Origin of the sequence: Clostridium beijerinckii, assembly GCF_036699995.1 — a bacterium.
Taxonomy (GTDB): domain Bacteria; phylum Bacillota; class Clostridia; order Clostridiales; family Clostridiaceae; genus Clostridium; species Clostridium helianthi.
The window spans coordinates 2,242,672-2,300,342 of the sequence record NZ_CP144906.1 but is presented as its reverse complement, the minus strand read 5'-3'; the positions used below and the strand labels follow the sequence as shown (position 1 = coordinate 2,300,342).

55 protein-coding genes and 1 pseudogene (1 of these 56 running past the window's edge) are annotated in these 57,671 nt (G+C 29.8%); 9 read left to right on the top strand and 47 right to left on the bottom strand.

Going from position 1 to position 57,671, the window contains the following annotated elements:
- Positions 1–281, bottom strand: the 5' portion of a protein-coding gene (locus PZA12_RS10715; RefSeq protein ID WP_103698695.1) for an NUDIX hydrolase. It extends 613 nt beyond the left edge of the window; only the first 281 of its 894 coding nucleotides appear in the window; it begins with the start codon at positions 279–281; the stop codon falls past the left edge of the window.
- A gap of 732 nt (positions 282–1,013) precedes the next feature.
- Here PZA12_RS10715 and PZA12_RS10710 point away from each other — a divergent pair.
- On the top strand, positions 1,014–1,550 hold the full coding sequence (locus tag PZA12_RS10710; protein ID WP_103698694.1) for a GNAT family N-acetyltransferase: 537 nt from the start codon (positions 1,014–1,016) through the stop codon (positions 1,548–1,550).
- A gap of 679 nt (positions 1,551–2,229) precedes the next feature.
- Here PZA12_RS10710 and PZA12_RS10705 read toward each other — a convergent pair.
- Complete coding sequence (locus tag PZA12_RS10705; RefSeq protein ID WP_103698693.1) at positions 2,230–3,564, bottom strand: ATP-binding protein; 1,335 nt, start codon at positions 3,562–3,564, stop codon at positions 2,230–2,232.
- A 497-nt stretch (positions 3,565–4,061) separates the two neighbouring features.
- Between PZA12_RS10705 and PZA12_RS10700 the strand changes: the two genes are divergently transcribed.
- The 4 genes from PZA12_RS10700 (at position 4,062) to PZA12_RS10685 (ending at position 6,255) form a co-directional block, all read left to right on the top strand.
- Complete coding sequence (locus PZA12_RS10700) at positions 4,062–4,925, top strand: ABC transporter substrate-binding protein (RefSeq protein ID WP_103698692.1); 864 nt, start codon at positions 4,062–4,064, stop codon at positions 4,923–4,925.
- A 181-nt stretch (positions 4,926–5,106) separates the two neighbouring features.
- Positions 5,107–5,409 (top strand): spore coat associated protein CotJA, encoded by a 303-nt coding sequence (locus PZA12_RS24925; RefSeq protein WP_103698691.1) that lies wholly within the window; start codon positions 5,107–5,109, stop codon positions 5,407–5,409.
- A 9-nt stretch (positions 5,410–5,418) separates the two neighbouring features.
- On the top strand, positions 5,419–5,682 hold the full coding sequence (locus tag PZA12_RS10690) for a spore coat protein CotJB (protein WP_103698690.1): 264 nt from the start codon (positions 5,419–5,421) through the stop codon (positions 5,680–5,682).
- Between the two features lie 6 nt (positions 5,683–5,688).
- Entirely contained in the window at positions 5,689–6,255 is a 567-nt protein-coding gene (locus tag PZA12_RS10685; protein ID WP_077839760.1) for a manganese catalase family protein, read from the top strand.
- 256 nt (positions 6,256–6,511) lie between these two features.
- Here PZA12_RS10685 and PZA12_RS10680 read toward each other — a convergent pair whose 3' ends face one another.
- Positions 6,512–8,935: a flavocytochrome c gene (locus tag PZA12_RS10680; RefSeq protein ID WP_103698689.1), complete on the bottom strand. Its 2,424-nt coding sequence runs from the start codon at positions 8,933–8,935 to the stop codon at positions 6,512–6,514.
- Between the two features lie 14 nt (positions 8,936–8,949).
- On the bottom strand, positions 8,950–9,549 hold the full coding sequence (locus tag PZA12_RS10675; RefSeq protein WP_103698688.1) for an NADPH-dependent FMN reductase: 600 nt from the start codon (positions 9,547–9,549) through the stop codon (positions 8,950–8,952).
- 368 nt (positions 9,550–9,917) lie between these two features.
- On the opposite strand from PZA12_RS10675, the gene PZA12_RS10670 reads away from it, so the two are divergent.
- The gene (locus tag PZA12_RS10670; protein WP_103698687.1) at positions 9,918–10,850 is read left to right on the top strand and encodes a LysR family transcriptional regulator; all 933 of its coding nucleotides are present in this window, start codon (positions 9,918–9,920) and stop codon (positions 10,848–10,850) included.
- Positions 10,851–10,929: 79 nt separating this feature from the next.
- Positions 10,930–11,868, top strand: coding sequence for an FAD:protein FMN transferase (locus tag PZA12_RS10665; protein WP_103698686.1), 939 nt, complete (start codon positions 10,930–10,932; stop codon positions 11,866–11,868).
- A gap of 258 nt (positions 11,869–12,126) precedes the next feature.
- Here the strand turns inward: PZA12_RS10665 and PZA12_RS10660 are convergent, their stop codons facing one another.
- The 30 genes and pseudogenes from PZA12_RS10660 to PZA12_RS10515 all read right to left on the bottom strand — a co-directional run bounded on the left by PZA12_RS10660 (position 12,127) and on the right by PZA12_RS10515 (position 37,858).
- Positions 12,127–13,695, bottom strand: coding sequence for an AAA family ATPase (locus PZA12_RS10660; RefSeq protein ID WP_206490988.1), 1,569 nt, complete (start codon positions 13,693–13,695; stop codon positions 12,127–12,129).
- Between the two features lie 176 nt (positions 13,696–13,871).
- Positions 13,872–14,879, bottom strand: coding sequence for a DUF7309 domain-containing protein (locus PZA12_RS10655; protein WP_103699385.1), 1,008 nt, complete (start codon positions 14,877–14,879; stop codon positions 13,872–13,874).
- Between the two features lie 73 nt (positions 14,880–14,952).
- The gene (locus tag PZA12_RS10650) at positions 14,953–15,300 is read right to left on the bottom strand and encodes a calcium-binding protein (protein ID WP_103699386.1); all 348 of its coding nucleotides are present in this window, start codon (positions 15,298–15,300) and stop codon (positions 14,953–14,955) included.
- Between the two features lie 362 nt (positions 15,301–15,662).
- Entirely contained in the window at positions 15,663–16,472 is an 810-nt protein-coding gene (locus PZA12_RS10645; RefSeq protein ID WP_103699387.1) for an ImmA/IrrE family metallo-endopeptidase, read from the bottom strand.
- Positions 16,456–16,893: a helix-turn-helix domain-containing protein gene (locus PZA12_RS10640; protein ID WP_103699388.1), complete on the bottom strand. Its 438-nt coding sequence runs from the start codon at positions 16,891–16,893 to the stop codon at positions 16,456–16,458. The genes PZA12_RS10645 and PZA12_RS10640 overlap by 17 nt, the downstream gene beginning before the upstream one ends.
- Positions 16,890–17,249, bottom strand: a complete 360-nt coding sequence (locus PZA12_RS10635; RefSeq protein WP_206490982.1) for a DUF4258 domain-containing protein — start codon at positions 17,247–17,249, stop codon at positions 16,890–16,892. Before PZA12_RS10635 ends, PZA12_RS10640 begins: the two co-directional genes overlap by 4 nt.
- Before the next feature lie 290 nt (positions 17,250–17,539).
- On the bottom strand, positions 17,540–18,250 hold the full coding sequence (locus PZA12_RS10630) for a Fic family protein (RefSeq protein WP_206490976.1): 711 nt from the start codon (positions 18,248–18,250) through the stop codon (positions 17,540–17,542).
- A 742-nt stretch (positions 18,251–18,992) separates the two neighbouring features.
- Positions 18,993–19,127, bottom strand: coding sequence for a hypothetical protein (locus tag PZA12_RS10625; protein ID WP_278286309.1), 135 nt, complete (start codon positions 19,125–19,127; stop codon positions 18,993–18,995).
- Positions 19,124–19,948 (bottom strand): CPBP family intramembrane glutamic endopeptidase, encoded by an 825-nt coding sequence (locus PZA12_RS10620; RefSeq protein ID WP_181006050.1) that lies wholly within the window; start codon positions 19,946–19,948, stop codon positions 19,124–19,126. Before PZA12_RS10620 ends, PZA12_RS10625 begins: the two co-directional genes overlap by 4 nt.
- A 509-nt stretch (positions 19,949–20,457) precedes the next feature.
- On the bottom strand, positions 20,458–20,757 hold the full coding sequence (locus tag PZA12_RS10615; protein WP_103699311.1) for a DUF960 family protein: 300 nt from the start codon (positions 20,755–20,757) through the stop codon (positions 20,458–20,460).
- Between the two features lie 86 nt (positions 20,758–20,843).
- The gene (locus tag PZA12_RS10610; RefSeq protein WP_103699312.1) at positions 20,844–21,089 is read right to left on the bottom strand and encodes a hypothetical protein; all 246 of its coding nucleotides are present in this window, start codon (positions 21,087–21,089) and stop codon (positions 20,844–20,846) included.
- A gap of 223 nt (positions 21,090–21,312) precedes the next feature.
- Positions 21,313–22,587: a hypothetical protein gene (locus tag PZA12_RS10605; RefSeq protein WP_103699313.1), complete on the bottom strand. Its 1,275-nt coding sequence runs from the start codon at positions 22,585–22,587 to the stop codon at positions 21,313–21,315.
- A gap of 375 nt (positions 22,588–22,962) precedes the next feature.
- Positions 22,963–23,277, bottom strand: a complete 315-nt coding sequence (locus PZA12_RS10600) for a hypothetical protein (protein ID WP_103699314.1) — start codon at positions 23,275–23,277, stop codon at positions 22,963–22,965.
- A gap of 24 nt (positions 23,278–23,301) precedes the next feature.
- A complete protein-coding gene (locus PZA12_RS10595) occupies positions 23,302–23,487 on the bottom strand; it encodes a hypothetical protein (protein WP_278286310.1) in 186 nt (61 codons plus the stop codon).
- 376 nt (positions 23,488–23,863) lie between these two features.
- A complete protein-coding gene (locus tag PZA12_RS10590; protein ID WP_103699316.1) occupies positions 23,864–24,190 on the bottom strand; it encodes a hypothetical protein in 327 nt (108 codons plus the stop codon).
- 210 nt (positions 24,191–24,400) lie between these two features.
- On the bottom strand, positions 24,401–25,015 hold the full coding sequence (locus tag PZA12_RS10585; RefSeq protein WP_242984902.1) for a transposase: 615 nt from the start codon (positions 25,013–25,015) through the stop codon (positions 24,401–24,403).
- A gap of 32 nt (positions 25,016–25,047) precedes the next feature.
- Positions 25,048–25,677 (bottom strand): hypothetical protein, encoded by a 630-nt coding sequence (locus PZA12_RS10580; RefSeq protein WP_206490998.1) that lies wholly within the window; start codon positions 25,675–25,677, stop codon positions 25,048–25,050.
- A 235-nt stretch (positions 25,678–25,912) separates the two neighbouring features.
- A complete protein-coding gene (locus tag PZA12_RS10575; RefSeq protein WP_103699317.1) occupies positions 25,913–26,596 on the bottom strand; it encodes an MAE_28990/MAE_18760 family HEPN-like nuclease in 684 nt (227 codons plus the stop codon).
- Positions 26,597–26,599: 3 nt separating this feature from the next.
- On the bottom strand, positions 26,600–27,715 hold the full coding sequence (locus PZA12_RS10570; protein ID WP_206490974.1) for a DUF262 domain-containing protein: 1,116 nt from the start codon (positions 27,713–27,715) through the stop codon (positions 26,600–26,602).
- An 86-nt stretch (positions 27,716–27,801) separates the two neighbouring features.
- A complete protein-coding gene (locus tag PZA12_RS10565; protein ID WP_103699319.1) occupies positions 27,802–28,029 on the bottom strand; it encodes an HTH-like domain-containing protein in 228 nt (75 codons plus the stop codon).
- The gene (locus tag PZA12_RS10560) at positions 28,026–28,253 is read right to left on the bottom strand and encodes a YdbC family protein (RefSeq protein WP_103699320.1); all 228 of its coding nucleotides are present in this window, start codon (positions 28,251–28,253) and stop codon (positions 28,026–28,028) included. Before PZA12_RS10560 ends, PZA12_RS10565 begins: the two co-directional genes overlap by 4 nt.
- 398 nt (positions 28,254–28,651) lie before the next feature.
- Positions 28,652–29,133: pseudogene (locus tag PZA12_RS10555) on the bottom strand (cell filamentation protein Fic); the annotation flags it as partial.
- Between the two features lie 68 nt (positions 29,134–29,201).
- Entirely contained in the window at positions 29,202–29,336 is a 135-nt protein-coding gene (locus tag PZA12_RS10550) for a hypothetical protein (RefSeq protein ID WP_280634259.1), read from the bottom strand.
- A 96-nt stretch (positions 29,337–29,432) separates the two neighbouring features.
- Complete coding sequence (locus tag PZA12_RS10545) at positions 29,433–30,896, bottom strand: restriction endonuclease subunit S (RefSeq protein ID WP_103699344.1); 1,464 nt, start codon at positions 30,894–30,896, stop codon at positions 29,433–29,435.
- Between the two features lies 1 nt (position 30,897).
- A complete protein-coding gene (locus PZA12_RS10540) occupies positions 30,898–32,370 on the bottom strand; it encodes an HsdM family class I SAM-dependent methyltransferase (protein WP_103699345.1) in 1,473 nt (490 codons plus the stop codon).
- 36 nt (positions 32,371–32,406) lie between these two features.
- Positions 32,407–32,943 carry a Uma2 family endonuclease gene (locus PZA12_RS10535; RefSeq protein ID WP_181006053.1) on the bottom strand — a complete coding sequence of 179 codons (537 nt, stop codon included), beginning with the start codon at positions 32,941–32,943 and terminating at the stop codon, positions 32,407–32,409.
- 191 nt (positions 32,944–33,134) lie between these two features.
- Entirely contained in the window at positions 33,135–35,498 is a 2,364-nt protein-coding gene (gene hsdR, locus PZA12_RS10530; protein ID WP_103699347.1) for an EcoAI/FtnUII family type I restriction enzme subunit R, read from the bottom strand.
- 559 nt (positions 35,499–36,057) lie between these two features.
- Positions 36,058–36,249: a YwbE family protein gene (locus tag PZA12_RS10525; protein ID WP_103699348.1), complete on the bottom strand. Its 192-nt coding sequence runs from the start codon at positions 36,247–36,249 to the stop codon at positions 36,058–36,060.
- Positions 36,250–36,355: 106 nt separating this feature from the next.
- The gene (locus tag PZA12_RS10520; protein WP_103699349.1) at positions 36,356–37,135 is read right to left on the bottom strand and encodes a class I SAM-dependent methyltransferase; all 780 of its coding nucleotides are present in this window, start codon (positions 37,133–37,135) and stop codon (positions 36,356–36,358) included.
- A gap of 45 nt (positions 37,136–37,180) precedes the next feature.
- Positions 37,181–37,858: a GGDEF domain-containing protein gene (locus tag PZA12_RS10515; protein ID WP_103699350.1), complete on the bottom strand. Its 678-nt coding sequence runs from the start codon at positions 37,856–37,858 to the stop codon at positions 37,181–37,183.
- Positions 37,859–37,966: 108 nt separating this feature from the next.
- On the opposite strand from PZA12_RS10515, the gene PZA12_RS10510 reads away from it, so the two are divergent.
- Positions 37,967–39,652: an IS1634 family transposase gene (locus tag PZA12_RS10510; protein WP_181006061.1), complete on the top strand. Its 1,686-nt coding sequence runs from the start codon at positions 37,967–37,969 to the stop codon at positions 39,650–39,652.
- A 262-nt stretch (positions 39,653–39,914) separates the two neighbouring features.
- On the top strand, positions 39,915–40,265 hold the full coding sequence (locus PZA12_RS10505; RefSeq protein WP_103698582.1) for a thiol reductase thioredoxin: 351 nt from the start codon (positions 39,915–39,917) through the stop codon (positions 40,263–40,265).
- Between the two features lie 486 nt (positions 40,266–40,751).
- Here PZA12_RS10505 and PZA12_RS10500 read toward each other — a convergent pair whose 3' ends face one another.
- The 13 genes from PZA12_RS10500 to nifE form a co-directional block, all read right to left on the bottom strand.
- On the bottom strand, positions 40,752–40,916 hold the full coding sequence (locus tag PZA12_RS10500; protein WP_181006005.1) for a hypothetical protein: 165 nt from the start codon (positions 40,914–40,916) through the stop codon (positions 40,752–40,754).
- Positions 40,917–41,414: 498 nt separating this feature from the next.
- Positions 41,415–44,345: a helicase C-terminal domain-containing protein gene (locus tag PZA12_RS10495; protein WP_103698581.1), complete on the bottom strand. Its 2,931-nt coding sequence runs from the start codon at positions 44,343–44,345 to the stop codon at positions 41,415–41,417.
- A 12-nt stretch (positions 44,346–44,357) separates the two neighbouring features.
- The gene (locus tag PZA12_RS10490) at positions 44,358–44,786 is read right to left on the bottom strand and encodes a HepT-like ribonuclease domain-containing protein (RefSeq protein ID WP_077841059.1); all 429 of its coding nucleotides are present in this window, start codon (positions 44,784–44,786) and stop codon (positions 44,358–44,360) included.
- On the bottom strand, positions 44,783–45,202 hold the full coding sequence (locus PZA12_RS10485; protein ID WP_103698580.1) for a nucleotidyltransferase family protein: 420 nt from the start codon (positions 45,200–45,202) through the stop codon (positions 44,783–44,785). The genes PZA12_RS10490 and PZA12_RS10485 overlap by 4 nt, the downstream gene beginning before the upstream one ends.
- Before the next feature lie 1,159 nt (positions 45,203–46,361).
- Positions 46,362–47,144, bottom strand: coding sequence for a homocitrate synthase (locus PZA12_RS10480; RefSeq protein WP_181006004.1), 783 nt, complete (start codon positions 47,142–47,144; stop codon positions 46,362–46,364).
- A 21-nt stretch (positions 47,145–47,165) separates the two neighbouring features.
- A complete protein-coding gene (locus PZA12_RS10475) occupies positions 47,166–48,080 on the bottom strand; it encodes a homocitrate synthase/isopropylmalate synthase family protein (protein ID WP_103698579.1) in 915 nt (304 codons plus the stop codon).
- 230 nt (positions 48,081–48,310) lie between these two features.
- Positions 48,311–48,778 carry an Lrp/AsnC family transcriptional regulator gene (locus PZA12_RS10470; protein WP_103698578.1) on the bottom strand — a complete coding sequence of 156 codons (468 nt, stop codon included), beginning with the start codon at positions 48,776–48,778 and terminating at the stop codon, positions 48,311–48,313.
- Positions 48,771–49,238: an Lrp/AsnC family transcriptional regulator gene (locus tag PZA12_RS10465; protein ID WP_103698577.1), complete on the bottom strand. Its 468-nt coding sequence runs from the start codon at positions 49,236–49,238 to the stop codon at positions 48,771–48,773. The genes PZA12_RS10470 and PZA12_RS10465 overlap by 8 nt, the downstream gene beginning before the upstream one ends.
- A 51-nt stretch (positions 49,239–49,289) precedes the next feature.
- Positions 49,290–50,273, bottom strand: coding sequence for a putative heme d1 biosynthesis radical SAM protein NirJ2 (gene nirJ2 / locus PZA12_RS10460; protein WP_103698585.1), 984 nt, complete (start codon positions 50,271–50,273; stop codon positions 49,290–49,292).
- A gap of 49 nt (positions 50,274–50,322) precedes the next feature.
- Positions 50,323–51,492, bottom strand: a complete 1,170-nt coding sequence (nirJ1, locus tag PZA12_RS10455; protein WP_103698576.1) for a putative heme d1 biosynthesis radical SAM protein NirJ1 — start codon at positions 51,490–51,492, stop codon at positions 50,323–50,325.
- A gap of 403 nt (positions 51,493–51,895) precedes the next feature.
- The gene (locus PZA12_RS10450) at positions 51,896–52,204 is read right to left on the bottom strand and encodes a 2Fe-2S ferredoxin (RefSeq protein ID WP_012058237.1); all 309 of its coding nucleotides are present in this window, start codon (positions 52,202–52,204) and stop codon (positions 51,896–51,898) included.
- Positions 52,205–52,530: 326 nt separating this feature from the next.
- A complete protein-coding gene (gene nifB, locus PZA12_RS10445) occupies positions 52,531–55,242 on the bottom strand; it encodes a nitrogenase cofactor biosynthesis protein NifB (protein WP_103698575.1) in 2,712 nt (903 codons plus the stop codon).
- Entirely contained in the window at positions 55,229–56,593 is a 1,365-nt protein-coding gene (gene nifE / locus PZA12_RS10440) for a nitrogenase iron-molybdenum cofactor biosynthesis protein NifE (RefSeq protein ID WP_077844806.1), read from the bottom strand. The genes nifB and nifE overlap by 14 nt, the downstream gene beginning before the upstream one ends.
- Between the last annotated feature and the right edge of the window lie 1,078 nt (positions 56,594–57,671).

The window sequence follows — 57,671 nt, the reverse complement described above, 5'->3', positions numbered from 1 at the left end:
CCTGTTTCTTCTTTTAGTTTTCTTAGTGCTCCATCTTCTAGACTTTCATCATTTTTAACAAAGCCTCCTGGAATTGCCCATTTTCCTTTATAAGGATAATCATCTCTTTTAATTAAAAGAATTTGCATTCCCTTCTTTGGTACTTTTCTTGAATTCTCTTCTATCCTATCACCAGTTGTAAATATAATAATGTCATTTGTAACACTTGGTCTATCATAAATATTTACATCATATTCACTTAAAAATTCTCTTTCATTTTTATCTAATAGTTCTTGATTCAACTTACCCACCTCTATATATTTGAAAACTTTTTACTATTTATCATTTAGATAATATCAATTTGATTCTATGTATTAATATTAACTCTATTAACTTTATTTGTAAATACCTTTTTTAAAATTAATTATAGATATCCAAATTTGAAATTATATTTATGTGTATCAAAACCGAAATTAGATACAAATTTGTTCCAGCGGACTAATGAAATTTTCGCTGGATAGTTCTAAGTGGAAGGTTGAACCCATTTCTGCATGCTCCAAAAGCAAGTTTAGGACAAGCAGAAAATGGAACAACCTTCAACTAAGAACTATAACAACTCAATTTCAAATGCCGCTTTCACAAACATGTATCTAATTTCTAGTATAATTCACAAAGAATAAAGTATATCTTTTGGTTTCGATATCTATATAGGCTCCCCATTAAAAATTTAAAATATCTCAAGCAGAGAAATTTTCATATTCATATGGAACAAATATATGTTCAATTTGGGCTGATATCAATATAATTTCCATTCACGTTCGTTCGCTGAGATAAAGAAATAATAAAGGCTAAAAACTTTATAGTTCAAAACAATGTAGCACATTCGTATATCAAAATAAAAGACTAAAAAAATAGAGAGCCAATGTATGTATGACATGTGTGATATTTTGTAAATTATGTTATAATAATTGTTATTAAAAACTATAGTTTAATAAGCAATAGTAGATTATTGTGAAGTTATAGGAGCGTATAGAATGAAAGAATTCTTTTTAAAATCACTAAGAATTGGATTTTCAATATGGAGTGAAAATGATATATGTGATGCTTTAGAATTATGGAAAAATCCAGAAGTAACAAAATTTATCACAGCAGAAGGCACGATGTCAAAAGAACAAGTACAACAAAGGCTAAGAAATGAAATAGAAAATTATAATAATTACAATATTCAATATTGGCCAATTTATTTAATAGAAACTAATGAAAATTTGGGATGCTGCGGTTTACGGCCATATGATCATGAGAACAATATATTAGAAATGGGAATTCATTTAAAAGAGAAGTATTGGGGAAAAGGGATTGCTAAAGAAGCATGTTTTGCAGTAATGGAATATGCTTTTAAAAATCTTAATGTTAATGCACTTTTTACTGGACATAATCCTAAAAATTCAGCATCTGCTCAATTGCTAAAAAAACTTGGATTTGTTTACACCCATGATGAATATTATCCACCAACAAAATTATACCATCCTTCATACTTGATGAAGAAACAAAACTATATGAATTTTCGCTAAAAATGAATATTCATAAATCATGAATCAAAAATTAAATAATAAATTGTAAAATCGTATTATTCAAGAAAATGAATTTGCGATTTTTTTGTGTGCAATTTTTATACATTTAGTATTATAGGTGGACAATCCCATCTATAATTTTTAAGGCTATATTTAAACATTATATTAAACATAGCCTTATATTATTTAAGAAATGAAAATGAAAAAAACTTTTTTACAAGTTTTATTATACTTACACTACCTTAACATTAGCTTAATGAAATTCAAAAAATATTATTATATATATGTTGCAAAAATAATTCTTAATCATAATTCTAAAAATCTTGCAATAATTTTAACCATAATTGTGCATTGTGAATTTAAATATATACGTTCTAATTATGTAGTTAATTTACTTATCACAGAATAATAAATAAATGTATAAATCAAACCCGTAAGTGCAATAAATCCTAAAAAGTACTTTATTAATTTTAATACTTTTGACATAAATCTAATCCTTTCACTTTCTTTTTATTTTAGTGATACATGAAAATATGGTTTTATTATTATTTTCATGATACATCAAAATACCGTTAGTTTCAAAAAATGTTAAACTTTATTTGTAAGTTTATTCAAATATCTTCTACAAAATTATAATTTTACATAATCCAATATAGCTACATATGAAAACTTAATTTAATTAAATCAACTCGAACTGCCTAACTGAGACATTTTCAACATTTCTTGTTATTGGCAGCTTCATAAAAAATGTTGTTCCCTTACCCAGCTCTGTATCAAACCATATTTTTCCCTTATGAATATTTGTAATTGTATGATAGACCATAAACAAGCCAAGCCCCGTTCCTCCACTTCTTCTAAAAGAAAACGGTTCAAATAAAGTTTCATTGAGCTCCTCTGGAATGCCCCCAGCTGTATCTTTAATTATAATGAGTATGGAATTTTTATATTTTTCAGTTGTAACTTCAATTGACCCACCAATATCCATTGCTTGAATTGCATTGTTTATAAGATTCTCTATTGCCCTCTTTAAAAGCTTTTTTGATATGTTCGCATATTCATCTACATTGTCTACCAATGATAACTTTATATTTTTATGATTGCAAATAGGCTGAAAAGAGTTTAAAACATCTTTTATTAGAGGAGTTACCTTCTGTGGTGTAAGCTCTTCTGGTTTAAATATACTCAAGAGTTCCATTACCATATCATTCATTTCGTCAACTTGATTAATTATTCTATTAAAATAATTATCCATCCTAGCTTTATCTGAAGTTGCTATGCCAAGCTGACCTAATCCTCTAACTACAGATAGTGGATTTTTAAGATCGTGAACAGCTGTTGCAATTAATTCACTTGTTGCAGTTAAATTAATTCCAGTTGAGGTATTACTAAATTTATCATTAATATATTTCATAGCTGTCTCAATTGAATTTATACAAGCTATAAAAGAGTGTAATTTCACCGGATTCATATGTTCAACTGGAACACTTATTCCAATTGCCCCTATGATATTTTCATTATTTATAATTGGCACCCCTATACACCCACACTTACAATCAGGCATACCATAGTGTTCTGCCCCATAAACCAAAATTGGCTGCCCCAGTGCCAATGCAGTTCCTATCCCATTATTCCCAACATTTTCTTCTGACCAATTTACCCCAAGAGAAAAACCTTCTATTATTCCACCCAGTTCTTCAGTCTTTTCTCTAAACTCAATGATCCATCCATCATTATCTGATAACGCAATTGTATGTGGAATATTTGCTAAACTCATAGATAGTGAATCCATATATAAATTTGATATTTCTGTCAATTTATAATTTTCCTTCTTCTTTTTTTCAACATCCCTACTTGATAAAAACTCAAATTTAACTTTGTTAGGATTCATTCCTAACTTCTCACATCTTTTCCATGACTCTAATGTAATTTGTCTAGCTGTTGGATTTTCATTTATAGCTGATATAAAATCATCCCAAGATGAGAAATTATTGCTTATTTCTAATAGACACCTCATTCGTGACTTTCACCCCATACATTTATTGTTTGACTATAAGCCAAATCTATTATTGTTTATTATTCGCTAATCAGCTTCAAATTCCTCTTTTTCAACAAAATAATACATTATAAGATAAATAATCGGTTACTTAACTCTCTAATTATGGCTTTGCTATTAATATTATTGTTTAACAGCTATATTTTCTTTTAACTTGTCACGCTGAAAGTTGAAGCATGCTAAAGTGAATACAACCTGCTACTTAGAACCTTCATCTATATTTTCATAGCTTTTTGGACTCAAAATAGTTATGATTTCGGTAAATTATCACATAAGTCCAGTTTTAAAGTTAGATATCTATATCATAAATTTTTATTTAAATCTTTGCCAACCTTTATTATACATTCCTTTTCTTAATATTACCTTAATTATAGGAATTTTTTGATTTAATATTGAGTTTCTTTAATGAATAAATTTATATTAAGTTAAGATAATAATAAAAAGGAGAAATTTAGCATATGAAAATTCATAAAAAACTGCTTATTTTTATTATGTTATCAATGAATATTATTCAATTAATATTTTGTGGCGCTAATATACCTAATAATAAAGTATCAAAAGATAGATTAGAAATAGTAAAAGAAAAAGGGATACTGGTTGTTGCATCTTCAAATGATATTCCCTTTGCTTACATAGATCCGAAAACTAAAGAATTCACCGGAATTGATGCAGAAATTATAAGAGAAGCTGCCAAAAGGCTTGGGATAAACAAGGTAGAAATGAAGCAAATTCCATTTGATGATTTATTAAAACAATTAAATAATGATGATAGCATAGATATAGTAGCCAGTGGAATGTATGTTACAGATGAACGAAAAAAAGAAGCATTGTTTACAAACATATTCTATAAAGAATCAGAAGCAATAATCACTCCCAGGGTATCAAAAATTGTCTTTAAGGAAGATTTTAAAAATGCTGTAATAGGTGCACAAATAGGAACAGCCTTTTTAGAATTAGCCAAGAAATGGAAAGCAGAAGGTATTGTCAAAGATGTAGTTTCATTTAAGAGTCAAAATGATCTATTATCAGCAGTAAGCACTAAAAAAATAGATGCTGCAATGACCGACTCTATTTTTGCTTCATATATGATCTCTCAAAATAATTTATATTTGAAAGTATTACCTCCAACAGATTATACACCTGAATCTCCTGGTAAAATAGCTGCTGCTGTTAGGAAAAATGATATTACTTTAGCAAAAGCAATAAATGAAAAAATAGATGAAATGAAATATGATAAAACAATTCCTGAAATACTCGAAAAATACGGTTTAAATAGCAATTACTTTGTTTCAGTTACTGATGGTCATATTTATCAAAATTAAAGTGAAGGTAGTAATTAGTTTTTCTAAATACTGCCTTTATTTTAATTTATCACTTCTTTATAACATTTTAAGACAATAAGTATTAGAAATTTAAAATATATTTTATAAAGTATCACATTATTTCATAAAGCGCATAAGATACTTATATAAATAAACAACAAATGAAGGAGTGTTAACCCTTATGTACAGACGCGACGATGATGACTGTATGTGTAAATCTAAAGAGTATTCAAAAGAGTACTCGAAAAAATATGAATATGCACGCGCATATATATTGCCTCAAAAATATGAAAATTTGTATTCTTGCAAAGAAGGTTTTGTAAAAGGAACAATATTTAAAGACCTTTACAGACCATATAAAAAACATCATGATCATAAAAGCTATGATTATGACCATGATCATCATGAACATGAATACGATCATGAAAATGAATATGATCATGAATATGAATTTGAATACAAGAAAATCAAATACGAGAGGTGATATGATATTATGAACCAACGAGACATGCTAAATAGTATAAGAGTTTATCAGTTTTGTGCTGTAGAACTGAACCTATTCCTCGACAATTTTCCTGAAGATAAAAACGCTAAAGACGATTACAACAAGGTATCTTGTAAATTAACTGAACTAATTAGCGCATATGAAAAAAACTTTGGCCCATTAACAAACTTTGGATCTGCATATGTAGAAAATCCAAAAGCTTGGGTAAATACACCATGGCCTTGGGAAAATTGTAGCAGGGAGGAGGAATAAGAGTTTATGTGGTATTATGTAAAAACATTGGAATATCCAGTAAATCTTAAATGTAAAGATCTTAACATGGCTAAGTATTTAATGTCTCAATATGGTGGGCCTGATGGCGAACTAAGTGCTGCCTTGAGATATTTAGATCAACGTTATACTATGCCAACTGGAAAATCAAAAGGATTATTAACAGATATAGGAACTGAAGAAATGGCTCACGTAGAAATAATAGCCACTATGATATACCAATTAATGGAAAACGCAACTGTAGAAGAAATTAAGAAAGCAGGACTTGGTGGGCATTATACTGATCATGATAAAGCATTATACTATAACGACGCTCAAGGAAATCCATGGACTGCAACTTATATACAAGCCAAGGGCGATGTAATTGCAGATTTACATGAAGACTTAGCTGCTGAGCAAAAAGCAAGGGCAACTTATGAATGGTTAATAAACTTAACTGATGAACCACAAATTAAAGAAATACTATCATTTTTAAGAGAAAGAGAAGTTGTTCACTATCAAAGATTTGGTGAATGCTTAATGCACGTTCAAGATGCAATGTGTATTAAAAAATAAAGTATCATAATTTATATATATAGTCTTATATATATAAATAAAACTGCCTCAAAATAGAGTTTTGAGACAGTTTTATTATATGATAATATTTATCTAATAAAGGCACATATTTATAAAATGCTTAAAGTATCCTTTATACATAAATGCCTGCTTAGGTTCTATTGTATGTAAATAAAGTTTGTTTTCACAACTAGTACTATTTGTAATAGTCACTTTTTCATCTTCATCAATAGAAATTAACATTTTGGAAACATTACTATTTCATTTCATCAACTGCAGTTTTACCAGCAATTCTTCCGAAGGTAAATATATCAGTTAATGCATTACCGCCAAGACGGTTACCTGCATGGATACCTCCAGCAACTTCTCCAGCAGCATAAAGATTTTTAATTGGTTTATCATTTTCATCTAATACATGCGCTTTAGTGTCTATCTTAAGTCCACCCATTGTATGATGAACTGCTGGCTTTCTTGGAGTAGCATAAAACGGTGCTTTCTCTACTTTTAAGCTAAATGTATCCTTATGGAATTCAGGATCAAAACCTGCATCTACATATGAATTATATTTATTAATTGTGTCTACAAGAACTGCAGGATCCATTCCAACTTTTACTGCTAGTTCTTCTAGGGTATCTGCTCTAAATAAAGTACCAGCTTCTACCTGACGGTCTAACTTTTCTTGACTTGTATTAGCTGCAGTTTCCTTTATTTCATCATCAGCTATAAGATAGAATAAACCACCCTGTTCAATAGCAGCTTTTGTTAAAACATCTCTTCCAGAGAATTCATTGATAAATCTTTTTCCTTCTTTATTTACCATTACAAAGTTTTCAGGAGGTACTTGAACTCCACTGAATAATTCACCAGTTTCAGGATCAGCTACAGGCATCATTTGAGTAAAGCCCATTCCTGTAAGTGCTGCACCTACAGATTTACCAAGTAATATTCCATCACCAGTCATAGCATATGAATTGGTAGTTTTTACATCATCAGCTATTTCACTCCAGTAAGTGTTGTATTCTTTCAGCATCTTTGTGTTTGCACCAAAACCACCACTTGCAAGGACTACTGCTTTTGCATGAACAGTTATCTTTTGGCCATTGACACCAGTTGCTATAACTCCTTTTATTTCACCATCTTCTATGATAAATTCTTTTACAGGGCTATCAGTAATGATTTTTCCTGAGTTATCTTGTACATATTTTGTTAGTGCAAGTATAAATGATGAACCATGGCTTTTTGTAGGCTTATGACCACGACGCCAAAGTGCACCAACTGGAGCAAATACTATGCTCTTATCATACTCAACCCCTATATCTTCTAGCCATTTAACACTTTCTAAAGCTCTGTCTGTAAGTATCTTTACTAGGTCATATTGGCCGTATATTGTGTTACCATTAAGGTCAGTTCTTTTACCACCAAAATATGTTTGCATTCTGTGAAGTAATGGCGAATCAAATAGATGTCCCTTTTGTGTGCCAAACTTTTCCTTATAAGCAGAAAACTCTTCTCTAAGTGCACGGAAATCATCTATGTATTCTGGATGAATTAAGCTCTCATCTGTATCTAGTAGCTCTTCAATTGTATGTCTTTCTCCTTTATTTTCTTCAAACTGCATCTGCCACTCTGGATCTGCAGCATTGATAGGACCGCCTGAACGTATGGTGTTTCCACCTACTGCTGGATATTTCTCAAGAACAATAGCACTTTTGCCATTTTGTAGTGCTGTTGCAGCTGCACTTAATCCAGCGCCGCCTCCACCTACAACTACTACATCACAAGTATATTCTTCATCTTCTTTTATAAGACTGCTAGCAGGCTTTGGACGTCTCTTAAGTATGTCAGGGTTAACACCTGCAAGCTTAACTGCTTTTGCTACACCGTCTAGTACAGCATTACTAGTTTCTGACGCACCAGAAAGAGCATCAACATTTAATGTCTGTCCTTCAATTATTTTATCTGGTATTCTTACAAAAACTACATCTGCAAGTCCTTCTGTCTCACCCTCTGTATTTATATCTATACTTTCTATTCTTTTCTCACTAAAGGATACTTTCATTGGAAGACTTCCACTATGACCTATTGCATCTACCTCATATACTCCTGGGTTAAATGTAAACTCTTCTTCTTCATTAAGCTGATTTGAAATCTTTGCAAAACGCATAAAACGTAAGAAGCATATCTCTAGGAAGTCTATAGTTCTTTCATTGTTTAGATTACCTTCTTCATCAAATGCTTTGTGTGCGCTTCCAAGTAAAAACTCATATCCTGGCATTACATTTGCATCAACGCCTGGTGCATCTAGGATTTGACGAAGATGTAATTGTGCACGTGAAGAACCTTGGACATCAAGTGAAGCTCCAAGGATCATTACTGGTTTACCAGCAAGTGGATGAAGATCAAAGCTTAGCCATTCAATTAAGCTTTTAAGACTAGATGGTATTGAGTGATTATACTCAGGAGTAGCTATAATAACACCATCACTTTCAGTAATTTTATTATTAAACATCTGTATCACTTCACTTGAAGACTGATTATCAGATTGATTAAACATAGGAACATCTTTAATCTCAAGTATTTCTATTTCTGCCTTTGACTCAAAATATTTTTTCATAAACTGAAGGAGTTTACGATTATATGATCTTTTTGCACTAGTTCCAACAATTGCTGTAAATTTCATTGTTATTAATCCTCCTACTCTTCCCAAGTGAATTTTTTAACTTTTTTATGTAAAACTTTTTCTGCTAAAAGTTTTGATGTAATATCTGTAAATAGAAGAAACTCTCTGAAAATTTCATCAAGCTCTACTAGCTTATCTGCATAGATAAGATTTCCTGCGCTATCAAATGCACCTTGTGATTTTCCTAAAAGGAATTCACTGCTTGGCATTATTCTTGCCGCAAGCTCAGGTGAATCAAGTATTTGTCTAAGATGTGCCTGTGCACGAGAAGAACCAAGTGTACCAAGAGAAGCCCCAACTATTAAAACAGGCTTGTCTGTAAGTGCCTGACTAGTGTAACTAATCCATTCAAGAGCACTCTTTAAAACTGCAGGTATGGCATGATCATACTCTGGAGTTGCTATTATTACACCATTTGCTTTTAAAATTTTATCAGATAATTCTGCTACCTTTTCAGGAACATCAGAATCCTCTGGTTCATTAAAGGCAGGTAAATCCTTAATTTCATATAGTTCTATCTCTGCCTCACTCGAAAAATGCTTTTGCATAAATTGAAGCAGCATACGATTAGTTGACACATCTGAGTTAGTGCCTACAATTGCTAAATACTTCATAGTAATCCCCTTTCTGTACTTCAAAACTTCATAATTTTAGTAATTCTTTGATATAATTTTAACATGTTAAGTATATTATATCTAATAGTTATTTGTTGAAGTTTGATAACATATTTGTTATAATCGAACACAAGAATAAATGAGTAAGGCACTATCAAATCAAGTGAAACTTGATTCAGGTGGAGTTTGATCTCCATCTGAATCTTAGTTGAACTTATCTAGGGTCGTGCCGCTGTTATCTCCCACTTATAGAAGCGGGAGTGTTACAGCGGCTAGACATCAGATAAATAACAAGTCCATTTGCAATGCTATTTTGGACTCGTTATTTATTTTCATGTGCCTAATTATTTCGCAAAAGGGTGAATTAAATGTCAAAATACTATTCTCAGGATATTCTGTATTATATTGATGCCATTTTAAAATACAGTAATTATGGCAAGGCTGCCAAATCACTTTATATTTCTCAACCTCACTTGACACAGAGTATTAAAAGGATAGAAAATCAGTTAAATTGTGAGCTTATAAGTCGCAGCACGCTTCCATATCGATTAACCGAGCAAGGTAAGATATATTATCAGTATTTAACTTCAATAGAAAATAATTACGCAAGACTCATTAGGGAAATATCAGCTGTGTCAGATATAGATAACAAGGTCATAAAGATAGGAGTGCTTCCTAGCCTTGGAACCTACCTTTTACCTCTTTTTTTACCAAAGTTTTTGGATATGCATCCAAACTGTAGGATAGAGCTTTCAGAGACTTTACCAGAAAAAAATGAGAAACTCATTCAAAATGGTGAATTGGATTTTTGGATTGGACAAAATTCAAGAAATATTTCTCCAAACTTAAACTCTATTACTTGGGGCAGACACGGATACCGTGCTATTATTCCTCGAAGCTGTGATCTATATCAAAAAGATGTAGCCATTATTCCAGAAGGAACTATGGACATAACCAAGATATTGCGTCAAAATCTCATACTAACTTCCAAGGGTTCTGCTATAAGAAAGCAGATAGATCAATTATTAAGCATTTACAAGGTAGAACCAAAAATCATAATGGAAAGCACCGAAATCAACACTGTATGTAACCTTGCAGCGAGTAATTTAGGACTGACCTTTATACCAGAAAGCATATATGTAAAAGAGTGTCCATCTGAATACAACATATATCAAATTCCAATTGATGAATTGAATTTAGATTATTTTATGGCATATCACAGTGAAAAAAAACTAACTGATATTGATAAAGACCTTATAGATGCATTTCTAATTCATGGGCAAAATAATTTAGGAAACTGACAATTAATAACAAGTCCAAAATATAATGGCAAGAGGACTTGTTATTAATTTGATAGTGCCGCAAATATAGGAGGGCAAAATGAATGAGTATACGAAGATAATATATCTTATGGGAACGAAAATCTCTCTATATGTAAAGGGAGATGATGCTGAAAAGCTAGCAGAAAAGGCTGAGTCTATGCTTATTAATTATGAAGAAGTCTTTAGTGCTAACAGTGATAAATCACAGCTTGCAATGCTAAAAAAAACAGCTCCACTAGCTCCACAGGAAGTTGATGCAGAGCTGTATGAACTGATAAAAATAGGAAAAAAACATAGTCTATGTGAGAATACATATTTAAATATTGCAATAGGACCATTAATAAAGTTATGGAGAATAGGCTTTAAGGAGGCACATATACCAGAGAAAGAAGCTATAGCAAAGGTACTGGAACTTTTAAAGCCTGAAAATATACAACTAGATGATGAAAAAAAGACCGTGTATTTCTTGAAAAAAGGCATTGAAATAGACCTTGGAGCCATAGCTAAAGGATATTTTGCTGATAAAGTCATGGAATTCTTTAAGAAAAATGGCGCTGTTTCAGCTATGGTAGATATGGGCGGTAATGTTCTCGTTTTTGGAGACTCACCATCAAACGGTGGTGACTGGAATGTGGGAATACAAAATCCATTTCTACCAAGAGGAAATGCTGTGGCACTTGTAAAAATAAAAGATCAATCCGTTGTAACCTCAGGAATATATGAGAGAGTGTTTGAAAAGGATGGACGTAAATACCACCATATATTTGACAGCAAAACAGGCTATCCAATAGAAAGTAATATAGCTTCTTTAACTATTATTGCTGATAAATCAATAGACTGCGATATATATACTACAAAATTGTTTGGATTAGATGCTGCTTCAATTATTCATAGAGTTAATAGAATTAAAGGTATGGGTGCTGTTGTAATAACTGTGGATGGAAGACTAGCCTATACAGACAATCTTAAAGGAAAAATATCTCCATTAACAATGTAATATTCCAAAGAATAAGGTTGCATTCATTGTTGTAACCCAAAATCTCAAAAATTTTGTGCGAATTATAAATTATGTTTGTTTATATAAGGCACATTCAAATAAATAACAAGTCAATTTGCTTTCCAGTTAAATTTTTGTGGTTTTGATTGCAATGCTACCCCAATAAAAAAACATAACCGCTTGTAAGTAGCTAGTTAAGCTAGCTACAGGCGGTCTTTGATATTTATGGTGGAGGCGAAGGGTGACATTTTAAATCCACTACGCTTCACTAAAATACACACTTTCTATCTTACAAGTATGATTTTTCATTTTTGAATCATAACATATAGCTACTAGTAGTACATTTTCATGCTCTTTTATAAATTTTTGAAAATACTCTTTTTCCTTCATTTGATTAATTGCTGAATCTACAGTATCATCTTTCTTAAGTTCAAGAATAAATGGAGTATCAGCCTTTCTTCTTGAATGAAAAGTAAAATCAGCAAAACCTTTTCCTGTTTTCTCTTCTCTTTCAACCCTATATGTATCCCTTGCACTTAAATATGCTAAAGTTACTACACATGACAAGCTATTTTCGTCATTATATTGTAATATAGGTATTTCTGAATTGTGAATATCATGTAATATTTCTGCTACTTTTTCAGTATCTTGTGATACTGTTGCCTTTAACATGTTTCTAGAATTTTTAATAATTTCAGATACATAACCAAAAGATTCATCTTGAAGAGCTTTCTCAAATTCTCTCATTAATTCTTTATTAGGTATTTTCAAATATCCATCGTAATAAGATAAAAATCCTAGAATTATCATAGCTGAATATATTTCTGTTTTAGTTTTAGGTGCTTCTTGACCTGCCCTAAATTCTTCATTTATTATGATATCAACATCATAACCTGATACCATTTTTATTACATCTTCCCTTACATCCATAGTATTATACTTTAAATATTCCTTAACTTCATCCATAGCCCCTGTATTAGTCCAATAGCTTATACATTTCCCATTTTGAAGTGCTTTAACTACAGAACGTGGATTGTATATTCTATCTCCATCTTCATTTATATATCCATTATACCATTCACTTATTTCTTCAAAAGAAATCTTACTTTGCTTTTCACATAATTCCTTTACTTCTTCCTCTGTAAAACCAAAATATTTTCCATAAACCATATCATTTAACATTGTATATTCATCAAACATATTTAAAGCTGAAGTGCTTGAATGTTTCTTTATTGGAAGTACTCCAGTCATATAAGCAAGTGCAACATATGATCGATCCTTTAACAAATTTCTTAAAAACTCTAAGAAATCATTTTGATGCTCTTTAAATAAATTATTATTAAATATATAATCCCATTCATCAATAATAAATATGAATTTGTCATTTGTAGCCTCTAGCATATCACTTATTGTAAAATATTTTTCTGGTTCAATTTTGCCATATTGCTCTATTATATCATTTATAAGTGACGTTTTTATCATTTCCATATAATCACTATACGTATTTCCTCTATCTGATAACTTATTAAAAGATATGCTTATGACATTATATTTATTTAAATTCTGTAAATAGCTTTCACTATTACTTATTTCAAGTTTATCAAAAATTTCTTTACTATTAATTCCTTTTGTATAATAAGCTCCTAGCATGTTAATAACACTAGTTTTTCCAAATCTTCTTGGTCTTGTTATGCATATATATTTACTTTTACTAGATATTTTTTCATTTAATAATGATATTATCTCTGATTTGTCTACATAATATTTTTCCTTATATAATTCAATAAAATTTTCTAAAGAACTTTTCGTATTTAAATATATCGCCATAATACATCTCCTTTAGCAAAACCATTTATATGTTAATATTATATCCCATTTATAGGAACTATTAAACATAACATAATTTACTTTCCGCATCATCTTTTATATTTCTTTCTACTTCCCTCAAGGACATGGTTCTTTTCTTCCAATATTAATATTTTTATAATTACATTTTTTCTATTTTAAAATCTAAACTGATAAAAAGATTCAACAAATTCATCAATTGTATGTAAGTTCAATGATTCTATAACTTCTATGTCAGTTTGTTCACACAAGTCAATTAATATGCTTGCCATATAAGCATCTCTAACTACTATATTTTTAGGTCTTCCTATTCGAATAATATAATTTATTACTGTTTCAAATATTAGATCAACAACATTATCTCCAGGTGTTACCATGTTTTGTGATAATACCACTCCTTTTCTTGCATCTACTAACATACATAATCTATGTATAAATGGTTTATCATATTGCTTATCGTTTATTGCAGAATTTAAATATGCTATATCTAGTTCTAAAATAGAATTATCTTGTTTTTGCTTCTTTAAGCGATTTATTAATAATTCATCTTTCAAAATAGCAACAGGATAATCCATATCTGGAATAATCACTGCTTCTTCTGAATTTACCCATATATTGTTTTCCTCATCAAATTTACGCATTAATGTCTTACCATTTTTAAAATCAATCTCCATACCTTTATTTAGTGAATCAATAGCCATATATACATGTTTTAATATTTTTGTAAATTCTAATACTTCATCTCTATCAGGCATATACGGTACATAACCACTTTCAAAAGTTCTAAAATATATCCAATTATTTTTTCCTCTAAACTTCAAATCTAATTTCTTTATAATGTCACGTTCTTTTGTTGTCAATTCATCTCTATTACCATAATTACACATAACATTATTTTGATATCTTATTAACTGATGACTAGGCATCTCACTACTATAAGCCATTTTAAAAAAGCCCTTTATAGAATCTAATCCATAATAAGCAGCAATACCATAACATTCTCCACCTTTTCCCATAACACTGCATACACATGGCTCTTTTTTATTTGACTCAATTATAGTTATTAAATCCATATCCCATAGTCTCTCCCATGGCTTTAACTCCTTAAGCTTTATAGCAATATCATATAAAGCTCTCCATTCTTCCAACTTAGCTTCAGTTCTCATCTATTAAATTTCTCCTATCTATTTTTATTTACAATACACGTTTATTTAAATGCTCTTTATTATAATCAAATATTTATCTATTACAAAACCATACACTATAGTCATCAACTATTTCTTTTTCTTCCCCCTCAGCTTCTAATAAGCATAATTCTATACAATATTTTCTTCTTCCTTTCTTTACATCAACTATTATTCCATGCAAATCATCTATCATACCAATACCAAGAACTTTTAACCTATCACCAACTTTAATTATTGAATCATAATCACTTTCTACAACTTTTGCTTCAAAAGGAAATTTTAATTTAGCATTTAGGTATTTTTCCCACTCTTCCAGCACTTTTATCTCATCATCTTCTGGCATATCTTTTATTACATTATAAATTCGTTCATCTTGCTTACAATGTATTTCCCATTTCAATATTATCAAACTCCTCTACTATATGTTTTTGCCGCAACACTTAAAATAATATCATATTCAATAATATTTTAAGACATAATTTTGTAATTGATGCATCTTTTTTCACTCATACTTGCTTCCATTAGTATTTTTATTGAAAATTAACAAGTTCAGTCATTCTTCCCTCTGAAATACCCCAGGGGTGTTTTAGGAGAACGTAGTTATCCTCTTGCTACTGAAGTCCGAAGGGCTGAAATTGCTACTTAATTAACCTGTGTATATCCTAATTTTATCATACATTTTTTGGTATGTAATTAAAAAGCCATACTTTTTTTAGGAAGTATGACTTTTCTCTATTACACATATCTTAAATTATCCGTTTATTATATGTCCCATAATAAATCCAATATATCATCATCATCTGCTTTTCTTAATAATGTAAAAACTCTGCCTAAGTTATTTTGAAACATAGATTCTTCTATAATTTTATAAGTATCTCCATTTTCTTTAAACCAAATACTACTTTCCAATACATCCTTAATTTCAGCACTTGTATTATATGAGGTTAACAATTTATGTGCTGATGATTTAGTTATACATCCATCTTTTAGTTCTTCCTTAAATGTTTTCGACTTCATTTGAACATATTTTTTTCCATTTGGATAATAAATTAATACTACAGCCTCACTATCTGCATATTGTAAGACTCTTCTAGCCATTACTACTAGAGATACACCATACTGTTCAGCTAAATCTTTGATTAAAGTCAACGTAATTCTCTTACCTTTTATGTCCTCGAGTAAATTACTTTTTGGTACTAATAATTCTGATGCAAAATCATTTGCTTGATTCTCAACTTCATCATCTGAATCAAAATTTACTATCTTATCACACTGCTGCAAGTTTTCATGCCATGGCATTATATAATGTCCAATTTCATGAGCTATAGTAAAACGTTCTCTCTGAGGATATATTGCTCTAGAATTATCTATAATTATATTTTTCTTGCCTGCTGATACTATTAGCAATGCTTCAATTGAATATAATGGTTCATAATTGATTTTTAATTCTAATGTTTCACATATTTTTGTTAAGTCTATAGGTGGAGTTAAATCAAATGATGAAACAATATCCTGAGCGTACTGCTCAGGATAGTTATATATATAATTACTCATTTTATTTATATTTTTCAATAGTCTCTGCAACTCTTGAGTCTATTTTTCCTTTTTTATTTCTTGCTGCTATATCATATGAACCATTGATATAAGCATCTATATCTTTTCTATTAAATCTCCACTCTCTCCCAAACTTTACAGCCTTTATTCTACCATCTTTTATCATATTATATATAGTTTGATTACTTACCCTTAGAAGATCTGCAACCTCTGTTAGGTTTAAAACATCTGGTTTGTCTTCAGTTTTTATATCTTCTAAGCTCTTACTAAGCTTTTGAAGCATCATTGCATCTTCACTCTCTAATACCATTTCTCCACATTCTGGACATACATACGCACTTATACCATTTACAGTAACCTTATAATCACCCCACCCAGTGTTAATTGCAGTGATTTTCTTTTCCATTTCATGATTACAAATATAGCATTTCATACTCATTTTTTATGCATCTCCCTTCTTTTTAAAACATTTCCGATACATTCCCAAACCTCATCTTTTGTTCTACAAACTGTAACTATAACAGGAATATCTCTATCTGCCACTACCGTATAAACTTCAGGCTTATCTATATTACCTTCTTGAAATAACACTTTAAAATCATCTATTTCATTTCCGATTTGAACCTCAATATTTTCCCCTTCAGTTATGCAACTTATAACCTTCTCTAAAGAAATTTTACGCTCTCCCATTCTATCAAGTGCATGATTACTAACTCTATAATAACCATCATTAACCTTCTGACGTATATTATTTTCAGCCATTTCACATCGTAACTTTGCCAACTCATCTATCATAAATTTATTACCTCTTCTTATATATAATATACACATTTAATTAAAAAATTACAATAAATTATTATAAATTGTTATAAAATATTATAAATTAATATAAAAATTAAAGCCTTAACTTTTCTAAAGTTGTTAAGACTTTTAATATTATCCAATTCCTTAATTCATTAAATTTATTAATTAATTATCTGATTCACTTAACTCTATTTTCATTGAACTCAATAACAAGTTCAGTCATTCTTCCCTAGCAAATACCCCCGAGGGTGCTTCTGAAGTCCGAAGGGCTGAAGTTGCTGCTAAAACATGTTCTTATTTTCTAATATAAAATCTTTTTGATTTTCTATATATTGAGTTAATGGTTTTATATTATCTTTTAAAGAACCACCTAATGCCTTTTTATATTCATCTGCTGATTCACCATTCATATATTTTAGTGGTAATCTATTATCTAGTAACTGTTTTAAATATATAAATCGTCCTATTCTTCCATTGCCATCTTGAAATGGATGAATGACTTCAAACTCTAAATGAAATCTTGCTATATCCTCAATTGTTACTTTTTCTAGTGAGTTAAAATTATTTATTAAAATATTCAACTTATCTTCAACTTCCAAAGGACTTGCTGTTTCAAAATCAGCTCCAAGTATTTTATTTTGATATTTTTTAAATATTCCAGCAAGTCCCATGTCATACAAACTTGTTCTATACATTAAACTCCCATGCCATTCCTTTATCATGTCTAAAGTTAGCTTTTTATCTAAGGTATCAATTACCATATCAAATGTATAAAATGAATTTACTGTTTCTTGAACATCATCTAATTTATGAGTACCCTGAACTATATTTTTTTCAAATAAAAGCTGTAGTGCTTCTGGTGTAAAATTGCTTCCTTCTATTTTATTTGAATGATATATAAAATCATATTTTAATATTTCATTTAAAGAATTATGAAGACCTTTAGTTTCTTGTAATACTTGTAGAAATTTTTTATAATCTATGTTTTGCATTTTTACACCACCCTCTTTTTTAATTGAGAATTGAAAATTAAGAATTGATGCCCTGCAAGGGTATCCTGTGGAGAATTATTTCCTCTTTTCAAAATTATCTCCTATTCTCTATTCTACATTCCCCATAGCAAGTTCACTCATTCTTCCCTCACAAATACCCTCGAGGGGTGCTTCTGAAGTCCGAAGGGCTGAAGTTGCTAGACATTAAATGGTAGTCGAATTGATTTTTCATATATTTTTTACACTACCCTTTAAATAAACATTTCATTTAAGTTAAATATCATCTCAATAATAACTATGACTCTTTAATTTTTATCAGGCAGTCTTTTCTATAAAAAGCCATTCCATATAAGCAAAGTTTTATCAATAAAATAATGTCCTCTTGTTATTAACATTTCAAAATTATCTATGCCTATTGGTAGTGCTTTGGATTCCATTTAATCACTTCCATTTCTTTTTTGTCTTGCTAGCTTTATTATAACCTAAATTACATTAATCTAAAATAATCTTTTCCAATTATATAGTAGAACCACTGTCTCCACATGTCACGAAGTGGTTGAGGCGTTTTCTCTCCCCCTTTCCGCAACATAACTTACAAACGAGGTGAATTTTGTTGCATACTGTAAAAAAATTCTTCAAGAAATTTTTTATAGCACAAAAAAGCACATAATTAGATTGATTAATCTGTTTATGTGCTTTTCATTCAATTATTCCTTCAATATGTTGCAAAAAGCTATATTCCTTACAATTTTAACTTATTAGCAAGTTCAGTCATTCTTCCTTCACAAAGACCCTCGAGGGGTGATTCTAAAGTACGAAGGGCTGAAATTGCTATTCCCATATTGCTTCTCTGAATGACTTTCCACATAACTGTCAAAGAGCTTCTTCTCCTGTTTTATCAGTCTCTCTAGATATTTCAAACCGTTTGAAAATATACAATGATATAACTAACAAAACAACTCCAACTGCTAGCTTAATAGGACTGAAATCCACTTTATATAGTTCTGGAAAATATGATACTATATAACAGAATAAATTATTCAAACCATGTAATAAAATAGTTATAATAAGGTTTCTTGTTTTTAAATATACTAATCCCAAAATTATGCCTAGTAAAAAGGCATTAATCCCCTGGATCACATTTAAGTGCAAAATTGCAAATAATAATGCGGAGACAGTTATTGATATAATAGGCTTATACCTTCTTGATAATTGTTCCAATATTATTCCTCTCATAAATAACTCTTCAAAAATAGGAGCTATAAATACCATCGAGCAAAACGCTGCAAATGGAGTTTGTAACATTTCTGTAAAAACAGCATCAATCCAACTTTCAGAGACTAGATTTTGTACTATCAAACTAATTGTATTATCATATGTTAAAATATACCCAATTAAAATAAATAAACAATAAATGGTAATTTTTATATCAAACCTACATTTTAATTTTATGTCAAACTTATTTTTCTTTAATAAACTCTTATATATAATAATATACGCTATCATATTGCCAATAGCAGATGCATAAGTATTGTCTAAAATTTTAATTCCACTTGCAATATTAAGAATACCCATTAACATAGCTATAAAAATTCCACCTATTACTTGAAGCCCGATTATTAGAAGTAGTATCATAATACTCTCCCAAATACTGATACCACCCTTTATTTCATTATCATCTTTATGTACACACTCCATAAAAACCTCCATCTATATTTACATATTAATTGAAACAAACAACTACCAACTTCTACCATTATGATACATAACTATGTCCATGCATATAACAATCTATATCCTGAAACTACCAATAACAACTTTATAATACATTGTATTTTTTATAATTATAGTACACTATGCAAGTTATTGTGTAACATTCTCTAATCAAATTTATAAGTATCTTATTCCTACCATATCCGAATGGTGAAGGCATAACTATAACAAGTTCAGTCATTCTTCCCTCACAAATACCCCCTGTGGTTGCTTCTGAAGTCCGAAGGGCTGAAGTTGCTAATTTAATCAGCTAACTTGTATCTGGTAATCTTTAGACCTCAGAGGTCGTTGCAATCAATTTACCACATATATTTTCCTAATGCAAGTCTACACGCGCTTTCAGCGGGCGAGATTTTTATACTTTCCTATACAATAACAAAAAAGAACACCCTAAAAATTAAGGTATTCCTAAATTGCTCTATTATATTTTTTAATTAAAATTCGCCTGCCAACATCATCGTTGCATTTCCATCACCAGTATCAATAATATAAACCTTTGCTGTCACTCCAAAGTTCGTATAGAATTTCATAGTATTTTTGTATTGTGGCTGTTCCTGTGAATGAATTATTTCTTGTAAGCCTTCCTCTTCATCACTTAGCTTTAAATCAAAGGCTTGCAAATAATCCTTTTCCTCCACGTCCATTTCATCTAGCATTTCCCATAGTATTAAGTATATAAGTGGATTTATTTGTCCCTTTATTCCTCTTGTGATGTATCTCTCTTTATCAAACATTGTTATCAATCACCTTTCATTCTTAACTGTGGATATGATAACGCAAAATTTTAATAATGCAAGATAAATCTATAAAAACTATTTTATTATTTAATTCGTAATGATTTGATTTGCTCTGCCATGTTACATATAAAATCTCTTTCTGCTGAAGTCAAACTATCAAATACCCTTATAAACTCATTTGTTTTATAATCTTCTCCACGAATAATCGTTCCAACAATAAAGTATTCTAATGGAGTTTCTAGTATAACACTAATTTCAGCTAACCTTTTTTGCTTTATTCGATTTCCAATAAGCTTATAATCTATTATATCTGAATCTTTGATTTTCATGTATGGCCACCTCTTTAATCATACTGTATCAACATTACCTTATATGTTTAATTAACATATAATTCAATATAGAAGCCATTCTTCACTAAGAGGTGTCAAATTTTTATATTAATAAGTATAAAAATAGCACTAACCTATTCAAGCCAGTGCTATTTTTTAATTTAAGGTCTTATTTACATTTATCAAGTATTTCTTCCAGTCCTTCGTTACTTGTAATAAGTACTTATTCTACTTTATAGTTTTGTTTTAATTCAGCCCTTAATTTATCTGATATATCTGTATATATACATATTATTTTTGTATCAAATCCCTTTATTTTTTCTTTAATTTGCTCGTCTGTTAATCCCTTTATGTTTAGTTTCTTATAACTTGGAATTAAATTTGTAGGTCCTCCGTATGGGTCATAGTCTTTATCTGTTAGATTTAGTACGTCAACTGTAATCTTACCAGTTGCATTAACTACATTAGTCACATTGCTCATTGTTGCTACATTACCATTAACTGATAATCCTAAGTTTAAGAAGGAGTTCATATCACTTAAACTTATAAACTGCTCGTTGTTGATTGTGTATATTGATGGTTGTACCTTTACATTATTTAACATGAATGTTTCTGTATATGGTGTTGCTACTGCATTTTCAGATGGTAATGCTTTTAATTCACTACCGTTTGGTGTATATATACTGCCTGTTACAATATTATTGTTAGTTGTTTTAGCATAGTTTGCTGTTTTATTAAATTGTCTTGTTGTTTTATACAATATAGTAGCTAAGTCTTCAGTTCTGATATAGTTTTCTCCATTAATATTGTATGCTGGTAATGATGCTGTTTTACCAATTGCTTGTACCACTAATGAAGTTGGTACTGCATTTTCAATTTTTGCTTCTGCTAAGTTTAAGTTCTCATCATTGTTTCCAACGTATAAAAGACACTCATTGCCTCCTTCACCATAAGAACTATCGGTTATTTTGTATAAGCCTGGTTCAGTTAATGTAATTGCCTTATCTGTTTGATAATCAGCTTGAAATGGTAACTCTTTTAGATAATCCTTTTCACGTGCTCCACTTATATATCCCAGATTATCCATTTGAGGTCTTATGAATACAACTCTACCTCCAGATACCCTATACATTAATTTATCATATTGAAATATATAACGTCCGTTTGTTCCGCTAAAATTCACTGTTACGGGTCCTTTTGCCCATAACATTGTTTTATGGTCTTCTCTTCCTGCCCCTACTACGTTATTAACAGATAGAGTTGATTTGCCTAATTTAGAGTTATATAGTCTTGTACCGTCACCTACTGGTGATAATGTTTTTATTACTGGGTTATTATTACTGTCACGAACATATACAAATGAATCTTCTTGTAGTGCAATTGCTTCATTATGTGAATCATATGTTGTGTTAACAGTATTTGTATCTGCAAATGCTCCTGTAGATGTCATAGTTGCAAGTATTAATATCATTACTAATGTTCTTATTTTTTTGCTCATTTTTTTATTCCCCCTAAACCTATATTGAGTACTCTCGGAAACTCTATAACGTCCGAATTTACTCTCTTTTAGTTATTTATACTTTCCTGAATTACCCCCAATATTTATGAATACTTTTAAACTTTTTCTGCATAAAAATCTTTATTAATCAATAAAGATTTTATTAGAACCATTATTAACACATTAATTAGGATTTTTCATAAAATTTTATATTCATTCATTAGTTTCCGAGAGTACTCTATATTGTTAGTTTATTTTTTATTTGCTGTTTTCTTGAATATTTTTTGCTAGTGATCCATCACCTGCTGTAGAAGTTATCTCTCCATGATTTGTTCTTATATTTATTACTTCTAATATAATTAAAGTAAAAGTATTTTAATTCTTAAATGCATCTTGGTAATTTTTATTATTAGCTTCATCATTAGCACCTAATTGAAAACTCTTTACTTCATCATATGTAGTACCCATTGACTTACATAATTGATTTATATAGTCCATATTTTCTTCAACAGTTTCTCCAAGTACTTTTATTCCTGCTATTGCTGAATCTATTTTTAATTTTGCTTCTTTTAAAATCATTCCACTGCTGAACACTTTGCTAGTATCTGTTTTTTTTGTTGATGCATTTGTAGAAGTATTATTCGCTTTATTCCATTCATCAATTGTATTTACCCATGTAGGCTCTATCATAAAATGTCCTGTAAATGAATAGTGTCAACCATTTGCACTATAGAAGTTTTCCAAGCTTTGTCTGCTTGATAGTGTTGCAGACTGCTTCATCTGTCCATTTGATATTAAATGACTATAGGTATCATTAGTATCAACAATGACAGCATCATAAGCCATATATCCATTCGCATAAAAATAATACCAATTACCCTCTATCTGTTGCCATCCTATTGCATAATTACCATCGTCTTTATACCACTTCCAACCTATAGAATCTTGTTTCCATTCTGATGCACTTGCATCAACTGGGCTTATTACTGTTATTGAAGCTATAAACTAATAAACTGCTTAGTAGTATTCTTAATTTTAGTTTTTTCATCATTATTTCCCCTTCCCTTTTTTTCTATAGCAACTCCCAACAAGTGTACATTTTGATAGTAGCTAAAGTAATGATATTATTATAACATTTACCTAAATTTATACAATAAAAACCTTCCAAAAACGCAAAAATTTCACCTATTCACTGTCAAATATAAAATTGATAGTGAATAGGTGAGATTTTTATGAAATATGACTTATTGCAAAATGTACACTTTCTGATAGAGAACTACCTCTTTTTCATTACTCGATGTTCTCTCAAACGTCTATAAAATGTAGCTTTCTTTAGCTCTGTTTTCTCTAATAAAGCCTTAAACTGTAGCTCTCCGTGTTCCCATTGCTTAATCAAATTTCCAAAGTTTTCAGGAGGTGTTTTGATAGGTCGGCCAAATCTCACACCTTTAGCACGTGCAGCTGCAATACCCTGAGCTTGGCGTATATGGATGCTTTCATATTCTTTCTGAGCTGCAAACGATAGTAACTGTAACACTACATCTGCAACAACCTTTCCCATTAAATCGCCTTGATGTCTTCCACGTGTAGCAAGTTCAGTCATTCTTCCCTCACAAACACCCCAGGGGCAATGTCATAAACCTATGATTCAATATTTTTACAAAATATAATTCTGAAATCAACTCTATAGAAATATGGATTTTTTTTTCATGATTACTGTTATTGATAATATTAAATTTCTAATTTTGGGTACGAGAAATAAACCTTCACAATGTTTAATGAAAGTTTTTCCATAAAAATATATAATTGTATTTTATAAAGCTCGTTTCTTATTCATTCTATTTACCATTTGAGTACATTTATGATTTTTTCTCTCAAATTTCCTATCAGGTCTAACAGGAATTGCATTCCTTTCGATTTCTTTTTCAATATATTTTAGCATCCTTGAACGTTTCCAAGGATTATTTGTAGCTATCATAGTAATTAGCGTATCTTTAAGTTTGCCAATTAAGACATTAGTATTAACTTTATACTCATACTTCAACCCTTTTTCTTTGTATTCTTCTTCAATTACTTGATTAGCATCTTTTTTTGCTAATGCAACCATATTAGCTAAATACATTGTTGCATAAAAATCTTGCTCTATCGCGATCGGTGTTTCACCTGTAAAATTCTCAATTTGCAACTTGTTTTTTATTTCATTATATTTAACCTCAATTCCCCATCTTCTAAAATAAAGCTCTTTAAAATCCGCTACTGAAAAGCCTTCATCAAATATAGTAGTTATTAAAGTTTCAACAATACCAGAATCTAGATTGAATTTTAGTACTCTCATCTTTAAGGTATGACCTTTATAAGAAACATCTATAATTTGATCAGCATTTGGAGCATTAACAACAACCTTAAAAAATCCAGTACTTACTCTCATTAAATATTTGATTTTTTTGGATTCAATAAACTTTATAAAATCATGCGATGGATACCTCTATCAAACAAGATTAAATCATCATATGTACCTATTTCACACATTTCATTTATTAACTCTTCAGCAATTTCTCTTTCTCCAGTTCTGTAATGACCTAGTTTAGAAGCTATTATCATATCATTTTCTATATCATATAATGCTGAAGCTCGTGCACGTGCAACTTCAGAATTTTGATTTTCAATATAGCCAAATACATTTCTTAGAGTTTCACTATCATGTATTTGTAAAACCGTTCCATCAATTGCTAAGAGTCTATATCCACGATATTTGTTAAAAGGAGTATCATTATAGAACCACTTATTTACCTCGTTTAATAGATGTATAAAAGCCTTAGGCGAAACCTTTCGGCGAGCTTTTGAAAATGCTTGTTTAGTTATTCTTATATCATTTTTATGCACTTTATTAAAGAAGTCGTCCAATTCAATTTGCAAGCTTCTTTTCACAAAATTTAATATAAATAATATTATGTCATTAAATTTCATTTTACTTCTTCCCATCCTTGTAAAATAAGTTTCTATAACTCTGAATTTATATAAAAACATTATATCATTTATAACTTGATTTGATCTTTTTATTCCTTCTTTAAAATTATTAATTTTAGCCATAAAAAATTCCTCCATAAATACTTAGTAATGTATTATTGATTATAGAGGAATTTCCTTTAAAACCGTATTTTCTGAATATTTATTATTACATTTTCCAATTTATCCAAGCTTAAGTTTATGACATTGACCCCCGGGGGTGATTCTGAAGTACGAAGGGCTGAAATTGCTAATTTTTTAGGTAAGATATGAAGAAAGCATTCCAGCAAATAATAATTCTGAAATACTTTCTTCATTTTTAACTAGTTTCTTTATAATACTTGCCATCTTTAGCTTCATCATATAAATAAATTATTAGTTGCTCCATTATTTCAAAAATATTTGACTCAATTTTTTCAAACTCAGTAAAGTCAATAGGTTGTTTTTGTGAACCATGAGCAACATTATTCCTTAGATTTACCAACTTATTGATTATCGTACTTTTATCATCAAATCTATGAAAATCCAGGCCAAACTTGTAAAAATTTTCTTGCAAAACATCGTACATCAAATTTGATTTTGTATTTATTAGATCATTTGTTATTTTAATTTTTTGTTGAAGAAAATTTTGTGTAAACAATGATGTGATCTCTTTTCTTCGATAAAATCTATGCAAATAATCCTCAGCTGGTGCTTCATTTTTGAAAATCTTACATTTTCTATTTGTATCTTCATAAGAATTAAACATTTTGTGCAATGAAGCAGCTACAATATATTCTGTATATTGGTTTAATTCTTTATCTGTTGAATTTAAAAACTGAATGTATAGTTCTAAACAATCCTTAAAAAAGCCTTCAAAATGAGCATATAACATTACTACAAGAGTCTTTATAATTGGTATATTATCATTTTGGTCTTTTAATAAATTCCTTAATGACATATACTCTAATTTTCGCCAGGTTAATGAATCTTCCATTTCTGTTCTGAAATCTTGTAAATCCATATCCTAGCTTTCTCTAATGGTTTTTATAACCATTGCAATTCTTTCTTCTGTATTTCTTTTACCACCTGTTCTGGTTCTAAGAAACTCTGTACTTTGTTTTAAATTATTTAAAGATTGTTTAATGCTTCCCATTTTTTCAGGTACTAAAAGTTCTACACAATTAGCTACTCCGCAAGAAATACTATCATACAAATACATTATAATATCTGATTTATATTTATTCTCACTTAAATTAATACAACTTGAAAATGCATTTTTCCCAAACATCTCTGCAATGAACTTAAATGTTTGTTCAAAATCTTTTTGTTCCTTATCATATTCAAAAACCAGTTCTTTTGTAGTAACTTTCTCCATATAATCTGTTAAAAAAAAGTCTAAGTCCTTTTTATAGTTTTCAAGATTATTTTTAAATGCAAAAAATCTTAAAATAAGTTCTTCATCTTTCTTTGTATTAATATCTTCTTCTCTTAAATTTTCTATAGAAGTCCTAAAATCTTTATTATTACTACAACTTATTATAAAATCATTAAATTCTGTTCCTAATAACCTAATAGTACAATTTCTAACCTCTTGTGGGCTTAAAAGCTCTCCACCGGTATTTAGCCTTTTGAACATGTGATATCTTATGTCTGAATTATTTTCTTTTCTCAATACCTCTACTCTAATAAAATTTCTTTTCAATTTTAATTGGATTGCTCTTGGTAGCTTGCTGAAAGTATATCCATTTAATTCTTTTACAATATCGCATCCAATAAGTTCTAAAGCACTTGTTATTCTATCCTTGCAAAATTCTTTTTGTAATTCTGTGTCCATATCTTCATATCTAAAATGTAAATATGTTGATATTCTTTGAAGTCCATCTATTAATTCATAAACTCCATCTTCAATTTCTATTACAAATACAGGCGGTAACGGCATTTCTAATATCAATGATTCTATAAACATTGATTCTTTTTCTTCTGACCATCGAAACATTCTCTGATATTCAGGATCAATTATCAATTCCTTATTATTATACATGTCAAGCAATTCATTAAACGATATATCTAAGCTTTTTGTTTTTACATTTTTAGCTTGTGTATCTAAAGCACTGATCAATTCTAAGTTATTATCTTCCACTACAAAATCCCCCTTATAAAAATTCAGTTTTTACATATAACATAAAAATATGTTTTTTTATCCAACTCTTGTAATTATCTTAAACCTTATTCCCTAGGAATAACATATCTAGAAAGCTTAATTCCTTTACTTACTTCCGTTGCGTAAGATGGATTTAATCCAGATACACGAATTATATCTTTGGCTTTAAAATTATTTTCAAGAATTATTGATGCATATTTAACTCCAAACAAATGAATATTAGCAACCTGATAACCTTCTGGCGCATTATCATACATTTCCTTTAAAATTCTACCTAATTCATTTTCAGTCATTTCAGCACCTCCATACCATTTAATATTTCTTTAAGAGCTTTTAACTCATCAATATTTAATGTTACCCCTTTTCCCATCTTCTTATGTTCTGAGTCCCAATCTCTAATATCATATTTAGGTTCTTTATCATTCCAGCTGATTAAATTTAATTCTTTCTTCCATCCCTTAGCAGTTTCTGAAAGAACTTCTATTCTTTCTTTAATTTCAAACTTAATATCTGCCATATCAACCCCCTCCCGTAATTAAAGGTACTGTCAAAAATAATATATTAAAAAACACGCTAACCTCTGTATTATCAATACTTTTCAAGGATAAATCATATTTCCCCTAAACACCACTAAATTATGTGGTATATTTATGCTTACATCCTCTTAATGACCTAAAAATCGGAGGTTAAATTGAGGTCAAGGCCAGGCTAAGAGCCTGTTTATTTCAGCCTTTACGTCAATTTAAAATATGATTTATAATTTTGCATGAGGATGATTAATAATAAGTTGTCAGAATATTTTTTTCATAAATCTTTGACACTACCTAATTAAACAAACATATAACAATTTCAGTCATTCTTCCCTCACAAATACCCCCGGGGGTGCTTCTGAAGTCCGAAGGGCTGAAGTTGCTATAAATGAAATCTTGCTATATCCTCAATTGTTACTTTTTCTAATGAATTGAAATTATTTATTAAAATATTCAACTTATCTTCAACTTCCAAAGGAATTGCTGTTTCAAAATCAGCTCCAAGTATTTTATTTTGATATTTTTTAAATATTCCAGCAAGTCCCATGTCATACAAACTTGTTCTATACATTAAACTCCCATGCCATTCCTTTATCATGTCTAAAGTTAGCTTTTTATCTAAAGTATCAATTACCACATCAAATGTATAAAATGAATTTACTGTTTCTTGAACATCATCTAATTTATGAGTACCCTGAACTATATTTTTTTCAAATAAAAGCTGTAGTGCTTCTGGTGTAAAATTGCTTCCTTCTATTTTGTTTTAATTATATATAAAATCATATTTTAATATTTCATTTAAGGAATTATGAAGACCTTTAGTTTCTGTAATACTTGTAGAAATTTTTTATAATCTATGTTTTGCATTTTTACACCACCCTCTTTTTTAATTGAAATTTAAAAATTGATGCCCTGCAAGGGTACCCTGTGTGGAATTATTTCCTCTTTTCAAAATTATCTCCTATTCTCCATTCTACATTCCCCATAACAAGTTCAGTCATTCTTCCCTCACAAATACCTCCGGGGGTGCTTCTGAAATCTGAAGGGCTGAAATTGGTACAACTTTCCATTCCATCCCCTGACCTGAAGGCGAATTCTTAAAGTTAACTTAGTAAACTTCAAAATTACCCCTACGGGACATGAAAGAAATTTACTTAAACTATCCGCTACTTTACTAACTGTGTGCAGTAAGGCAGCATTTCTTCTATCTTGGCTACGATACGTTTTTGTTCTGCTAGTGGAGGGAGTGGCAGTATAGTATTTGCAATGTCTCTCATTACCCAGTTTTTATTTCCTACTCCTCTAGTATTTTTATCACACTGCATTTGAACTACTGGAGACTTAATCGCATAAAGTAAATATTTATTATAAATTAAATCAATGTGAAACTTTAATAATGCTACACTTACAAACAAACTAAATTCTTTATTAGTTTCAACAATAACAGGAATTCCTGTTGTTCCAATCTTTGTTAAGAGGATATCTTCTAGTTCCGGATTGCATCTTTTAAATAAAGAATCGTGCTCTTCTTTTGAGATATATTTTGTATTAGAAAAGTCTATTTTACCTGAGCTAATATCTTTTACTGAAATAAACGGAATTCCACAATCTGTATACTTAGGTGTACTATGAGCTCCATCAGTTAGTTTGTTTAATAAATTACCTAATCTCACCCATTTCCAACTCTCCGGAATCTCAAAAGGCACCTCATCCTCAGTAATTTCAGCAAGTGGTTTTTCTTTCTTAATCTTCTTTTCCTTTATAAGCTTTTCTTTTTCTTCTTGTATCTGCTTATATAGTTCTTCAGCAGTACCCTCTTCCTCTCTTTGCTCCACTAACTTTCCTTGGATTGCGTATTGCAAAATTGACTTCTGCATATCTTCTGGGAACTTCTTATTAAACTCTTCTAATTTAGAATGGGCTGTGCCGTATTTTTCTATATAAGGCATTAAATCTTCTATTTTGGCTACAATACGTTTTTGTTCTGCTAAAGGTGGAAGGGGAACAAGCAAAGTCTCCCAAGCACTTTTATTTATTATTGGTGTTGCAGTTCCTGTAGCAATATTCCTCATATTTAACAAGAAAAACTTGGAATCCATTAAATAATAAATATATAAAAAATCACTCAATATTGGAGTAATAGCATTTATTTGTTGATTATATGTTACATCCATTGTATTAATAGCACATTTGCCAATAGAGCCACCTATACACACTTGTAATATTGAGTATTTTTCACTTACTCTTCCTACTTCTTTACCTTTCTCAGAAAGTCCTTGATTTTCATAGTTTATTCCTCCATTCAAAATATCTCCTGGAGATATAAACGGAATATAATCCCCAAAGTATTCTAGCTTCGATTTTGATGGTGTGTTACCTGTTTGAGTAATACCTAAATCTCGTAACCTAACCCATTCCCAACTCTCAGGTATCTCAAAAGGCACTTCATCCTCTGTTATCGCAGCCAGTGGTTTTTCTTTCTTTATCTTCTTTTCTTTTATAAGTCTTTCTTTTTCAGCCTTTATCTCTTCTATCAGTTCTTTAGCAGTACCTTCTTCTTTTCTCTGTTCAACCAGTTTTCCTTGGATAGCTAGTTGCAGTATACTGTTTTTTAAATCCTGTGCATTCATATTACAAATTACCTCCAAGCATTGAAGTAATCTTATCTAGCACATGGTCTATTTCAGCATTTAGTGATGCTCTTTTTTCTTGATACTGATGAATTAGCTCCATTGGCTCTAAAATCACTTCTTCCTCGTGAGGAAATCCACATAAATCTATATTATAATTTAAGTCTTCTATCTCTTTAACTGTGTACTTCTTGGCTTTTGGGAATCCGTCTACTTCTATTTCTTCTCTGTTATCCCACCAAGTTATTGCTGGCTTGAAATGCTCTAGCTTCATTGGTTTAGTCTTTGAAAAGTTCTTATAACCCTCTGGCATATCTAATCTATAAAACCATGTTTCTTCTGTTTTATGTGTGTTATCAAAAAATAATATATTTGTTGTAATTGATGTATATGGAGCAAATACACTATGAGGAAGTCTGATAACTGTATGGAAATTAAACTCACTAAATAATTTCTTCTTGATATTTACTTTAGCATTATCTGTACCAAATAGGAATCCATCTGGAAGGATGATGCCACATCTACCATTTTTCTTTAATCTAAACATAATGATATTCATAAATAAATCAGCAGTTTCAGAGCTTCTTAAATCACTTGGAAAATTAACCTTTACGCTGTCTTTTTCATTTCCCCCATAAGGTGGATTCATGAGGACCACATCGAATTGTTCCATTTTTCTATATTCTTTGTAATCCGTTTCTAGAGTATTTCCATGGATTATATTAGGATTGTCAATATCGTGTAATAGCATATTTGTTATACATAAAATATGTGGAAGTGCCTTTTTCTCTACTCCATAAACAGAGTTATTATAAATCTCTCTATTTTCAAGGGAATTTCCAACTTGCTTTTCTAAAGCATTTAAAGCAGAAACTAAAAATCCACCAGTCCCGCAGGCAAAATCTCCTATCTTTTCACCTAAAACTGGCTTTATAACTTCTACCATAAAATCTGTTACAGCTCTTGGGCTATAAAATTCTCCTGCATTTCCTGCACTTTGGAGATCTTTAAGGAAAGATTCATAAATGGTACCAAAAGCATGACGTTCTTCATATTCTGTAAAATCAATCTCATCAATTATATTTACTACTTGACGGAGGAGTACACCATCCTTTTGATAGTTATTAGCATCTTCAAAAGCGTACTTTACAATGATTTGATTAATTGGTGTTTCTTCATCTATTTCAATATTTTTTAGGGCTGGGAATAGTTTATTATTTACAAAATCAAGGAGATTATCTCCTGTAAGTGCTTCTCCATCTTTTTTGTCTATTGCCCAATCTCTCCACTTTAATCCATCTGGAATAATGGATTTGTAATTATCATCATATAATTCCCATGCTTCTTCCTTTGCATCATATATTTTTAAAAATAGAATCCAGACAATCTGCTCTATCCTTTGGGCATCACCGTTTATTCCTGCATCATTTCTCATAACATCTTGGATTCTTTTAACAAAATTTGTTATTGCCATTATTTTTACCTGCTTTCATTAGTAGTTTAGCTAAATTTATACTTCAAACAATTCTATTCCATTTAAACATAAGGTTAAGTCGTTAAATATATTCACTTTCACCTGGTCTTCGAAAGAGAAAATATTTTCTTCATTATCAAAATAAACTTTAATAGTTTTCTCTAAATAATTTACTACCCAATACTCTTTAACACCTTTAGATAAATATAACTCTTTTTTTATTTCATTATCCATCTTTATGGAACTTGGACTAACTATTTCACATATAAAATCTGGTATACATACTATATTATTTCCTACGAGTTCAAATTTGCTATCGCATACTATAAATAAATCTGGAACTATAGGCTTTTTTAAATCAGCAATATTTATTGGTTCATTAGGATTAGTTAAAAATAAGTCAGTTTTATCAGGAAATAATCTACAACTCTTACCTCTTAAATAATTATAAAAATTAAAAAAAAGTTCGCTATAAACAATACCATGATTTGGGTGTGGTGATGGACTCATATACTTTACATCATTTATCCATTCTACAGTCATATTATCATCATGATAATTTAAATTAGACATAAAATCACCTCTTTCATTTTTTTTACCGAAATTTTGCATTTAAAATCTATACCTTAAATATATCCTCTAAGTTTATAGACATATCTTTAAAAACTGTGCTTATATAATTAGCCTGAATATTTTCAAAATCATCTTCTGTGTATTGCATATTCTTAACATACATAATAATTTTATCTAATAATTATATAATTTTATGCATAGTAAATTTCATTTTCTAATTCACGAACAGCCTTTTGATAAGCTCCTTTTCCTCCAAAGGCTTTTACTATCTTCATAGGACTGCCAAATCTCGTAAACTCATTAAGCTCAAGTACTTTTGTTTCTTCAATATCCTTGATACCATCACTTGCATATTTATCAAGAAGCGCTTCTAGGACTTGTTTTGCCATATCAGAGTACTTGTATAGATAATGCCTCTTTTTAACATTGTTTGCCCTCTCAGCTTTAGTTAGTGGTGCTTTATCATAAGCTAAGTGGCAGATTAAATCAAAGTCATCTAAATCAGTTTGTTGAGTTTCCTCTTTTATGGCATCTAGTATAACTCCTTCTTCTTTTAATTCATCAATAATTGCTTGTTTTTTATCTGCTTCTGTCCACTTCTTAAGAAAATCATCTAAATTTGCATATTGTTTTATGATATTTTTCTTTGTGTAATCAATAAGACTTTCAGTTATTAATTTACCATCCTTATCAACATACTGAACTCTTTCTGAAAGAACCTTTACGCAGACATCACCAATGTAATATTTCTTAGGTTTATCCTCATCATCAAAGCCATCAGTATTATATTCTCCATCTGTTTCTCTTGCTTCATCTGCATATGGATTGTCACCTTCTCCATATATATCCTGAATTTCATCCGCATCTGGCTCAATTACTGGATCACTTTCACCTAGTTCAATTACTACTTCTGGATTTCCATTAAAATCTGGGTCAGCAAATAATCTGCTGGAATTACGAAAATCCATTATTGTAAAATATGTTTTGCCGTAATCCTCAAGAAGTCTTGTTCCTCTACCAATAATTTGCTTAAACTCTGTCATACTATTAATATTATTATCTAGTACAATTAACTTACACATTTTAGCATCAACACCCGTTGTCATTAGCTTGCTTGTAACTGCTATAACAGGATATGTACTTTCTTCATCTATAAAATATTCAAGTTGTGCTTTACCTTCATCATTATCGCCTGTAATACGCATGATGTATTTGTTATTTTCTCTATACAAATCCTTGTTTTCATTAATAAGAGCCTGCCTCATCCTCTCTGCATGTTCAATATCAATACAAAATACTATTGTTTTACTAAACCTGTCTGTCTTTTTTAAAAACTCAGTAATTTTAGCTGCAATTACCTTTGTTCTCTGCTCAATTACAAGACTTCTGTCATAATCTTTGACATTATATTCTCTATCCTCTATTTCATATCCATGCTTATCAATCTTTCCGCTCTCTGGTCTATATCCTTCAAGGTCTTTATCAAGTCCTATTCTTATTACTTTATATGGTGCTAAAAAGCCATCTTCAATACCTTGATTTAGTGAATATTCATAAATAGGCTCTCCAAAATAACTCTGACTTGAGGCTTCAGTTGTTTCAATCGGTGTAGCAGTACATCCTACATGAGTGGCTGATGAGAAATAATCGAGGATTTTTCTCCATGCTGAATCCTCTTTTGCACTTCCTCTATGGCACTCATCTATAACAATTAAATCAAAAAAGTTTGGCTGAAACTGCAGATAAGCTTCTTCTCCATCATCACCAGAAAGCTGTTGGTACAGAGCTAAATAAATTTCATAGGAACTATCTAAAGTTTTTTTCTCTACCTTAGTCATTTTAGAGCCAAATGGTTTAAAGTCCCCAGAAATAGTTTGATCTACTAATACATTTCTATCTGCTAAAAATAATATTTTTTTCTTTATACCTGCCTTCCAAAGTCTATATATGATTTGAAAAGACATGAAAGTCTTACCAGTTCCAGTGGCACACACAAGTAATACTCTATTTTGTCCCTTTGCTACTGCATCCACAGTTCTATTAATGGCTATACGTTGATAATATCTAGGTTTTTTATAATTAGGAACATAATAATAAGGTTCTAGAGCTGCCTTTTCTTCCACTTCATTTAAATTTTTATCTTTTATATATCTTCTATACAATTCTTCAGGCGATGGAAAGTCATGAAGACTTAGCTCGCGTACTTCTCCAGTTATTAAATTCTGCTCAATAAAGCCATCACCATTTGAAGCATATACATAATAAATATCTAAAGACTTTGCATAATCTATTGCCTGCTGTAAGCCTGCTCCTACTGGATGATTATTATCTTTAGCTTCAATTACTGCCAAAGGAAAATTACTCTTATAAAAAAGAACATAATCAGCCCTTTTTTGTTTTCCTCTTGCAGTAACATTCCCACGAAGTATTATTCTCCCAGCAGTAAAAGCGTATTCTAAACGGACTTGTTTCTTTAAATCCCACCCAGAATCTACGATTGCTGGTGTTATATATTGTGCTTTAATATCTTCTTCTGACAAATCTCTCTTCCCCATTTTACTCAATCCTCTCTTATATTTCATATAGATATTTATAATTCATACATCATTTATTCTTTTACAAATTCCATTATATATCCAATATTGCACCTAAGGTAATTAAAGATTTTATACGTTTTTTTAATTACTAAACTGCCTTTCCATAGCATCTCACACTCTATAACCATTACAAACTCTTTATTATTAGAATAATTTATCATTTTTAATTGTAACACAATACTCGTAAATATTTAATATTCTCTCACGCTTTTGTCAATATTTTGTATATTCTTTTAATTTAATAAAATGGAATTTTACTAGTTAAATTTAGTTTAGTACAAAGCTATAAAAATAAAATTTCCCCAAAACCTAAGTCTTGGGGAATATATTTTTTAACTCTATTTTCAAAAACAAGCTCTTTTTGTAAGTACAGAAACATCTTCAATCCTTGTATTTTCAATGTGTTTACTTACGATATAGCAGACCCACTGTCTGAGCATGCTTTGTATTAGGCAACATATTAGATTATACAGTAAAGCGCGACCTTTGAAATCCGCCAATAATATTATAATAACTGTTACTTTATCTCTTTCACCCTGCCTACAATACCGCTTTCAAGCATCACTTTTATGCCACGATGATGCTCTGGTGAATTGGTAAGTATCTTCTTAACTATTCCTTCTGTCAATTTTCCTGTACGTTGATCCTGCTTTTGAACAACTAACACTGTTGCTCCTATTTTAATATTGCTTCTATTTGTTCCGTTCATTTCAATTTCCTCTCATCTATGTTTAATATTTATCCCATTGTACACTAAACTAATTATTATTTAAACCTTGCATATAAAACTTCTTACCTTAGCACATCTAAATTTCTTATATGTTTTTTTCAATTACTCCATAAATAATTGAACCACTTTTTTTGCCGCCATAATATTTTTCTATTCCTAGCTTTTCAAAATCGTTAGAGCCTTGTCTTTCTTTAATAACAACTCTTTTTGAACATACTCTAAGTGCTTCCATTAAAATATCTTTTGTTAATCCTTTGTGATCTGCAAAATCTCTAAAGGAATTTATTGATGTTGATTTTTTATTTGGTTCTTTAAACATAGGATCAAAATATACTACATCAAAACTATTATCTCTTTGCTTTAAAATATAGTCTTCATATGATTCATTAACAACCTTTATATTATCTATATTTTTACCATTAACACCATTATAGTTTTCTAATCCACATTTACTTAAATAAGCTATATACTTATTAATTTCCGTACCTACTACATATCCCTTTTCTCCAACAACTGCTGAAAAGACAAGAGAATCACCTGCAAGACCTAATGTACAATCTAGTATGTTATTTCCTTCTTCTAATTTTGTTGCCTCTATTATGGCTTCCTTATTTCCTTGTCTTATTGATTTAACCTTAAGTTCTGACATATTAGGATGCCAAAATAGTGCACTATCTTCTCCCTTTATAACAATCTTATCTCTTTCAACTACTAATAAATAGTCAAAACCATCTTTCAAAATTGTTTCTTTGATACTAAAATTACCTCTTTTTATATATGATATGTTTAAATCTTTAGATACACCTTTTGCTTTATAATTTAAGCTTTCATCTGCATCTCTTGTAGTAGTAACTGCAATCTTCATTTTTCCCTCTCTGTCTTTCCAGCTGCCTTGTGCTCTAATTTATTTTCATTGATTTTTAGCAAATTCAACTCGATTTTTACCGTTATTTTTTGAATAATATAATGCTTCATCTGCCTTTGCAATAAATTCAGCAGAATTTTGATTTTTATTTGGAATATCATAAACTATGCCTATGCTTACTGTCACCACTCCATAGATTGATTCAACATGTTCCATATTTAAATCTTTTATGCCTCTCATTATTTCTTTTGAAACTTTTATAATGCTATCTTTATCTGTATCTTGAAGGAGTACTATAAATTCCTCTCCACCATATCTTGCAGCCATATCAGATTTTCTTTTAATGGTATTTTTTAAAACAGCTGCAACATTTTTAATACATTCATCTCCTTTCAGATGACCATATGTATCGTTATATTTTTTAAACTCATCGACATCCAGCATCAATATTGCTATAGGCTTAGAATTTCTAATACTTGAACTAAATGCCTTGTTAAAGAACTCATCAAACCGCCTTCTATTAGGAATACCAGTAAGTCCATCAAAAAAAGATAGTTCTTGTAAAAATTCATTTCTTTCTTCTAGTTCACGAGTTCGTTCTGCTACCTGCATTTCTAGATTAGCTACTAAACCTGTTAGCTGAGAACCCATAATATTAAAGGATTTTGTTAACTGTCCTAGTTCATCTTGACGATTTTCATGATCTACATATTTAAAACTCATATTCCGCCTAACTAATTTTTCCTATTTAACCTCAACTATTCACTATATTATTTGACTAAAAATTATTATGATTACGGTATGCAAATAATATTTAATGGGGGGATTGGAATGGATAAAGAGTTGTTATTGGAAAATATTGAAATGGAAGCATATAGCCATGGAAAAGCGACGCTTGTAGCAGGTATGTGTAAGAAACTAGGAGTTATCAACATCTTTGATCAATATTTGACTAAACAAAATGGGAGAAAGCCTGATATAGCTTATGGGATAATGGCTCAAATGATGTTAGCAAATCTTTGTCATTCAAGACGACCATTATATCTTATGGATGAGTATTTTGAACATATTGATATTGAAGGGACATTTAACAGCGATGCGAAGCCTCATAATCTTACAGATGATAGATTTGGCTGTTTTCTTGATAATTTTCATGAAGCTGGTCCAAGAAAAATTTTTTCTGAAATAAGTATGACTGCTTTCGCTACGTATGGATTGAGTATAAAGAATATTAATTACGATACTACCTCAAAGGTAATGTGGGGCCAGTATGAAACAGAAGAAGGTAAAATAGATGAAATATCAATTGATTATGGATATAGTAAAGATAAAAGAAATGATAAGAAACAAATAAAAATTGGAATTGGAACAGCTAACGGTATAGTTGTAGACGCAAAAGTTCTTTCGGGTAATACAGATGATAAAACTTATAATAATGACGCTATAGATGATGTTGATGAAATTTTAAAAAAATCCAAAACTAGTAAAGATTCATTCTACTATGTTGCAGATAGTGCATTTTTTACAGAAGAAAATATTAATAAAGCAAATGGTAGAGATATAAAATTTATAACAAGAGCTCCTGAAACAACAAATATGTCTAAAATCTATATTGGTAAATTTTTTAGTGAAAGACAGTTAACAAAAGATGTTATTTTTGAAAATGCCCAAGGTAAAAAAGTTAAATATCAAGTATTAGATTATAAATCAGAATATAAGGGGATTCCAGTTAAACTGGCAGTCTGTTATTCCTTCACTCTTGAAGAAACCAAAAGGAAAACTATTTCTAGGCATGCAGAAAAAGAATATGCCGAATTAGAGAAAAAAATCAAAGTATTTTCCAAGCGTAGCTTCGCGTGCGAAGCAGATTCACAAAAAGAAATAGAAGAGTTTTTAAAGACTAAAGGGAAAAAATTAAAATACCATTCTGTTAATTTGAATATTGAAATGAATGAAAAACGTAAGCGTAAAAAAGCTGATAATAAGGATTCACAAAAGGAATATGAATATACTATTAATTTAGAAATTAACCGTGAAGATTCAAAAATTGAAGCAGCAATTGAAAGAGAGTGTACTTTCATCTTAGCAAGTAATGATTCTGATATTTCATGTGAAGAAATGCTGAAAGAATACAAAACTCAAAGCAGCGTAGAGAAAAAGTTTCAGCAGCTAAAAGCACCAGAGTTTATAGATGACCTTTTTGTAAAAACTCCCAAAAGAGTTGAAGCCTTAACATACATGATACTTATTGGTTTAATGATTTTATCAGTAATGGAACATGTAGTCAGACGTGAGATGAAGAAAGATAATACGATTATACTTGGACCTGGAAAAATAAAAATGTCCAAGCCGAGTTTAAAAGCTATAATGGGTATCTTTGAGTATGTGCCTATACAAGTAATTAAAGTTAATAACAATTGTATAAGAAAGTTTCAAAAACCACTAAAAGATAATCAACGGCAGATATTGAATTATTTAGGTTTGGATGAAAGTATTTTTGTTGGACATGCTATTTAACAAGTATATATTTCAAAAAATTTAATAATGATTCCATTAGGGATAGTTTAGAAATTTACTATGGAATAATTCACATATAGATATATATTATTCCAAACTTTAAATAAAGAAAAGATATTTCACTGAAATGCATAGCATTCAGCGAAATATGAGTTATAATACTTTCTATAATTTCACAAAACAACTGCTAGAAAAGTCAACTAGATTGATTAAATAATTTAGCTTTGATATACTGTTATAAAAAACTAGGAGGAGAATACATATGTTTGAAGAAGATAACTATGAAGAGAATGTAAAGTTATTTGAAAAAGTAATTTCTACACAAGCAGAAGAATTATTATCTAATAAAGACTTAGCTGTTATCTATATTGGTCGTGCAACATGCCCATTCTGCCGCAAATTTGCAAAAAAATTAAGTGCCTTGACTAATAAAATTAACACAACAATTTACTATGTAGATAGTTCTAATTTTTCAGATAATTCAATTGGTTCATTTAGAGAAAAATATAATATTGTAACTGTACCAGGATTTATTGTTAGTAAAAAGGGAGAAATAGAGGTTCGCTGCGATTCTTCACTTTCAGAGAACGAAATATTGGATCTTTTAAAATAAATAATCAACGAATTTAATTATTATAAACTAAAGATATACTAATTATAATAATACAAAAAGGTGATAGTGCTTTTCTATGGTAAGCATAAAAATTTTAGCAACTTTAATATTTTTAAAGGTAACAGTAAAATATCCTAGTAAGGCATAAATAAGCTTTACTAGGATATTTTAATATGTCTAATGTCTCAAATTCGTATTATTAACCTAATGGATTTATGAATAATGATAAGTAAGTCTTCACCTATGATATAGTTCACCCTTCATTATTTGTAAATTGTAAATTGTTAATTGTAAATTGTGAATTGTGCATTGTGAATTGTGCATTGTGAATTGTGCATTGTGAATTGTGCATTGTGAATTGTGCATTGTGAATTTCAACATATAAAAATAAAACTGCCTCAAACTAAAGCTTTGAGGCAGTTTTATTATATTTTAATAACTTTTATATTTTAAAGTTATAATTTTCACTTTAATACTTTTAATTTATTAACTAAGTTGTTGTTCTAATTGTTCTAAATCACTTATGACCATATTTATAACTTCTATTTTAGACTTAGCATACTCATTTTTAGGCATCGACTTCAACCCACATTCTAAACATTCCTTTGTACTCTTATATTCTTGTAATAATTGTGTTACATTTTCTACCATACCCTTAACATCCCTCTCTTTATTCAATCTCTAAATTATAATTTTCTTATTTTCTTATTTTCTTATTTTGTAAAATAAATTACTTTATTTATATTATTACCACCTCCGTATAAAAATATAATAAATTTTCAACTTTATATTTATATACGTTTATTATAGCATATATTACATTTAAATCTTATATTTTTTCTAAAAATTTTACCATTATCAGAATAATCTACCAAAAAACATCCTATAATTGTAATATAGATATCCAACTTGAGACATAAGCTTATTCATATAACTCACCGAAAGGACAGGTACTCTGTTGTTTCGGTTACTGAGAATAAGTTGAGGGTTCCTCATTGAAAATTTGAAATATATCAAGCAGAGAAATTGGATACATATTTGTGAAATAAGCATTTGAAAATAAGCTGCTTAGAACCTTCAGCGATATTTTCATAGCTTTTCGGAATCAAAATATTTATGATTTCGGTAAGTTATCACTTAAATTTAATTTTAAATCTTACCATTCAATTTAAAATTAATGTTTTCAAAATAATACATACCATTTTCAACTTTTAGTAATTCCCAAAATAATTTATGCTTCTTTGCTTCATTGTTAAATTCATCTTCAATACTTCTATTATTCTTTTTAATGTTGTTTATGATTATATTAATATTGTTTCTTCTCCAATTATTATAATCAAACTCCATCTCTGAAAGTACTTTAGTAGTAGTTGAAAATTCTATACTTGGTCCATTTAGATCTCTTTCAAGATTTCTTATAGTATATGAGTTTTGCCCTGGATCTAAAATTATAAAGTATCCATAATCAAAAGTGCTTCTAATAAGTCTGCCATATATTTGCTTAGCTTTAATACATACCTGCGGATAATTCACATCCTGATACCCCTTCTTCTGGTATGTAGTAATTGCTCTTAAAATAGGATATTCTGGACTATAGTTTGGAATTTTATCTAACATAACACAGCTTAATGCATCTCCAGGTACATCTATCCCCTCAAAAAAGCCCTTGCTTCCAAGTATTATAACCTGCCTATTTTTATCATTTAAAGCTCTTACTGATTTTTTGCTCATATGTACTTCTATTTTTGTTCCTCTAGTAAGCAGCTCAAGTTCTTCACTCACAGCAGTTCTCCTTGCATTATTATTGAATAAAACAAGAATATGACCATTTATTTTTAATGCGGTATTATAAATAAATTTTGAAACATTTTTAATGTATGATGGTTCATCATACCTCCCAACATCTTTTAAAGCAAAGATTTTAGTCCTTTTCTTTAAATCAAAAGTTGGTGGAATTATAAATTCCTTTGCCTTTTCCTGTCCTAAATGCTTTTTCATTTTATTAAAAGAATTTTCTATTCTCAATGTTGCCGATAAGAACGTTGTACTTTTAACATCTTTTAACATATGTTCATTAACTAGCTCTCCAACATTTAAAGGAACATTTTTAAGTGTGAATGATTTATATTCTGAGTCTACTTCTAATATTTTTGCATAGAATACTGAGCTTTCTAAAAACTTATCTAAAACATCAAATGCACCCTTAAGCTTTGCTATATAATCAGATAAATTCTTGTGATCATTATCCCCGTCTATTTCGTCATCTAAAGTTATATTATAAATATAATCATTTAACATCTTATATAGTGGATATATACTTTCTTTCAAAACTGATATCTCAGATCCTATGGCCTTTGTTATTCCTTTTAAATCTTCTCTTGGAAGGAAAAATTCAGTAGTAAAATTATATTCTCCGCTGATAAGTCTTAAGCTTCTAAAATCATTTAATAATATGTTTATATTCACTATAATATCATTTACTAAATACATAATTTTATCTTTTTCTATGGTTTCCCTATAACCAAAGCTGGCATTTAAAGTTAAAAGCATAGCTATAATACTTGGATGACCTTTATCTATAAGATCTAGCAATTGTATAAATTCAGCTGAAGAAAATTCCTCAGCAAAAAAATCATAACACTTTTCCATTAAGTTATGACCCTCATCAATAATTATGTGGTTAATTTTTTTCTTTTCAGTATATGGCCAGCATGCTAAAAGAGAATGATTAATAACTGTGATGTTTTCCTCAGGCAGCTCATTATACCTTTTTCTTAAAAAACAAGCCCTTGTACATTTATCAAGCTTACATTGTTCACTATCACAATTAACTTCCCTTATGTACTTATCCAATTCCAGATGTTTTTGCACTAGATAATTTATATTTTCTATATCTCCATAATTACCATTTTCACAAAGTCTCCTTAGAAAAAGTAATGCTAGATTCCCTTTTTCATCCATCTGAAATTCTTCACATTTATTTATTCTTTCTATGCAAAGATAATTTCCTTTCCCTTTCATAGCACCATAATTTAATTTATCATCTAATCTTAATTTTTTAAGTATAGTAGGAATATCTCTCTCAATAAGTTGATTTTGTAATTCCTTTGTATTAGTAGATATAATAAAGCTAGCATCATCTTTTCTATTTTTCTGCTTATTTAGGTACGTTTCAATAGCCGCTATTATTACATACGCAAAAGTTTTCCCGCTTCCTGTTGGTGCCTCTATAAATATCCTCTCACCTTTTTCAAAGTTTTCTCTTATCTTTTTTGCAAATTCCTTTTGATCTTTTCTATACTGGTATCCAAAATCTCCGCCATTATTCCATATCTCTTCATTTTCAAGTAAATCTTCATATTTCAAATAATCTATAGGAATTTTCTTTAGATTAAGTTCCTCTTCTTTGTTCTCTAGGTAATTTACATATGTATAACCTTCCTCAATGAAAAAAGGAGGCTTCAATAAATGCTTAGTCCATGGCCATTTTTGTAAATGCTGATATTCCTTAACAATTAGATTATGCAGAGATTTATTCTTTTTTCTGCTGTTTTCTTCTCTATTCCATTGCCTTAAAAGTAGTGAATTAACTACTTTTAAGGTATCTATTGAATCTGATAGTCCTCTATGTAACTCATCCTTATTTAAATTAGTAATTTCTTTAATTAAAGAATTTAAATTATATTCCTTTCTCCATGGTTCTAAAATTATTGCAAGCTCCATAGAATCCATTATTGTATTTTTTATTTCAGGAATATAAAAAGATAAAAATTTTCTTTCAAAATTTGCATTGTGGCATATTAAAGGTAAATCTTCTAAAAACTCCAGTACTTCTTGTTTTATAGAATTCAAACTTCTAGCACTTAGTAAATCTGCCTCCTTTAGATCACTGCAGAGACTGTAAATACTTATTGGAACGCGTCCTCTTGGTCTTATTAATGTATTATAAGTAGTTATAACTCCATCCTTAACCTTAACAGCTCCAATTTCTATAATTTCTGAGCATGTTTCATCAAGTCCAGTTGTTTCTATATCTAAATATATTACATTATCTAAAACACTGATTAAATCTTCTAGCATCTTTTCCCCTACTTACTCTTTTAAATACTGTTTTGCAATATTTAAAATTTTCTTAAAATCATCATTATACTTTACAACATGCTCAAATAATTCTGCATGTGCTGGTTCTTTATATCTATGTGAAATTCTATTTCTAAGGAGTCTTGATTTTTCTAAAAAGTTGAACAACTCAGCATCAAGTACTTTTTCCTCTTTTAACACTTCCAAACTATCATTTAAAGTCATACCTATTTTATACTTTTTTAATGACTTAAGAGTTACCGATGTAAAGTCTTCTAGTATTGTATTAAAACTTACAAATAATTGTCTCAAACTAGATTTTGCAAGCTTAATCATTATTTTGTTATCACTATTGTTTTTTAATATCTCAATGCATTCATCGATATCACTTATACACTCTTGAAAATCTTCAACTATCTTTATAAGTCTTTCTTGATTCATGACAACACATCCCTTCTTCTAAACCAAAAGAAATTCTCATTTTCTCTATATATTATATCAACTTCTTCTTTATACTTTTCTAAAATAATGTTATTATCATTAGAATATATAATTTTACCTTCATTTAATACATTTATCTTTAAAAATATAGTTAATTCTCTACTTCTTAAATCTATAACATCAATTTCTTTCCCTAAAGTTCTTTCTAAAAATAATTCAAGTTCTAATATTCTATCTAAAGGTATACTTTCTATACCTATTACTGCTATATCTATATCTGACTCTTGAGTGAAATCATCGTTGTTAAAACTTCCAAAAGTGAGCATACTCGAAATGCCATATCTTTCTAGAAGATTATTTACTTCTTCACTTTTTAGTTTGCTCATAATTTGTTTTTTTTCATCTGCCAACGTCATCTTGTTCACCCGCCAATTTACAATAATTTATGTAATAAATTATAACACAATTTTATTTAAACACATTTATTATTTTGGACTTTATAAATAATACTATGCAACTTATATTTTTTCAATATAGATCTCCCACTCTAAAACTAAATTTGTTTGATAACTTACCGAAATCATAAATATTTTGTTCCGAAAAGCTATGAAAATATCGCTGAAGGTTCTAAGCAGCAGGTTGTATCCACTCCAGCATGCTCCCACTTTCAGTGTGACAAGCTAAAGCGGAACAACCTACAACTAAGAACCTTTAACAGCTCATTTTCAAATGTTTTCTTCACAAATATATTTATGATTTCTAATGAAGACATGAACTTAAAGTTTTATCAACTTTGCAAATATGCTCTTCTAATAATTCGAATGCTTAAATTGTTTATCTATATATACCGAAATTGCATATATTGTTATTTCACAGGACTATGAAAATTTCGCTGAAAGTGCTAAATTGCAGGTTGCACCACTAATGCTTGCTCCCAATTTCATTGTGACAAGCATTAGTGTAACAACCTACAATTAAGAACTTTTAACAGCTCATTTTCAATGCCTGCTGCATAAAAATGTTTCTGCTTTCTAGTATGTATTTATTGCAAAGTATAGATTAAATTCTCAATGAGTTGTTTATCCATATAGATATCTAGCTTTAAACTTAGATTAATGTGATAACTTACCGAAATCATAAATATTTTGTTCCGAAAGGCTATGAAAATATCGCTGAAGGTTCTAAGAAACAGGTTGTATCCACTTTAGCATGCTCCCACTTTCCTAGGGAAGCTCGACTCACATTCGTTCACTAAGTAAGCGATTCTCACCAAATCAAAGATTTGGGTTCTCTGCTTAAGAACCTTTAACAGCTCATTTTCAATGCCTGCTGCATAACAATGTTTCTACTTTCGGAAAGATATATGCATAAGTTCAGGTCTTAGTTGTATATCCAATAATTTCCCACGCAATAAAATAAGCTTGAAATAATATCTACATTTTCAAGCTTATCAATGATAATTCTAAAAATATTGCAAGAATTTTAGCCTTAATTGTGAATTGTGCATTGTGAATTGTGAATTGTGAAATGTGCATTGTGAATTGTGAAATGTGCATTGTGAATTGCAATATATATCTACATTAATCCCTCAATTTTTTTATTCCTTTTTGAAAATGCATTTGATATTTTCAAAAATTCTTGTAAATTGCAATTTCCTGTTCTTTCACCTATTCCATCTAACGTGCAATCCACATATTTAGCACCATTTTTAACGGCTTCTAAGGAAATTGGAATGGCCATTCCAAAATCATTATGAGCATGTATTTCTATTTCTATTCCAGTATTGCTTACTAAAGTTTTAATTGAATTTTTTATAAGTGAAGGCATGGATATTCCTACGGTATCTGCATATCTTGCCCGCTTTACACCCATAGCCATAATTATTTCACACAAGTTTATAAGATAGCTAATGTCTGCCCTAGAAGCATCTTCAAAACCTATAGTAACTTCATAACCTTTGTCCCTTGCTAAAAATATACATTCCTTAAGATTTTCTTCAACCCACTTTTTATCCTTTCCTAAATTCGAATATATTTGTATATCTGATGTAGGAACACTAATATGAATAATATCTGGTTTACACTCCATGGAATGAAATATATCATCTTTATTCATTCTATTCCAAGCGGAAATCAGTGAATTTTTTCTTATTTCTAATATCCGCCTGATGCATTCTTTTTCTAAATCTCCCATTGCAGGTATGCCTGCCTCTATCTGATAAATCTTCATTTTATCCATATATTTTGCAATTTCAATTTTTTCATCAATTGAAAAAGCTTTTCCTGCACATTGTTCACCATCTCTTAAAGTTGTATCTACAATATATATTTCATTATCCAATTTTTCATTGCAAATCAATATATCACCACCTTATAAAATCTAGATGCACAGTTTCTTATATAATCTTTTTATTTCATCATTATTTAATCCACCACGCTTTTGTGTGCTCAATTTCCTTACATCTTCCAACATAATTGTTAAATTATCATGCTCATATTTTATGTTCAGTTCTTCTAATTTTATTTCTAATGCATTTACACTTGAATGCTTACCTATAATAATATTTCTTTTTCTTCCTATTTCACTAGGATCATATGGTTCAAAAGTTCTTGAATCTTTAGCTATTCCATTTACATGAATGCCTGATTCTACATTGAAAATATCTTTTCCTATAAAGGGTGCATTTCCTTTGATTTTACTTTCAGTAATATCTTCAAATATGCTTAATACCTTCGGAAATAGCCTATAGTTACTATGATCTTTTATTTTTTCTAAAAAAGAAGACCCTCCTAATATTTCTTGAAGAGGAGCAAAGCCGCCAATTCCTGCAAAAGTCGTTACAACTTTTTTCCCTCCAGCTTTAACCCATTCTAAACTCATCGCAGTAGCTGATTTATAATTATTTTTTATACTTAGCTCTATATTATTTCCAAAGAACTTTATTATCTCTAAAAAAATCTTATGATAATCATAAAAGATAATGTCATCAAGCCCCACTATTCTTGCATTCATTTTGTTATATATGTTTAGCTTATTGTTTAATATATCATATAATACATTAACACTTTCTATTTCAATTTTATTATTGTTAGATATTATGAATTTTACATCTTGAGGCAATGGTGATAGTTCTTCATAGAGCTCTTGAGTAATTTCTATATAATCGCTTCCTATTATATATAGTAATTTTATCAATTCTTTAACCTGTGCGCTTTTCTCTTTTAACTTATCACCAAATATTTCTCTCAAAACAATTATTGTCCTATCTATAATTTCGATTTTTCTTTCCTCCATAATTCCACCCCTTTTTAATTGCAAATTTTTTCTACATGTGAATATGATCTACATAAAAGAGGAGCCTACTTAATATATTGATATATTAAACAGGCTCCTTTGCCAAGAAAAAATGGCCTAAAACAAAACTTATTAGTTTGGTTTTAGACCACATTGTCTTTGTTAATATGCTATTTTATACATATATTATCACATAACCAATGCTTTGTATATATAAAAAAAATATATATTTATTTGAAATATCTCATGCTAGTCTTTTTTAATTCTCTTGTGCTATATAAAATTTTGTAATTTTCAATTCCTATATCATCAGCTATCTGCTTAATAATTTTGTTACAGCTTTCCTTATCTTTCTCGTGTATCATTGTGTATAGATTATAATCCCACGAACCAAAAGGTTTCCTTTCATAACAGTGTGTAACTACAGAAATAGATGCCATATATTCTCCAATTTCATCTAATCTTTCATCATCAATCTTCCAAACTACCATTGCATTAGCTTTAAATCCAGCTTTTCTATGATAAAGTATTGCTCCTATTCTTTTTAATATTCCAGTTTCACTATAATTTTTGATTTTATCTATAAGCACATCTTCATCAATACTAAGCTCTTTAGCTATATCCTTATACGGATTAGTTATTATAGGAATATCCTCTTGCAATCTACTTATTATTTTCTTATCAAACTCACTAATCATTTGTATCATCCCCTTGAAGATTTAAAGCCACTTTAATCTTAAATAACTTAACTGAAGGTAAACTCATTATTTCTTCCAAACCAGTATTTCTTTTTATTTCTTCAAGAATATTAATCAAATTCTCTTCTGAACGCGTTATCATGGTAAACCACATATTATACTCATCTTCTCTTATATAATTGTGAGTTACTTCATCATACATATTTATATATGCTGCAACTCTTTCAATTTCATTTTCAGGAACTTTAGCTGCACAAAGAGTACTTGTATATCCAATTTTTCTCGAATTAAAAATTCCACCTATTCTTCTTATTATTCCTTCATTTTTTAAATTACTTATTCTTTTTAATACTTCATTTTCTGTAAGTAATAATCTTTCCCCTATTATTTTAAAAGGATTCTTATCTATTGGAATTTCATTTTGCATTAAATTAAGCAATTCTTTATCTGTTTTATCCATAGCAGTTCCTCCCAGCATAAAGTTTTGGAATGTCAAATAAAATCCTTGCCTTTAATTATTAAAAATGCAGATTTTATCTGATGCCATATAATCTCCGTCATTATAATATGCAGCTCTTGCTCTGCAGCCTCCACAACTTTTTTTATCTTTACAACTGTTACAAGTTCCTTTATATTCTTGAGTTCTTAGGTTATTGAGCAATTCACTATTTTTCCATATTTCATCAAATGGTATTTCTCTTATATTACCAGCTACTTCTCTTAAATAAGCACAAGCCTGAACATCTCCTTTTGGATTAATAATACAATAGCTTGTTCCTGCAATACATCCACGTTTAAATCTACTATTTATACCTAAATTTTCTGCAATTCTAACAAATTGTGGAGCACAAGTTGGCTTTATTTCTATGTTTACTTCACTTTGCTTTTTCATTATTGATGTTAATAACTTTTCATACTCTTTTGAACTTAATAATTCATCTTCAATATCTTTGCCTCTTCCTGTAGGCACAAGAAAGAATATATGATGAGCTGCTGCTCCCATAGCTACTGAAAAGTCAGTCAAACTAATTATCTCATCTTTATTCCAATCCATGACAGTTGTATGAATTTGAAATCTAATGCCTAAATCTCTACAATTTTTCATTGCATAAATAGTATCTCTAAAGGCTTCATTATTTCCTCTAAATTTATTATGTTTTTTTGAATCAAGACTATCAAGACTTATTCCTATTGCAGAAATACCAGCAGCTTTTAATTTTTCTGCAATTTCCCTTGATATAAGAGTGCCATTTGTTCCAAGGACAGGTCTTAAGCCAGCTTTGGATGCATAATTTATTAATTCAAAAATATCCTCTCTCATTAATGGTTCTCCACCAGAGAATATCATTATTTTAAAATTAGCTTTTGCAATTTGATCTATAAGTAACTTTGCTTCTTCTGTATTTAATTCGCCTTGACTTTCTTTTCCTGAATCTCTATAACAATGACTGCACTTTAAATTGCATTTATTTGTAGTATTCCATGATATTATCATTTGCATTCACTCACCTTTACATAAAATCTCATATACCATTTTGTATTTCTTATTTCATAATATTAATTTCATCATCTGTAAGATAGCAAGCAGGATCCTCTGCCCAAAAATCATTATAAACTGCTTCAGCTCTAGTTCTGAAATTGCCATTACAAACATTTAACCATTTACAAGAAGAACATCTGCCCTTTAATAATTCTTTTCTATTTCTAAGACCATTTAATATTTCATTTTCAGAATTTCTCCATATAGATCCGAATTTTTCTTCTTTCACATTTCCAAAAGTATGTTGCCAAGTAAATTGATCTGGATGAACATTTCCAAAAAAGTCTACATTTGCAAAAGCCATTCCTGACCTATTTCCACCATTAGTCTTTAAAAGTTTTAATATGTTATCTGATTTATCTTTGAATTTTTCTAATGACTTTAAATATGTATAAACAGCATCTGCATGATTATCAACTGTAAGTATCTCAACACTCGGACCAAATTCTATTGCCTTACTTATGATTAAGTCTAGAGCTTGTCTTGTTTCTTCCTTAGTAATATCTTCATCCACCATTTTGCTTCCTCTTCCCGAATATACTAAATGGTAGAAACACACTCTAGGTATCTTTTCTTCTTTTATTAGCTTAAATATATCTTCTAATTCTTTATAATTGTTTTTATTTATAGTAAACCTAAGACCTACTTTTTGATTAACTTCAATGCAGTTTCTAATTCCTCTTAAAGCACTGTCAAAAGCGCCATTAACACCTCTAAACGCATCATGATTTGATCCTATACCATCAAGGCTTACACCTACATATCCAAGGTTTATTTTCTTTAAAGATTTGCAAACATCTTTATCTAAAAGAGTACCATTAGTTGATATTGTACTTCTTATTTTTCTTTGACTTGCATAATCTAATAATTCCAAAATGTTTTCCTTCATGAGAGGCTCTCCTCCAGAAAACAATAATGCTGGTACGTTAAAATCTTTTAAATCGTCTATGAACTTTTTTGATTCATCTAACGTAAGTTCGTTATCATATCTTTTATTATCTGAACTTGCATAACAATGTTTACATTTTAAATTACAAGTTTTTGTACAGTTCCAAGCAACTACAGGTCCTCTTCCTGGACTAACTCCATACTTTTCTATGGCTGCGCCTTCTACATACCTTAAGCTATCTCCATAATTATCAGAATTACATAAAAGTTTAGTTATACTTATCATTTTCAAATCTCCTTACATCATTGATTCGTTATGATCTAAGCAATTTTTTAAATTCATAAACAAAAACAAATCTAAATTTTTTAACTTCATAAACAAAAACAAATCTAATTTTTTTTACATGGACAGAGCTATCTTAAAATCAAAACCATAGAGATAGTTACTCTCTATGGCTTCAATTAATTATTCTTCATTATACCATGAATTGTTAATGCAGTAAAACAATACTATTCTAAAATATATGGTACCTTATACCATCGATAATATCCGAAATCTGTAACATAAAATACCGCCAATACTTTTGTAATTAGCGGTATCAAATATTTTTATTTTTTTACTGTTTGTTTGATAGAGAGCAGTTCATAGTGCAACTGCTTACTTTTATGAACTAGTATAAAAGTAATTTTTAAATAACTAATTCTTGTACTACTTTTCCACCTTCAATATGTTCTTCCACAATTCTTTCTACATCTTCAACTTTTACATTTCCATACCAAGTTCCTTCAGGATAAACAACTACAATAGGACCTTTATTACATACGCCTAAACACCCTGTATTAGTCACCATCACCTCATTTATTAAATCCCTATCCTCAACTTCCTCCATAAACTTTTGCACAACCTTTACAGAATCCTTAGAATAGCACATTCCTTTTTGCATTCCATTAACTCTACAACTTGCACAAACAAAAATATGATGTTTAATATCAATCATTTCACTCATCTCCTATTTTCATTAAATATTTATACTTTGATGTATATTCCATACCAGAAAGAAGAGGTACTCTTTTGTATAGTGTTGCATTGATAATATGGCTGTAGGCATTTCTTCAGTAGAAGTTGTTCCATTTTTGCTTGTGAAGTGAGAGTCCAAAATTTTATTTTGGGTTCTCGAACTTCCTCAGCGAATGAAATGAGTCGAGCTTCCTTAGGAAAGCTGGAGCATGCAGAAATGGGTGCAACTTCTACTTATAGAAATCCACAGCCAAATTATCTAGCAACCGAAACAACAGAGTACCTGTTCTTTCGTTGGATATCACATTAAGCTCTTAGCATTTCTTTAACTTCAGTTCCTTTTAATATAGCTTCTGCTGCTTTTTCAACAGCTGTTTCAATAGTTTCGCATGTCATAAAAACTTCTATATTCATACTTTTAAATTTTCTTTTTGGTTCATCACCAATTCTAAGACAAAGTACTCCATCACAGTCTGAAACAACTTTTGAAAGCTTAGCAAACTTATCTTCCTCTTCCTCACAAACTTCTTTACCATTACAATATTTTTCAACATTTCTTTTTTCCAAATATCTTGGCTCTCCATTTTTATATTCATAGATATAAAATTCAGATGCATGTCCAAAATGCATGTCCACGCCTATTCCACTTTTTGATGCAATAGCAAACTTTAGTGGTTTTTCTTCTGTAACTTCCTTTACATTTGATGGCTTATTAAATTTTTGAGATTGATCATCTCCAAGTAAACCAATAGCATCTGCCCTACATTGCTTACAATGATACATCTGCTCAATATGCTCTCCACATTTTTTTCTTAAATCCATTATCTCTTTATTACTTGTAAGCGGCATATTTTCAAAGACACTTCCTTTTACAGGAATCATTTGCATTATATTTGTTATTCCTGCTCCAAGTTCCTTTGCTTTTTTTGTTACTTCCTCTATATGATGATCATTGATTCCCTTAAGCATTACTATATTGACCTTAACCATAATTCCTCTATCAGCTAAATACTTAATACCTGATAATTGGTTAGTTAAAAGGATTTGAGCTGCCTCTTCACCAGTATAAGTAACCCCTAAGTAATCTACGAATTTATATACTTTAGCAGTTATTTTAGGATCAATAGCATTCATTGTTACAGTTACGTGACTTACCCCTAAATTAATCAGCTCTTGAGCATAAAATGGAAGCATCAATCCATTTGTTGATAGACAAAATGTAACTTCTGGATCATGTTCTCTTATAAGCTTCAAAGTTTCCCTAACATTATCAAAGTTAGCAAGAGCATCTCCAGGTCCAGCTATTCCAACAACTTTTAAGTTGTCCATTTTTGATTTTACTAGTTTGTATTTAGCAAAAGCTTCTTCTGGAGATAATACTTCAGTTGTTACCCCAGGTCTGCTCTCATTAACACAATCAAATTTTCTTAAACAATAATTGCAGCTAATATTACATTTTGGTGCTATAGGAAGATGCATTCTCGCATACTTGTGAGCTGATGAACAGCTAAAACATGGATGTGTTTTTGTCTTTTCCTCTACTTCTTCTTTGCTTATAACTCTTGCTTCCATCTTTTTCTCCCCCTCAATTACCGTAACTTCATTCTCAATTACTGTAACTTCATTATTTATCTCTGTTTCTTCATTATAATATTCGTTATATAAATTCTCTCTAAAGGTCATTTCAGTCTTAGCAAGCATAACATTAGTAATTTGATCCCCTAAATTTAAAGATCCTTCATAGCCTATAGATAATATTCTCTGTCCACCAATCCTATCATGAATAGGAAATGACATTCGAATTAATGGAATCTTATGTTTCTCCTCTATTCTTCTTCCATCCGAGCTTCCAATCATTACATTTACCTTTAAATCTAAGGCGAATTTTTCTATTTCCTTAAAATCTGCCTCATCTATGATTTTGCATTCACCTGCAAATAACTGATTTGAAAGTTCGTTAACTTCTTCCCTTAAGCTTGGTTCAAGCTTTTTACATACATCTCCACTTGCAATAAGTACTGGAACAGCTCCGTTTTCAACAGCTAATCTTGCAGTTGAATATACAAAATCAGGTTCTCCAAATATAGCGATTCTAGCTTCTGCATTATATTTATGAGAATCAATCATAGCGTCTAAGTATCTTCCTCTTTGTTTTTTATATTTTTCTGGAATTGGATTTCCTGATATTTTAGCTAGCACTTTTAAAAAATTATCAGTATCTCTAAGACCTCTTGGAACATTAATTCTAAAATTCTTAACTCCAAAATTCTCCTCTAAATAACTTCCTACGGAATATTCTTCTTTAATAAATGTAGTTAATTCAATAGTAGCTTTTGCACCACCCATAAATTTAATTTCTTCTATACTTGTACCATTGCTTGGCAGCCTATTATATTTTTTGCTATGAACTCCATCTAAGTTCTCAGACAAATCAGGCAGCAATATATAATCAATTTTAAAATCATCCAATATTTCTTTTATCTCTCTCATATCTGCACTGCTCATTGGCCCGGCAATAACATTTACTTTTTCATTTTTATCTGTATACATTTCTACATTTTCTACAACTGCCCTTAATGCTGTAAAATATCCGCCATATTGGGTTCCACCGTAACCAGGCGATTGTATTGGTATTAATTTAACTTTACTATCTGGGTGCTTTTCATAAAATATCTTTGAAAGCCTTACTACATCCTCTCCTATGGTTTCTGCAAGGCAAGTTGTTGCAATACCTATAACTTCTGGATTATATAATTTAATTAAATTTTCTAATCCTTTAATCAAATTATTTTCACCACCATAAACAGTTCCTTCTTCAGTTAGTGAAGATGAAGCAATATCTACAGGCTCATTATAGTGTGTTGCCATATGTCTTCTAATATATGTACTACAACCTTGCGAACCATGTAATATAGTCATGCAATTTTTAATTCCATATAAAGCATTGCTAACTCCTATAGGCATACACATTTTGCATGGATTTACGGTTAGATTTACATAACTTTTAGATTCCTTCATTCTCTTCACTCTCCTTTACATACTTCCATACAGGACTATTAATTGAAAGATTAATTTCCTTTGCGAAATTAACAGCTCCTACAAATCCACCAAGAGGATGCTTTCTTTCATGATTATGGTCACAAAAGGCAACTCCCAATTTATAAGCAAGTGGTCTTTCCTTAACCCCTCCAACTAAAATATCTACATCCTGCTCAATCATAAATTTTTCTAATTCCGAAGGATTTGCATCGTCCAAAACTACTGTTCCATCCTTAACTAAACTATTTATAACTTCATAATCATCTTTCTTTCCAGTTTGTGTTCCAACCATTACTGTATCTATTCCAAGTTCATTAAACTGTTTGATTAAGGAGATTGCTTTAAATCCTCCGCCTACATATATTGCAGCTTTTTTCCCCTTAAGATTTTCCTTATATTTCTCTAATATAGGCATTATTTTTTCTTCTTCTTCTTTAACAAATGCCTTAGCTTTTGCTAGCATTTCTTCATCTCCAAATAAGCTTGCTATTCTGAGCAATGAATTTTTTGTATCCTCAAGCCCCACAAAACTTATTTTAACGAAAGGAATATCCATTTCTGCTTCCATTCTCTTTGCTAAATATGTCATGGATCCAGCACATTGAACAACATTAAAACTTGCGCTGCTGGCTTTGACTAATTTGGCATAACTGGAGTCTCCAGTAATAGTTGATATCACATCTACTCCAATTTTCTTTAGATACTCTTTAACAATCCATATTTCACCAGCTAAATTAAAATCACCTAACATATTAATTCCTTTTCTCTTAGGCAGAATATTTCTAGAAAATAAATTCATTAATGCATTGCAAGCTAATTTATATCCTTTAGATTTATTTCCAGAAAACCCTGGCGACATAACTGGAATAACAGGTACATTATATTTTTCCTCAGCCATTTTGCATACGGCTTTAACATCATCGCCTATTACACCAACAATGCAAGTTGCATAAACAAAAATCAACTTAGGATTATGATTTTCCATTATTCCCTCTATAGCAGCAATTAATTTTTTCTCACCACCAAAAATAACATCTTGTTCACTTAAATCAGTTGAAAAACTATTTCTATATAAATTTTCACCACTTGAAAGACTTCCTCTTATATCCCAAGTGTAACTAGCACAGCCAATAGGTCCATGAACTATGTGGTATGCATCTGTTATTGGATTTAATACAACTCTTGCTCCACAATATACACACGCTCTTTGACTAACTGATCCTGATACACTATCACCATCACACTTCATAGATTTTTTATTATGACCTTCTTTAAAACACACAAAATCTTCTCTTTCTTCAAGAAGTGAATTAGATATCCTTTTTTCCATAATGTCACACACCACCTTTTAAATTTGTAATTATAGATTGAGAATTGAGAATAAAGGATGAAAGTTAACTTTTCTTTAAATAATGCACACAATACATTTTTTACAAATTCCTTATAACAAAATTTATTACTCATTCTACATTCTCAATTTTCAATATTAATAAGCATTAAAATCCCTATTAATAAATAGAGCAATTGACATGTTTTATCCATGTTCAATTGCTCAATCATTGAAATTATTAACTTTTTTGAATTTAACATATCTTCTTAGATCTGATCTTAATTGCAGCAAAGTTCCGCATTGTGGCAAAGCCACTCTTTTTATACGTGCATAGCTGCTTTTTTTATTTAAGATCTTTTACAAAACTAATTCTTCATCACAATTCTAAAAATATTACAAGAAACTTACTGTAATTGTGAATTGTGCATTTTGAATTGTGAATTGTGAATTGTGAATTGTAAATTGCAATATATATATGATTTGGTTTATACTATTTCACACACTCTTTCCAAATAAATAAATTTAAAAAAACAAATTTAAATTTTAGATATACACTACACCAGAAATGGTGGGTACTCTTTTAAATAAATAAATCAACATTTAAACTTAACTTGCAGTGAAGACTATATCCCAAAAGAGATATTACCCTTTTGTAATCACAGGGTTCATAATATGTAGCGTTTCATCTAGAATACTGCCACAGGATTTCTTCATTATAAATTATCCATTATTACTTATCCCAAATACACATCTTATTAAACACTCACTTCACACACTATTTTTAGATAAATAAATTTAAAAAGTAAATTTAAGTTTGGGAGTATACACTACACTAGAAATGGTGAGTACTCTTTTGTAACCAAAAGGGTCATAATATGCAGTGTTGCATTTAGAATACTAATGTAGGATTTCTTCATTAGAAATCATTCCATTTTCGCTTATCCAAATGCATTACTTTCCAACTTACTTCACGCACTCCTTTAGATAGATAAATCAACATTTAAATTTAACTTTTAGTGTATACTCTATCCAGAAAGAGGTGTTACTCTTTTGTGCAGCGTTGCATTTAGAATAAAGT

Coding starts and splice junctions, on each gene's coding strand:
- PZA12_RS10485 (WP_103698580.1), bottom strand. CDS start 45,202: ATGACGTTGGCAGATGAAAAAAAACAAATTATGAGCAAACTAAAAAGT.
- PZA12_RS10535 (WP_181006053.1), bottom strand. CDS start 32,943: ATGTCTAATTTAAATTATCATGATGATAATATGACTGTAGAATGGATA.
- PZA12_RS10500 (WP_181006005.1), bottom strand. CDS start 40,916: ATGGTAGAAAATGTAACACAATTATTACAAGAATATAAGAGTACAAAG.
- PZA12_RS10550 (WP_280634259.1), bottom strand. CDS start 29,336: ATGGAAAGTTGTACCAATTTCAGCCCTTCAGATTTCAGAAGCACCCCC.
- PZA12_RS10560 (WP_103699320.1), bottom strand. CDS start 28,253: ATGGCAGATATTAAGTTTGAAATTAAAGAAAGAATAGAAGTTCTTTCA.
- PZA12_RS10665 (WP_103698686.1), top strand. CDS start 10,930: ATGAATGAGTATACGAAGATAATATATCTTATGGGAACGAAAATCTCT.
- PZA12_RS10515 (WP_103699350.1), bottom strand. CDS start 37,858: ATGAGTTTTAAATATGTAGATCATGAAAATCGTCAAGATGAACTAGGA.
- nirJ1 (WP_103698576.1), bottom strand. CDS start 51,492: ATGATAAGTATAACTAAACTTTTATGTAATTCTGATAATTATGGAGAT.
- PZA12_RS10540 (WP_103699345.1), bottom strand. CDS start 32,370: ATGGCAATAACAAATTTTGTTAAAAGAATCCAAGATGTTATGAGAAAT.
- PZA12_RS10575 (WP_103699317.1), bottom strand. CDS start 26,596: ATGGATTTACAAGATTTCAGAACAGAAATGGAAGATTCATTAACCTGG.
- PZA12_RS10670 (WP_103698687.1), top strand. CDS start 9,918: ATGTCAAAATACTATTCTCAGGATATTCTGTATTATATTGATGCCATT.
- PZA12_RS10635 (WP_206490982.1), bottom strand. CDS start 17,249: ATGATAGATGAGTTGGCAAAGTTACGATGTGAAATGGCTGAAAATAAT.
- PZA12_RS10580 (WP_206490998.1), bottom strand. CDS start 25,677: ATGGCTAAAATTAATAATTTTAAAGAAGGAATAAAAAGATCAAATCAA.
- PZA12_RS10520 (WP_103699349.1), bottom strand. CDS start 37,135: ATGAAGATTGCAGTTACTACTACAAGAGATGCAGATGAAAGCTTAAAT.
- PZA12_RS10450 (WP_012058237.1), bottom strand. CDS start 52,204: ATGATTGATATTAAACATCATATTTTTGTTTGTGCAAGTTGTAGAGTT.
- PZA12_RS10470 (WP_103698578.1), bottom strand. CDS start 48,778: ATGATTAGTGAGTTTGATAAGAAAATAATAAGTAGATTGCAAGAGGAT.
- PZA12_RS10490 (WP_077841059.1), bottom strand. CDS start 44,786: ATGAATCAAGAAAGACTTATAAAGATAGTTGAAGATTTTCAAGAGTGT.
- PZA12_RS10590 (WP_103699316.1), bottom strand. CDS start 24,190: ATGACTGAACTTGCTACACGTGGAAGACATCAAGGCGATTTAATGGGA.
- PZA12_RS10565 (WP_103699319.1), bottom strand. CDS start 28,029: ATGACTGAAAATGAATTAGGTAGAATTTTAAAGGAAATGTATGATAAT.
- PZA12_RS10615 (WP_103699311.1), bottom strand. CDS start 20,757: ATGTTTGATAAAGAGAGATACATCACAAGAGGAATAAAGGGACAAATA.
- hsdR (WP_103699347.1), bottom strand. CDS start 35,498: ATGGGGAAGAGAGATTTGTCAGAAGAAGATATTAAAGCACAATATATA.
- PZA12_RS24925 (WP_103698691.1), top strand. CDS start 5,107: ATGTACAGACGCGACGATGATGACTGTATGTGTAAATCTAAAGAGTAT.
- nirJ2 (WP_103698585.1), bottom strand. CDS start 50,273: ATGATAATATCATGGAATACTACAAATAAATGCAATTTAAAGTGCAGT.
- PZA12_RS10585 (WP_242984902.1), bottom strand. CDS start 25,015: ATGAGAGTAAGTACTGGATTTTTTAAGGTTGTTGTTAATGCTCCAAAT.
- PZA12_RS10700 (WP_103698692.1), top strand. CDS start 4,062: ATGAAAATTCATAAAAAACTGCTTATTTTTATTATGTTATCAATGAAT.
- PZA12_RS10620 (WP_181006050.1), bottom strand. CDS start 19,948: ATGGAGTGTGTACATAAAGATGATAATGAAATAAAGGGTGGTATCAGT.
- PZA12_RS10510 (WP_181006061.1), top strand. CDS start 37,967: ATGGATAAAGAGTTGTTATTGGAAAATATTGAAATGGAAGCATATAGC.
- PZA12_RS10675 (WP_103698688.1), bottom strand. CDS start 9,549: ATGAAGTATTTAGCAATTGTAGGCACTAACTCAGATGTGTCAACTAAT.
- PZA12_RS10495 (WP_103698581.1), bottom strand. CDS start 44,345: ATGCTAGAAGATTTAATCAGTGTTTTAGATAATGTAATATATTTAGAT.
- PZA12_RS10610 (WP_103699312.1), bottom strand. CDS start 21,089: ATGAAAATCAAAGATTCAGATATAATAGATTATAAGCTTATTGGAAAT.
- nifB (WP_103698575.1), bottom strand. CDS start 55,242: ATGAAGGAATCTAAAAGTTATGTAAATCTAACCGTAAATCCATGCAAA.
- PZA12_RS10600 (WP_103699314.1), bottom strand. CDS start 23,277: ATGATAGAGCCTACATGGGTAAATACAATTGATGAATGGAATAAAGCG.
- PZA12_RS10545 (WP_103699344.1), bottom strand. CDS start 30,896: ATGAATGCACAGGATTTAAAAAACAGTATACTGCAACTAGCTATCCAA.
- PZA12_RS10640 (WP_103699388.1), bottom strand. CDS start 16,893: ATGAGTATGAAATGCTATATTTGTAATCATGAAATGGAAAAGAAAATC.
- PZA12_RS10710 (WP_103698694.1), top strand. CDS start 1,014: ATGAAAGAATTCTTTTTAAAATCACTAAGAATTGGATTTTCAATATGG.
- PZA12_RS10655 (WP_103699385.1), bottom strand. CDS start 14,879: ATGAGAACTGAAGCTAAGTTGGAAGAATGGAGAGCTTTATATGATATT.
- PZA12_RS10690 (WP_103698690.1), top strand. CDS start 5,419: ATGAACCAACGAGACATGCTAAATAGTATAAGAGTTTATCAGTTTTGT.
- PZA12_RS10505 (WP_103698582.1), top strand. CDS start 39,915: ATGTTTGAAGAAGATAACTATGAAGAGAATGTAAAGTTATTTGAAAAA.
- PZA12_RS10475 (WP_103698579.1), bottom strand. CDS start 48,080: ATGGAGGAAAGAAAAATCGAAATTATAGATAGGACAATAATTGTTTTG.
- PZA12_RS10525 (WP_103699348.1), bottom strand. CDS start 36,249: ATGAACGGAACAAATAGAAGCAATATTAAAATAGGAGCAACAGTGTTA.
- PZA12_RS10660 (WP_206490988.1), bottom strand. CDS start 13,695: ATGGCGATATATTTAAATACGAAAAGTTCTTTAGAAAATTTTATTGAA.
- PZA12_RS10630 (WP_206490976.1), bottom strand. CDS start 18,250: ATGCAAAACATAGATTATAAAAAATTTCTACAAGTATTACAAGAAACT.
- nifE (WP_077844806.1), bottom strand. CDS start 56,593: ATGGAAAAAAGGATATCTAATTCACTTCTTGAAGAAAGAGAAGATTTT.
- PZA12_RS10605 (WP_103699313.1), bottom strand. CDS start 22,587: ATGAGCAAAAAAATAAGAACATTAGTAATGATATTAATACTTGCAACT.
- PZA12_RS10685 (WP_077839760.1), top strand. CDS start 5,689: ATGTGGTATTATGTAAAAACATTGGAATATCCAGTAAATCTTAAATGT.
- PZA12_RS10465 (WP_103698577.1), bottom strand. CDS start 49,238: ATGGATAAAACAGATAAAGAATTGCTTAATTTAATGCAAAATGAAATT.
- PZA12_RS10705 (WP_103698693.1), bottom strand. CDS start 3,564: ATGAGGTGTCTATTAGAAATAAGCAATAATTTCTCATCTTGGGATGAT.
- PZA12_RS10680 (WP_103698689.1), bottom strand. CDS start 8,935: ATGAAATTTACAGCAATTGTTGGAACTAGTGCAAAAAGATCATATAAT.